The organism is Streptomyces malachitofuscus, from assembly GCF_055571035.1.
This window is the reverse complement of record NZ_JBVIGA010000007.1, coordinates 251,729-307,184: the sequence shown is the minus strand read 5'-3', so window position 1 is coordinate 307,184 and position 55,456 is coordinate 251,729. Positions and strand designations below refer to the sequence as shown.

54 protein-coding genes, 1 pseudogene and 1 riboswitch are annotated in these 55,456 nt (G+C 72.8%); of the genes and pseudogenes, 26 read left to right on the top strand and 29 right to left on the bottom strand.

The features are described 5' to 3' along the window. Positions 1-160: 160 nt before the first annotated feature. From ACZ44S_RS13390 to ACZ44S_RS13375, 4 genes are all read right to left on the bottom strand, one after another. Complete coding sequence (locus ACZ44S_RS13390; RefSeq protein WP_466928028.1) at positions 161-325, bottom strand: hypothetical protein; 165 nt, start codon at positions 323-325, stop codon at positions 161-163. 9 nt (positions 326-334) lie between these two features. Then, the gene (locus tag ACZ44S_RS13385; RefSeq protein ID WP_466928026.1) at positions 335-505 is read right to left on the bottom strand and encodes a hypothetical protein; all 171 of its coding nucleotides are present in this window, start codon (positions 503-505) and stop codon (positions 335-337) included. A gap of 73 nt (positions 506-578) precedes the next feature. Continuing rightward, positions 579-860, bottom strand: a complete 282-nt coding sequence (locus ACZ44S_RS13380; protein WP_466928023.1) for a hypothetical protein — start codon at positions 858-860, stop codon at positions 579-581. A gap of 248 nt (positions 861-1,108) precedes the next feature. After that, positions 1,109-1,333 carry a hypothetical protein gene (locus ACZ44S_RS13375; RefSeq protein WP_466928100.1) on the bottom strand — a complete coding sequence of 75 codons (225 nt, stop codon included), beginning with the start codon at positions 1,331-1,333 and terminating at the stop codon, positions 1,109-1,111. 519 nt (positions 1,334-1,852) lie between these two features. Between ACZ44S_RS13375 and ACZ44S_RS13370 the strand changes: the two genes are divergently transcribed. The 3 genes from ACZ44S_RS13370 to ACZ44S_RS13360 all read left to right on the top strand — a co-directional run bounded on the left by ACZ44S_RS13370 (position 1,853) and on the right by ACZ44S_RS13360 (position 5,648). After that, positions 1,853-3,070 carry an outer membrane protein assembly factor BamB family protein gene (locus ACZ44S_RS13370; RefSeq protein ID WP_466928020.1) on the top strand — a complete coding sequence of 406 codons (1,218 nt, stop codon included), beginning with the start codon at positions 1,853-1,855 and terminating at the stop codon, positions 3,068-3,070. A gap of 361 nt (positions 3,071-3,431) precedes the next feature. Further along, entirely contained in the window at positions 3,432-4,337 is a 906-nt protein-coding gene (locus ACZ44S_RS13365) for an SDR family oxidoreductase (RefSeq protein WP_466928017.1), read from the top strand. Between the two features lie 171 nt (positions 4,338-4,508). After that, on the top strand, positions 4,509-5,648 hold the full coding sequence (locus tag ACZ44S_RS13360; protein WP_466928092.1) for a polyprenyl synthetase family protein: 1,140 nt from the start codon (positions 4,509-4,511) through the stop codon (positions 5,646-5,648). Between the two features lie 72 nt (positions 5,649-5,720). Here ACZ44S_RS13360 and ACZ44S_RS13355 read toward each other — a convergent pair whose 3' ends face one another. Further along, positions 5,721-6,722, bottom strand: coding sequence for a MerR family transcriptional regulator (locus ACZ44S_RS13355; protein WP_466928016.1), 1,002 nt, complete (start codon positions 6,720-6,722; stop codon positions 5,721-5,723). Positions 6,723-6,818: 96 nt separating this feature from the next. Between ACZ44S_RS13355 and ACZ44S_RS13350 the strand changes: the two genes are divergently transcribed. The 7 genes from ACZ44S_RS13350 (at position 6,819) to ACZ44S_RS13320 (ending at position 12,138) form a co-directional block, all read left to right on the top strand. Beyond that, on the top strand, positions 6,819-7,427 hold the full coding sequence (locus ACZ44S_RS13350) for an RNA polymerase sigma factor (protein WP_466928015.1): 609 nt from the start codon (positions 6,819-6,821) through the stop codon (positions 7,425-7,427). A gap of 104 nt (positions 7,428-7,531) precedes the next feature. Then, positions 7,532-8,371, top strand: a complete 840-nt coding sequence (locus ACZ44S_RS13345) for a DUF4397 domain-containing protein (protein WP_466928012.1) — start codon at positions 7,532-7,534, stop codon at positions 8,369-8,371. After that, positions 8,364-9,011, top strand: a complete 648-nt coding sequence (locus tag ACZ44S_RS13340) for a class F sortase (RefSeq protein ID WP_466928010.1) — start codon at positions 8,364-8,366, stop codon at positions 9,009-9,011. Before ACZ44S_RS13345 ends, ACZ44S_RS13340 begins: the two co-directional genes overlap by 8 nt. A 21-nt stretch (positions 9,012-9,032) precedes the next feature. Beyond that, positions 9,033-9,512, top strand: coding sequence for a hypothetical protein (locus tag ACZ44S_RS13335; protein WP_466928008.1), 480 nt, complete (start codon positions 9,033-9,035; stop codon positions 9,510-9,512). 72 nt (positions 9,513-9,584) lie between these two features. After that, positions 9,585-9,923, top strand: coding sequence for a DUF485 domain-containing protein (locus ACZ44S_RS13330; protein ID WP_466928005.1), 339 nt, complete (start codon positions 9,585-9,587; stop codon positions 9,921-9,923). Beyond that, positions 9,920-11,473: a sodium:solute symporter family transporter gene (locus tag ACZ44S_RS13325; protein ID WP_466928003.1), complete on the top strand. Its 1,554-nt coding sequence runs from the start codon at positions 9,920-9,922 to the stop codon at positions 11,471-11,473. Before ACZ44S_RS13330 ends, ACZ44S_RS13325 begins: the two co-directional genes overlap by 4 nt. Positions 11,474-11,529: 56 nt before the next feature. Then, complete coding sequence (locus tag ACZ44S_RS13320; RefSeq protein WP_466928000.1) at positions 11,530-12,138, top strand: dihydrofolate reductase family protein; 609 nt, start codon at positions 11,530-11,532, stop codon at positions 12,136-12,138. Positions 12,139-12,198: 60 nt separating this feature from the next. Here the strand turns inward: ACZ44S_RS13320 and ACZ44S_RS13315 are convergent, their stop codons facing one another. Continuing rightward, positions 12,199-12,384 carry a DUF397 domain-containing protein gene (locus tag ACZ44S_RS13315; protein WP_466927998.1) on the bottom strand — a complete coding sequence of 62 codons (186 nt, stop codon included), beginning with the start codon at positions 12,382-12,384 and terminating at the stop codon, positions 12,199-12,201. After that, on the bottom strand, positions 12,381-13,268 hold the full coding sequence (locus tag ACZ44S_RS13310; RefSeq protein WP_466927995.1) for a helix-turn-helix domain-containing protein: 888 nt from the start codon (positions 13,266-13,268) through the stop codon (positions 12,381-12,383). Before ACZ44S_RS13310 ends, ACZ44S_RS13315 begins: the two co-directional genes overlap by 4 nt. Before the next feature lie 320 nt (positions 13,269-13,588). On the opposite strand from ACZ44S_RS13310, the gene ACZ44S_RS13305 reads away from it, so the two are divergent. Both ACZ44S_RS13305 and ACZ44S_RS13300 read left to right on the top strand, forming a co-directional pair. Further along, a complete protein-coding gene (locus ACZ44S_RS13305; protein WP_466927992.1) occupies positions 13,589-13,813 on the top strand; it encodes a DUF397 domain-containing protein in 225 nt (74 codons plus the stop codon). 84 nt (positions 13,814-13,897) lie between these two features. Continuing rightward, complete coding sequence (locus tag ACZ44S_RS13300) at positions 13,898-14,365, top strand: hypothetical protein (protein ID WP_466927989.1); 468 nt, start codon at positions 13,898-13,900, stop codon at positions 14,363-14,365. A gap of 24 nt (positions 14,366-14,389) precedes the next feature. On the opposite strand, the gene ACZ44S_RS13295 is transcribed toward ACZ44S_RS13300, so the two are convergent. Beyond that, positions 14,390-14,596: a hypothetical protein gene (locus ACZ44S_RS13295; protein ID WP_466927987.1), complete on the bottom strand. Its 207-nt coding sequence runs from the start codon at positions 14,594-14,596 to the stop codon at positions 14,390-14,392. 259 nt (positions 14,597-14,855) lie between these two features. On the opposite strand from ACZ44S_RS13295, the gene ACZ44S_RS13290 reads away from it, so the two are divergent. Then, positions 14,856-15,329: an ATP-binding protein gene (locus ACZ44S_RS13290; RefSeq protein WP_466927984.1), complete on the top strand. Its 474-nt coding sequence runs from the start codon at positions 14,856-14,858 to the stop codon at positions 15,327-15,329. Here the strand turns inward: ACZ44S_RS13290 and ACZ44S_RS13285 are convergent. After that, a complete protein-coding gene (locus ACZ44S_RS13285) occupies positions 15,301-16,263 on the bottom strand; it encodes a helix-turn-helix transcriptional regulator (RefSeq protein ID WP_466927982.1) in 963 nt (320 codons plus the stop codon). The genes ACZ44S_RS13290 and ACZ44S_RS13285 overlap by 29 nt on opposite strands. Positions 16,264-16,378: 115 nt before the next feature. Here ACZ44S_RS13285 and ACZ44S_RS13280 point away from each other — a divergent pair, with 115 nt between their 5' ends. Beyond that, on the top strand, positions 16,379-17,065 hold the full coding sequence (locus tag ACZ44S_RS13280; RefSeq protein WP_466927979.1) for an alpha/beta fold hydrolase: 687 nt from the start codon (positions 16,379-16,381) through the stop codon (positions 17,063-17,065). A 33-nt stretch (positions 17,066-17,098) separates the two neighbouring features. Here the strand turns inward: ACZ44S_RS13280 and ACZ44S_RS13275 are convergent, their stop codons facing one another. Together ACZ44S_RS13275 and ACZ44S_RS13270 are read right to left on the bottom strand one after the other, a co-directional pair. After that, on the bottom strand, positions 17,099-18,163 hold the full coding sequence (locus ACZ44S_RS13275) for a tellurite resistance/C4-dicarboxylate transporter family protein (protein WP_466927977.1): 1,065 nt from the start codon (positions 18,161-18,163) through the stop codon (positions 17,099-17,101). A gap of 102 nt (positions 18,164-18,265) precedes the next feature. Next, entirely contained in the window at positions 18,266-18,775 is a 510-nt protein-coding gene (locus ACZ44S_RS13270) for a hypothetical protein (protein WP_466927975.1), read from the bottom strand. An 82-nt stretch (positions 18,776-18,857) separates the two neighbouring features. Here ACZ44S_RS13270 and ACZ44S_RS13265 point away from each other — a divergent pair, with 82 nt between their 5' ends. Further along, positions 18,858-19,973, top strand: coding sequence for a hypothetical protein (locus ACZ44S_RS13265; RefSeq protein ID WP_466927972.1), 1,116 nt, complete (start codon positions 18,858-18,860; stop codon positions 19,971-19,973). Positions 19,974-20,039: 66 nt separating this feature from the next. Here the strand turns inward: ACZ44S_RS13265 and ACZ44S_RS13260 are convergent, their stop codons facing one another. The 5 genes from ACZ44S_RS13260 to ACZ44S_RS13240 all read right to left on the bottom strand — a co-directional run bounded on the left by ACZ44S_RS13260 (position 20,040) and on the right by ACZ44S_RS13240 (position 25,374). Then, positions 20,040-20,717 (bottom strand): ABC transporter ATP-binding protein, encoded by a 678-nt coding sequence (locus ACZ44S_RS13260; RefSeq protein ID WP_466927970.1) that lies wholly within the window; start codon positions 20,715-20,717, stop codon positions 20,040-20,042. Then, entirely contained in the window at positions 20,710-21,705 is a 996-nt protein-coding gene (locus tag ACZ44S_RS13255; RefSeq protein ID WP_466927968.1) for an ABC transporter ATP-binding protein, read from the bottom strand. The genes ACZ44S_RS13260 and ACZ44S_RS13255 overlap by 8 nt, the downstream gene beginning before the upstream one ends. Before the next feature lie 176 nt (positions 21,706-21,881). After that, positions 21,882-22,787 carry an ABC transporter permease gene (locus tag ACZ44S_RS13250; protein WP_466927966.1) on the bottom strand — a complete coding sequence of 302 codons (906 nt, stop codon included), beginning with the start codon at positions 22,785-22,787 and terminating at the stop codon, positions 21,882-21,884. Between the two features lie 5 nt (positions 22,788-22,792). After that, a complete protein-coding gene (locus ACZ44S_RS13245; protein ID WP_466927963.1) occupies positions 22,793-23,761 on the bottom strand; it encodes an ABC transporter permease in 969 nt (322 codons plus the stop codon). 23 nt (positions 23,762-23,784) lie between these two features. Next, positions 23,785-25,374 (bottom strand): ABC transporter substrate-binding protein, encoded by a 1,590-nt coding sequence (locus tag ACZ44S_RS13240; protein ID WP_466927960.1) that lies wholly within the window; start codon positions 25,372-25,374, stop codon positions 23,785-23,787. 202 nt (positions 25,375-25,576) lie between these two features. Beyond that, a riboswitch (cobalamin riboswitch) is annotated at positions 25,577-25,759 on the top strand. A 30-nt stretch (positions 25,760-25,789) separates the two neighbouring features. Between ACZ44S_RS13240 and ACZ44S_RS13235 the strand changes: the two genes are divergently transcribed. The 4 genes and pseudogenes from ACZ44S_RS13235 (at position 25,790) to ACZ44S_RS13220 (ending at position 28,739) form a co-directional block, all read left to right on the top strand. After that, positions 25,790-26,509, top strand: coding sequence for an energy-coupling factor ABC transporter permease (locus ACZ44S_RS13235; RefSeq protein ID WP_466927958.1), 720 nt, complete (start codon positions 25,790-25,792; stop codon positions 26,507-26,509). Next, positions 26,506-26,859, top strand: a pseudogene (locus ACZ44S_RS13230) (energy-coupling factor ABC transporter substrate-binding protein); the annotation flags it as partial. The gene ACZ44S_RS13235 and the pseudogene ACZ44S_RS13230, both read left to right, overlap by 4 nt. Before the next feature lie 270 nt (positions 26,860-27,129). Continuing rightward, complete coding sequence (gene cbiQ, locus ACZ44S_RS13225; protein WP_466927956.1) at positions 27,130-27,879, top strand: cobalt ECF transporter T component CbiQ; 750 nt, start codon at positions 27,130-27,132, stop codon at positions 27,877-27,879. Beyond that, complete coding sequence (locus ACZ44S_RS13220; RefSeq protein ID WP_466927953.1) at positions 27,876-28,739, top strand: energy-coupling factor ABC transporter ATP-binding protein; 864 nt, start codon at positions 27,876-27,878, stop codon at positions 28,737-28,739. The genes cbiQ and ACZ44S_RS13220 overlap by 4 nt, the downstream gene beginning before the upstream one ends. Positions 28,740-28,973: 234 nt before the next feature. On the opposite strand, the gene ACZ44S_RS13215 is transcribed toward ACZ44S_RS13220, so the two are convergent. The 3 genes from ACZ44S_RS13215 to ACZ44S_RS13205 all read right to left on the bottom strand — a co-directional run bounded on the left by ACZ44S_RS13215 (position 28,974) and on the right by ACZ44S_RS13205 (position 36,552). Continuing rightward, complete coding sequence (locus ACZ44S_RS13215) at positions 28,974-34,139, bottom strand: DNA repair ATPase (RefSeq protein WP_466927951.1); 5,166 nt, start codon at positions 34,137-34,139, stop codon at positions 28,974-28,976. A 70-nt stretch (positions 34,140-34,209) separates the two neighbouring features. After that, positions 34,210-36,255 carry an SPFH domain-containing protein gene (locus tag ACZ44S_RS13210; protein WP_466927948.1) on the bottom strand — a complete coding sequence of 682 codons (2,046 nt, stop codon included), beginning with the start codon at positions 36,253-36,255 and terminating at the stop codon, positions 34,210-34,212. Between the two features lie 96 nt (positions 36,256-36,351). Continuing rightward, positions 36,352-36,552, bottom strand: coding sequence for a hypothetical protein (locus ACZ44S_RS13205; protein ID WP_466927945.1), 201 nt, complete (start codon positions 36,550-36,552; stop codon positions 36,352-36,354). A 238-nt stretch (positions 36,553-36,790) separates the two neighbouring features. Between ACZ44S_RS13205 and ACZ44S_RS13200 the strand changes: the two genes are divergently transcribed. Continuing rightward, positions 36,791-37,849, top strand: a complete 1,059-nt coding sequence (locus ACZ44S_RS13200; RefSeq protein WP_466927942.1) for a PucR family transcriptional regulator — start codon at positions 36,791-36,793, stop codon at positions 37,847-37,849. A 239-nt stretch (positions 37,850-38,088) separates the two neighbouring features. On the opposite strand, the gene ACZ44S_RS13195 is transcribed toward ACZ44S_RS13200, so the two are convergent. Beyond that, positions 38,089-38,529, bottom strand: coding sequence for a DUF6299 family protein (locus ACZ44S_RS13195; protein WP_466927940.1), 441 nt, complete (start codon positions 38,527-38,529; stop codon positions 38,089-38,091). Between the two features lie 233 nt (positions 38,530-38,762). On the opposite strand from ACZ44S_RS13195, the gene ACZ44S_RS13190 reads away from it, so the two are divergent. Beyond that, on the top strand, positions 38,763-38,957 hold the full coding sequence (locus ACZ44S_RS13190; protein WP_466927937.1) for a DUF5999 family protein: 195 nt from the start codon (positions 38,763-38,765) through the stop codon (positions 38,955-38,957). Here the strand turns inward: ACZ44S_RS13190 and ACZ44S_RS13185 are convergent, their stop codons facing one another. From ACZ44S_RS13185 to ACZ44S_RS13175, 3 genes are read right to left on the bottom strand one after another with little or no spacing between them, the layout of a single operon-like run. Beyond that, positions 38,958-39,812, bottom strand: a complete 855-nt coding sequence (locus ACZ44S_RS13185; protein WP_466927935.1) for an alpha/beta fold hydrolase — start codon at positions 39,810-39,812, stop codon at positions 38,958-38,960. Between the two features lie 51 nt (positions 39,813-39,863). After that, entirely contained in the window at positions 39,864-40,262 is a 399-nt protein-coding gene (locus ACZ44S_RS13180; RefSeq protein WP_466927932.1) for a RidA family protein, read from the bottom strand. Further along, on the bottom strand, positions 40,259-41,386 hold the full coding sequence (locus ACZ44S_RS13175; RefSeq protein WP_466927930.1) for an acyl-CoA dehydrogenase family protein: 1,128 nt from the start codon (positions 41,384-41,386) through the stop codon (positions 40,259-40,261). The genes ACZ44S_RS13180 and ACZ44S_RS13175 overlap by 4 nt, the downstream gene beginning before the upstream one ends. Before the next feature lie 115 nt (positions 41,387-41,501). Here ACZ44S_RS13175 and ACZ44S_RS13170 point away from each other — a divergent pair, with 115 nt between their 5' ends. The 3 genes from ACZ44S_RS13170 (at position 41,502) to ACZ44S_RS13160 (ending at position 44,955) form a co-directional block, all read left to right on the top strand. Then, positions 41,502-43,112, top strand: coding sequence for an AMP-binding protein (locus tag ACZ44S_RS13170; protein WP_466927928.1), 1,611 nt, complete (start codon positions 41,502-41,504; stop codon positions 43,110-43,112). Between the two features lie 34 nt (positions 43,113-43,146). Then, positions 43,147-43,968: a PaaX family transcriptional regulator gene (locus tag ACZ44S_RS13165; protein WP_466927926.1), complete on the top strand. Its 822-nt coding sequence runs from the start codon at positions 43,147-43,149 to the stop codon at positions 43,966-43,968. Positions 43,969-44,073: 105 nt separating this feature from the next. Beyond that, complete coding sequence (locus ACZ44S_RS13160; RefSeq protein WP_466927924.1) at positions 44,074-44,955, top strand: sulfotransferase family protein; 882 nt, start codon at positions 44,074-44,076, stop codon at positions 44,953-44,955. Between the two features lie 6 nt (positions 44,956-44,961). Here ACZ44S_RS13160 and ACZ44S_RS13155 read toward each other — a convergent pair whose 3' ends face one another. Further along, positions 44,962-47,349 (bottom strand): bifunctional salicylyl-CoA 5-hydroxylase/oxidoreductase, encoded by a 2,388-nt coding sequence (locus ACZ44S_RS13155; protein ID WP_466927921.1) that lies wholly within the window; start codon positions 47,347-47,349, stop codon positions 44,962-44,964. Between the two features lie 4 nt (positions 47,350-47,353). Further along, positions 47,354-48,181, bottom strand: a complete 828-nt coding sequence (locus ACZ44S_RS13150) for an enoyl-CoA hydratase family protein (RefSeq protein WP_466927919.1) — start codon at positions 48,179-48,181, stop codon at positions 47,354-47,356. A 299-nt stretch (positions 48,182-48,480) separates the two neighbouring features. Between ACZ44S_RS13150 and ACZ44S_RS13145 the strand changes: the two genes are divergently transcribed. After that, positions 48,481-48,924: an ATP-binding protein gene (locus ACZ44S_RS13145; RefSeq protein WP_466927917.1), complete on the top strand. Its 444-nt coding sequence runs from the start codon at positions 48,481-48,483 to the stop codon at positions 48,922-48,924. A 10-nt stretch (positions 48,925-48,934) separates the two neighbouring features. On the opposite strand, the gene argF is transcribed toward ACZ44S_RS13145, so the two are convergent. The 4 genes from argF to ACZ44S_RS13125 all read right to left on the bottom strand — a co-directional run bounded on the left by argF (position 48,935) and on the right by ACZ44S_RS13125 (position 53,364). Then, on the bottom strand, positions 48,935-49,942 hold the full coding sequence (gene argF / locus ACZ44S_RS13140; RefSeq protein ID WP_466927916.1) for an ornithine carbamoyltransferase: 1,008 nt from the start codon (positions 49,940-49,942) through the stop codon (positions 48,935-48,937). Positions 49,943-50,013: 71 nt separating this feature from the next. Then, positions 50,014-51,237, bottom strand: a complete 1,224-nt coding sequence (locus ACZ44S_RS13135; protein ID WP_466927915.1) for an arginine deiminase — start codon at positions 51,235-51,237, stop codon at positions 50,014-50,016. 29 nt (positions 51,238-51,266) lie between these two features. Further along, the gene (locus ACZ44S_RS13130) at positions 51,267-53,051 is read right to left on the bottom strand and encodes an HEXXH motif domain-containing protein (RefSeq protein ID WP_466927913.1); all 1,785 of its coding nucleotides are present in this window, start codon (positions 53,049-53,051) and stop codon (positions 51,267-51,269) included. A gap of 91 nt (positions 53,052-53,142) precedes the next feature. Then, positions 53,143-53,364 carry a hypothetical protein gene (locus ACZ44S_RS13125; protein WP_466927911.1) on the bottom strand — a complete coding sequence of 74 codons (222 nt, stop codon included), beginning with the start codon at positions 53,362-53,364 and terminating at the stop codon, positions 53,143-53,145. Positions 53,365-53,992: 628 nt separating this feature from the next. On the opposite strand from ACZ44S_RS13125, the gene ACZ44S_RS13120 reads away from it, so the two are divergent. Then, a complete protein-coding gene (locus ACZ44S_RS13120) occupies positions 53,993-55,303 on the top strand; it encodes a cation:proton antiporter (protein WP_466927909.1) in 1,311 nt (436 codons plus the stop codon). Positions 55,304-55,456 lie beyond the last annotated feature (153 nt).

Sequence of the window (55,456 nt, the reverse complement as noted above, 5' to 3'; positions counted from 1 at the left end):
CACGGGCAGGGCGTCGGCCTGAACGACACATGGACGAGGACAAGTGGGGCCGGGGGCGCCGCTAACCGGGCGAGCACCGCTGCCGCGGTCTCAGGCTCGCGTACCACGGCGGCACGCCCGGGTGACGTGGCGTCGAAGCCGGCGAGCGTCTCGGCGGTGGTCAGCGGGCGCGGGGTCCGTCTTCGGCAGGGCGTGGGCGAGCGGGTGGGCGAGCAGCCGCCGGCTCGTCCAGCGCCGGCAGGGGCAGGGTCAGGGCGAGCGGGGCGAGGAAGTCCTCCAGCAGCTGCCGCTCCTCGCCGATGGCCGCGTCGTCCGGGAACCACACCCCGAACACCTACCAGGTCACGTCCAGCACGGCCCGCGGTCCGCTCGGTCCCCCTTCGGTGCCGTCCGGGCCGGACGCGGCCGCCCACTCCCGCGGCTCGGTTCCGCCGCCGGATCCCAGGGTGGCGGAGGTCACCACCGGGCAGATCGAGCCGAGCGGCCGCCCCTCGGGTTCTGGCACAAATCTTGGGGGGCCGTCCCGGAGGGTGACGGTGTCGCTCGATTCGAAGGGAGGTACACAAGCTCCAGGCCCGTCAGCGTTCGGGCATTCTGGTCCACCACCAGCCGAACGTCGCCGACTCGATGTAGTTGGGGTCGGGCAAAGTACGACGCTCGAGTTCCTCATCGATGCGCGTAATCAGTCGGCCCAAGTCCCGTTTGGCTCCCGGCGGGAGATGTCGCATCGCCCACTCCAGGTCATCACGGGCATCGTTTATCCCGGGTGAGTCGAACGCGGAGGCGTCCAGGTACCGGCCAGGCTGCCTGAAAAGCCACTCGATAAGAGAGAGCGCGGCAGCGACCGCGTTGGGCCACATCTCTTGGTCTTCGACCCGGCGGATCGCTGCACGAGTCCGCGCGGAGACACCGTGGACCTTCAGGACCGGACACTGCCATCTTGGCCGATACCGCTCTGCCCGGACGGCCTTGGGACGCCTACGCGGCATCGCCCTTTCGGATCAACATGAGGCCATCCTGCCATGGCTGGGCACCTACCTGGGCCTCGATCCACACCCCCACCGCAGCAAGATCGGTTCTGGCGCAGATCTTAGGTGTTCTCGGGGTGCTATTGGAGCAGGATCCTCTTGCGTAGGAGTTCGCATCCGGCTCGGCCGTAGAGCTGCCGCTTGACCTTCTTGATGCGGTTCACGGCGCCTTCAATGCTGCCTGAGCTCCAGTCCAGGGTGAGGCCGGCGGTCACGGCGTCGAGGTCTCGGAGCAGATGCTCAGTGCGGCAGGGTGGCGGGTGAGCCAGCCGGGCCGAAGCACGCGCGCTCGTCGGGGCTGTCATCGCACCTCCGTCGTCTCTCGCGCCGACGGCGCCGGCCACGGATCCGACCAGCGCTCGCCTTTCTGATGCCGAGGCTCGGATCGCGGATCTGCTCAACCAGCTGTACGTCGCGACGCGCAGGGGCGAGGCGGCTGAACGTGAGGTCGCGCAGCTCCGTCACGATCTTGCGAACGCGGAAGCGAGCGAGAGCAACTCGCCGTGCTCCGACAACGCCTGGGAGGCCTGGCTGACACGGCGGAACTGGTGAAGAGCCTCGCTGACGCGGAGGAATCTCAAGAACTCGCTTTCGCCGAGAACTCCTTGCTGCTTGCCCCGGGCATTCAGCCACCGCACGGACAGGCTGACGATCAAGAACTACAGCTGCCGTGACGATTGAGGCTCGGTTCGTCCGGGTAAGTCGGCGCCATGCGTATGCGCGTGGGGACGACGAGCCGGAGGAGCGCAGCCCGATTATGGTGCGCTTTGTTCCTCGCTCTGAGCGCCGCGATCACGGCCTGTTCCGGAAGCGGGGAAGGCGCGATGGGGAACGACAAGTCTCCCGGTCCTCCACGCGAGGTGTCGCGGACACTGCCGGACATCGACCCACCGCTGGACTTCGAAGCGGGCGGTATACCCCTCGGCACGGTCAGCCCGGTCAGCGAGGCCGGCCTCCATTACGTTGTCGACGACACCGCGATCTACTACCGGAGCGGCGACACCGAGGTCGTCTCTTACGAACTCGCCACGGGGCGACAACGCCTGTCGGTCTCCTTCGACATTCACGATGACTCATCGCTGTATCTACCTGCTGTCTCGGAGGGGCGCCTGTTCGTCGCCCACCTGGCCGAGGTCAGGGGCACCGGCACGCAGGCCAACCGGTACATGATTCGCGTCCAGGCACTGGACGCGAAGACGGGGAACACCTTGTGGGTGACCGACATCGCGAAACAGTACTCCGACGATCTGGACGGTCCGTACGCTGACGGCCCGCGACTCTTTGCCGCTGACGCGAAGCACATAGTCGTTGAGGCGAACCTCAATACGGCTACGTACACGGCAGTGCTGACAGCCGAGCACGGTAAGACCCTGTGGGAGGAACAGCCGTTCGTCCCCGTTGCCTTCGACGGACAGGTTCTGGTCGGAAAGGTGGAACGCGCAGGGTACGGGGGGCAGCCGGAGGGCCGGGCGGTCGCCGACGGCAGCAGACTGTGGAAGCTGCCCGCCGCGCCACCCGGCGACGACGGTGCGACCATCTGGGCCGCAACCAGCGGTGTGCAGGGGGCCGACAGCACGCACCAGGCCTTCTTCACGATCAACATCGAAAAGTCGACCGAGGCCGATCCGTCGCCGCACGTCCTTCTCTACCGTGTCGCAGATGGCAGGCCGTTCCTCGGCCTGGACCGCGATATCTCCAAGGCAAACCAGCCCGGCGACTGCCGTCACGACGGTCGGCGGACCATTGTCTGCGGCACGGACAACGTGGTGGTCGCCTACGATGATCGGTCCGGGAAGAAACTGTGGAAGCTTCCGGACGAGGCAGCCGGACGCATCGCGCCCGAGGTCACGTCCGTGCGTCACGGGATCGTCTACGGCAGCACCGACAACGGGGCCGTGGCCCTGGACGCGCGTACGGGCCAGGACAAGGCGACGGACCTCACCATCACACCCGAATACGTCGGTCCGGGCTTCGGTATCGCTCCGAAGGGCGAGTTCGGCGGTGACCAATTGGAGCTGTATCTCCACCCGGCGACCGACTGACGGTTTCTCAGTGGTGATCACTTCCATTTTGTGTTGAGGGTGAGGGCGGCGCGGGCGATGTCACCGATCCGGCTGGGGCTGAGGGTGATGTGCGGGACCACTGCCGAGGCTCTCGACGTGGCGTCTCTGCTGTTTTACGTCTGTCTGCGGGCGGGTGCAACCGTCCGCAGACAGACGTGAAACAGCTGAAAGAGCATTCACGCAGGTCAGCACCTCGCAGCTACTCATCGCGGCAGGTCGCAGAGCCGCCTGCCTCTCCCGGGACATCTGAACGCCGGCCCGACGGCTGTCGGCATGCCCTCGGGGGCTCCCGTGCTTACGGTGAGCAGGACGGACGCCGTCACGGGAGAGGAGCCGTCGGATGCCGGTGCGCGAGAGCCCGCTGGGCGGAAGGACCGCCGTCGTGACCGGAGCGGCACGCGGTCTGGGCGCCGCGATGGCGCGGGAACTGTCCGCGCGGGGGGCGAAGGTGGCGCTGCTCGGGCGTGAGGAGCGGACGCTGAAGCAGGTCCAGGAGTCGCTGCCGGGCGTGAGCGGGTGCTGGGAGGTCGACGTCACCGACGACCGCGGCATGGCCCGGGCGGGCGCGGACATCCGTGCCCGGCTGGGGCCGGCGTCCGTGGTGGTCGCCAACGCGGGCGTGGCCGAGGGCGGTCCGTTCGCCGAGTCCGATCCCGCGGTGTGGCGCCGGGTGGTCGAGGTGAACCTGATAGGCAGCGCCACTACCGCACGGACGTTCATCGAGGACCTGTTCGAAACGCGCGGCTACTTCCTCCAGGTCGCGTCGCTCGCCTCGCTCGGTGCGGCGCCGATGATGAGTGCGTACTGCGCCTCCAAGGCGGGTGTCGAGTCGTTCGCCCACGCGCTGCGGGCCGAGGTGGCCCACCGGCGCGTGGGCGTCGGCATCGCCTACATCAACTGGACCGACACCGACATGGTCCGCGACGCCGACGCGTACGCGGTGCTGCGCGAGTTGCGTGGTCACATGCCGCGGCCGGCGCGCAAGGTGTACCCCGTCGAGCACGTCGCCGGGCGGCTGGTCACCACCGTCGAACGGCGCCGCCCGTCGGTCTACGTGCCCCGCTGGCTCCGGTCGGCGCAGCTCGTACGGGCCGCGATGCCGCCGGTGGTGACGGCGCTCTCCCGGCGCGAACTGCCGCGCCTGGCCGCCGTCGAGCCGTTCCGGCCGACGGGGCTGCTCGGCGCCGGCGGCCGGGCCGACCAGGCGGCCTCCCGGCCCGGGCCCGGCGGCCGGCCGGGGTCATAGGGCGGCTTCGCCGGGCGCCGGCGATCGGCGGCAGTCCGGGATCTCGAACCCGTCCCCGGCCGCGGTGGGCCGGGGACGGGCCGCCCAACGCGCAGGAGTCGACGCATCCATACGGGGGCACCCGGCCGAAGCCATGGTGTGCAGGTGACCGAACGTGAACAGGGGTTGTGCATGCTGGGATTGCGGCCCACGACGGCCGAACCGGTCGGGCGGGCCGACGGTCCGCTCACTGCCCGCGACGCGGCCTTGGCCGTCGAGGCGGAGCTCCGAGGGGTCCTCGACGACGTGCTGGGACAGGCCCACGAGACGGATCCGGTGTTCGCCCGTGACATCGCCGACCGGGTCGCCGCACTGGTCCTGCGCGGGGGGAAGCGGCTGCGCACGGCGTTCGCCTGGTGCGGGTGGCGTGCCGCGGGCGGGACCGGGGACGCGACGCCGGTACTGCGCACGGGCGCGGCCCTCGAACTCGTCCAGGGCTGCGCCCTCGTCCACGACGACGTGATGGACGGATCGACGTTGCGCCGGGGCGCACCCTCGGTCCACGTGGACCTCGCCCGCATGCACGAGGCGGCGCGTATGACGGGGTCGCCCACGGCGTTCGCGACGTCCGCGGCGATCCTCGCCGGCGATCTCGCCCTGGCCTGGGCGGACGACCTGCTGACCGAGACCGCGCTCGGCTCGCCGCACGGTCCGCGTCTGCTCCGGGAGTGGCGGGCGATGCGCGCCGAGATGGTGGCGGGGCAGTACCGGGACATCCACGCGCAGGCCACCGCCGCGTCGGGCGTCGACGAGGCGGTGGCCATCGCCACCCTCAAGAGCGCCCTGTACACGGTGGAGCGGCCGCTGGCCCTGGGCGCGTCCCTGGCCGGCGCCGACGCCGGCGTCCTGGACGCGCTGCGCTCCGCCGGACGGTGTGCGGGCCTCGCCTTCCAGCTCCACGACGACCTCCTCGGCGCCTTCGGCGACCCTGCCGTGACCGGGAAGCCCGCCGACGACCTGCGCACGCGCAAGCTGACCTATCTGCTCGCCGTGGGCTCCCTGCTGGCGGAATCCTCCGGTGACCGGGAGGCCGCGAACGTGCTCGCCCCGGGTGAGCCGTCCGTGTCCGACGACACCGTGCGCCGGATGCGCGCGGCGCTGGAGCGCACGGGGGCACGGGCCGTCGTCGAGTCGAAGATCGCGGAGCTGGCCGCGACGAGCCTGCGGCACTTCGACCGGGCCGGTGCGGAGCCGTCCGTACGGCGGGAGTTCACCGCTTTGGTCGAACGGGCCTCCGGGAGCACGCCGCGGTACGCCGGGGAGGCCGCGTAGCGACCGCACCGGGTCCCACGACCCACGTGACGTGGTGGGCGCCGGTGCCCCGCACAAATCCGCGGCCTCGGCTCACCCGCCCACGACGGACTCGACGGCCGTGACGGCCTCGGCGAGCCCTGAGGGGTGCGGCAGTCCCGGTGCCGTCTGGCCGGCCCAGCCGGGGCCGAGCGTCAGGACGACCGGCTTCCTGCGGGCGCCGCGCACGCCCCACTCGATCGCCGCGATGTGCTGGGCCAGGGGGCGGCTGGCCGTGGTCCGGGACTGCGCCCACAGGCCCACCACGGCGGGGCCGGTCCTGCGGACCGCGGCCACGAGGGACTCCACGGGCAGCGCACCGCCGAACATCCGGACGGGCAGGTCCCGTTCGGCCAGCGCGGCGGTCAGCGCCTCGAGCGGCAGGGTGTGGTTCTCCGCCGGGACGCAGGCGAGGACGGTGGTGGCGCCGGGGCGATCGGCGGCCACAGGCGGCGCGTGGCGGCGCAGCGCGCCGGAGACGTGCCAGGACAGGAAGTGCTCGACCTCGACGTACCGCTCCCCCGAGCTCTCCCACTTGCGGCCGACCGCCTGCAGCGTCGGCATGATCACCTCTGTCCACGCCGCCACCAGCCCGTGTTCCTCGATCACTTCCCTGAGCAGGTCGTCGAGGGCGGCGGTGTCGAGGCGCAGGGCCGCGCGGGCGATGCCCTTGCACTCCTGGCGCACGTCGCCGAGCCGCAGACCCGTTCCGGCGCGGCTGGGCGCGCGGGACACCGGCCGGGGGGCGGGCGCGCCGTCCTCCGCTCGCGGGGACGGCGCGCCCTCGTCCGTCCCCCCGAGGGCCAGACGGGCGGCCTCGGCCGGCGGGAGCCCGGTCGCCGTCAGGGCGCACATCCGCTCCAGCCGCGCCAGGTCCCGGGCGGTCCAGCGCCGGTGCCGGCCCCCGGTGTGCGCGGCGGGGCCGAGTCCGTAGCGGCGGTCCCAGGAACGGACCGTCGTGGGCGCCACGCCCAGCCGCCGCGCCACCTCGCCGGTGGTCAGCCCTCCGCCGTGCGGTACGTCCGCCTCGTCGTCCCTGCTTCGGTCGATGTCCATACCTCCACCTTACGACGCACAACCGACGCATGTTGTGTGCGTCGTTTCCCTTTCTCAAAACTGGTCGCATCAGCCGGTGGCGGCAGGAGGAAGGTCATGACCACGTACACGCGACAGACCGACGTACGTTCTCCCGTCACCCGGGAGATCCGGGACGAAGAGGAGCTCGCCCGCGGTCTGGCCGCCTCGGACGAGATCGCGTTCGCCGCCGTCTACCGGCGCTGGGGTGCGCTCGTCCACACCATGGCCACGCGCTCGCTGGGTGACGCGCACGAGGCGGAGGACGTGACCCAGCAGGTGTTCATCGGCGCCTGGCGGGGACGGAACGGCTACCGCCCCGAGAAGGGGCCGCTCGGCGGCTGGCTGGTCGGCATCACCCGGCGCAAGATCGTCGACGCGCTCGCCGCCCGGACACGGCGCCTCGCCCTCCTCGACACCGTCACGCACGACACCGACGCGAAGCGGCACGACGAGGGCGCGACGGACGAGGTCCTGGACCGCGTGCTGCTGGTCGACGCGCTGTCCCGGCTGCCGCACCGCCAGCGCGAGGTGCTGTGCCTGGCCTTCTACCAGGACCTCACCCAGGCCCAGATCGCCGAACGCACCGGCATGCCGCTCGGCACCGTGAAGAGCCACACCCGACGTGGCCTGCACCGACTGCGCGAGGCGGTCGAGCAGGGCCGCGTCGGCGAGGGCGCGGCGTAGGCGCCGGCAGAAAAGTCCTGCCGTTCGCATCCGTGGCGGCATCCGGGCGGGAACCACCTGCAAGACCTCGCAAATAACGCATATGACGCGAAGGAATGATTTCCATGATCTCCCGGACCCCTCTCGTCCTCGGCGCGTCGGCCGGAGCCTGTGCCCTCGCTCTGGCCGTCACCGCCCCCGCGGTGGCCGCCCCGTCGGCGGACGGCGACGACAAGGCCTCGGTCTCCGTCTTCCACGGCGTTCCCGGGCTGACCGTCGACGTCTACGCCAACGGCGACGAGCTCCTCGGCGACTTCGAGCCCGGCACGGTGACCGAGCCGCAGCCCCTCGACGCCGGCACCTACGACATCCAGCTGTTCGAAGCCGGCCAGGGACCCGAGGGCACCCCGGCCGTCGAGAAGGAGATCAAGGTCCCGGCCGGGGCGAACGCCACGATCGCGGCCCACCTCTCCGCCGACGGCAAGCCGCAGCTGACGGCCTTCGTCAACGACGTCTCCCAGGTCGACGCGGGCAAGGCGCGGCTGACGGTGCGTCATGTGGCCGCCGCACCCGCCGTGGACGTCCGCGCGGGCGGACAGCCGGTCTTCCAGGGACTGGAGAACCCCGACCAGGACGCCGCCGTGGTCGACGCGGGCACCGTCTCGGCCGACGTCGTCCTCGCCGGCACCGACACGGTGGCCATCGGCCCGGCCGACCTGAACCTCGAGGAGGGCGCCGACACCATCGTCTACGCCTGGGGCAGCGCGGACGACGAGAACCTCGCGCTGGCGACCCAGACGCTCAAGGGCATGGACTCCGCGCCGAAGGGCGTCCACGCGGGCGGCAGCGGTGCGGCGGTCACCGCCAACTCCGTGGACCAGGGGCCGCTCTGGGCGGGCGCGGCCGGCCTGGTCGCCCTGGCGGGCACCCCGCTGCTCGTGAAGGCCCTGAGGCGACGTGGGTGATGTGGCGCAACGGCTCACCGGCCTCGGCGTGACGGCCGCCGCCCTGGCGGCGGTCGTCACGCTCGCCGCCGCACCGCCGGCGGGCCCGTCGCCCCCGGCCGACTTCGGCCGGGCCGACGCCTCCTCCGCGCCCACGGCCGCCCGGCTCCCCCCTGCGAGTCCGCCCGGCCCGGCGGCCCGCGCACCGGAGTCGTCCCCTCCGCAGCGCGTGGTGGTGCCCTCGGTGGGACTCGACGCCCGCGTCCGTCCCGTGGGGGTCACCGCAGCGGGCGACATGACCGTTCCGTCCGATCCCGGGATCGCGGGCTGGTACCGCTTCGGACCGGCCCCGGGAAGCGCCCGCGGTTCGTCGGTACTGGTCGGGCACGTGGACGACGACACCGGGGCCCTCGGCGAGTTCGCCGCGCTGTACGACGTGCGGCCGGGGGACCGGGTCGAGGTCCGGCGCGCGGGAGCCGAGCCCGTCGGCTACCGCGTCACCGCCCGCGCGACGACGGCGAAGGACGCGATTCCGTCCTCGGCCTTCCGCCGGAGCGGCCCGCCGGTGCTGACGCTGATCACCTGTGCGCCGCCGTTCGTCCCCGAGAAGGGCGGCTACCAGGCCAATCTGATCGTCACCGCGGAACCGGTCACCGGCTGAACCACAGTGAGGAGAGTGACGGTGCCGCATGTCGACCCGCCGCACCTGCTGGAGCTGGCCCTGGGCAACGGCGCATCGCACGACGACAGAAGGGCCCTCCGGCACATCGCCGTGTGCGGACGCTGCCGGGACGAGCTGGGCCGGATGACGCGTCTGGTCACCGCGGCCCGCTCCGTCGAGGAGTCCGATCTCCCCGCGGCCCCTCCGGAGCGGGTGTGGCGGCACGTCGCGCAGGAACTCGCCGACCCGCCTCCCGCGTCGGCACCGGCCGACGCCCGTCGCACCGGTCGGTCACCGGACATCCGGCGCGGCAGGGCCCGCCTGGCGTGCGGCCTGCTCGTCTGCGCCCTCCTCGTGTGGTGGCGCAGGCGCGAGGGCCGTGCCACCGGGCCGCCCCGCCCCCGCTCGGACAGTGACCGCTCACTGTCCGCACGGCTCCGTGTTGGGCACGGCCACAGACCTGTGCCCGGGACGCACGTGCGTGCACACGGATCTGATTGACTCCGCGCTCACCCCCACACCCGTACCCGCGCCCCCTTCCGGGTGCCGGATCGACGTGAGCGGAGCCACCACATGTCCTTCGGACCGCAGCCCTGGCACGGGCCACCGCACCATGACGAGCCGGCTGCCGGGGCGTGGCCGCCTGCGGAGCACGAGCGGTACGACGGCGAGGAGGCGGCGCGGCTGTCCGTCGGGCTGCGGCTCGGTGTGCGGGTCGCTGTCGCCTGGCTGCTGTACGTGCTGCCCGCCGCCCTCGCGCCGGGCGTGTACGGCACGCAGGTCGCCGGGCCGGTGAGTCTCGGCGTGATCCTGGCCGTGGTGCCCCTGGCCGTCGGTGTGCACGCGCTGGCGGTGCACGGGCGGCGGGTCGATCTGCTCCAGCCGCGGCCGGACGTCCGGAGGTGGTCGTGACCACGCTGCTCGACCCCTCGTCCCGGTCCCTCGTCTTCGCCGTGTTCTCGGTGTTCGTCGTGATCTGCCTGATGCTGTGCATCGTCACGGGCGCCGACGAGGACGACCGGGCTCTCGTGCGGTCCGACAGCCGCCGGCTGCGTTCCTGGCAGCAGGGCATCGCGATGGGCGGCGACACCACCACGGTCGCGACCGTCACCGTCCTGGTGGGCATGGTCGCCACGTCCGGCTTCGACGGCCTCGGCGTCATGCTGGGCAGCCTGATCGGGGTCGTGCTCTTCCTCGTGCTGATCATCGAGCCGCTGCGCGGGCACGCCTCGCGGACGGCCGCGGACATGCTGGACGCGCGCGGCAGCGGCGGGCCGGCGGTACGCGTCTCGTGGGGCGTGGTGACCCTGCTCGTCTGTTTCCCCTTGCTGGTCGTGCAGTTGGTGGTGGTCGGCAATGTGGCGGCGGCACTGATCGGACAGCCCGGCGTGCGCACCGGCTGCATCGTGGTGATCGGCTGTGTGATGACGGCGCTCGCCGTCAGCGGCGGGATCCGGGGCACGGGTGTGGTGATGCTCGCCAAGTCGGCGATCGCCCTGCCCGTGCTGGTGGTCGCCGCCGTGCTGGTGCTCCACCGCTTCGGCGGGGACCCCGGGCGGCTGCTCGACGCCGCGGCGCACGGCTCGCGGATGGGCGAGGCGTATCTGCGTCCGGGCGGCTACACCGGCAAGGGATGGGTGGGGGCCGTGAACCGGATCGGGCAGACCTTCGGCATGACGATGGCCACGCTGGCGATGCCCGCCGTGCTGATGCGGGCGATCTCGACGAAGAGCCCGCGCGGCGCCCGGACCGTCGGCCGCTGGATGCTCGGCGAGCTCACCCTGCTGTACGGCGCGCTCGCCGTCGTCGGCGTCGGCGCGGCGGCCCTCGTCGGCGAGGCGCTGCGCGAGGCGGGTCCGGCGGCCCAGGTGTTCACGCCGCTGATGCTCGGGCGGGCGCTCGACAGCGGCGGCGTCCTGGTCGCGGCCCTGGCCTGTGTCCTCTTCCTCACCGCGCTCGCGGCCGTGGTGGATGTGACCCTCGCCGCCGGGATCGCCCTGGGCCGGGACGTGCTGGGGGCGTCCGGCAAGGCGGACGGTGCCACGTCACGGTGGTCGGCGGCGCTGACGGGTGGCGTCGCCGCGGTCGTGGCGGTCGTCGTCGCCGACTGGAACCTGGTGGTCGTCTCGACGCTCTGGCTCGGCATCTGCGGCGCCGCCCTCGCGCCCGTGCTGCTGTACGCCCTGTACTGGCCCGGGTTCACCGCCCGCGGTGCCCTGTGGTGCCTGTGGGGGGCCACGGTGGTGAGCATCGCGGCGCTCGCGTTGTCGCCGTACGCCTCCGGCGCACCCGGGTCGATCTTCCCGGGGCACGACTTCAGGGTCTGGGACGTGACGATCCCGGGCCTGGTGACGGTGCCGGCCGGATTCCTGCTGGGCTGGCTGGGCAGTGTCACGGATCCGCGCCGGGCGGCGCAGGGAGCCGAACACGGTCCGAGTCGTCCGCGTGCCGCCCACCGATGAGTTCCGGTGGGTGGGACGGTCTTATCCGGTACACGCACCCGGATACGGAGGACACCATGTCACGGAAGATCACCGCCAGTGTGTTCATCTCGCTCGACGGCGTCGTCGAGGCGCCCGACCAGTGGCATTTCCCGTACTTCAACGACGAGATGGGCGCGGCCGTGGGCGCGGGTCTGGACACCGCCGACACGATGCTCTTCGGCCGCGTGACCTACGACAGTTTCGCCGGCGCCTGGCCGGAACGGGAGGCGGCGGGCGCCGAGGACGCGGGCTTCGCCAAGCAGCTCGGCGACATGCGGAAGATCGTGTTCTCGCGCAGCCCTCTCGATTTCCAGTGGCGCAACTCCGAGCAGGCGCAGGGTGACGTCGCCGAGGTCGCCGCCGCGCTGAAGCGGGAGCCGGGCGGCGACATCGGGCTGAGCGGCTCGATCTCGATCATCCGGCAGCTGCTCGCCGCCGGGCTGCTGGACGAGCTGCAGCTCCTCGTGCATCCGATCGCCGTGCGCCGGGGCATGCGGCTGTTCGACGAGGGCGAGCCGTCGATCCCGCTGAAGCTGCTGTCGTCGAAGACGTTCACCACGGGCGTGCTCCACCTGGTGTACGGCCCCGACACCGCGCCGCCGACCGGGGGTTACGAGAAGGCGGTCGCCACGCTCGGGGAGTAGGAGGCCCCCACGGCAGGCGTGCTGTCCGCCCCTTCAGCGGACGGCACGCCCTCACGTCGCTCAGCGCTCCGACGCGAACCGTACGAACTGGCCCCAGCCGTCGCGGCTGATGGCGAAGGACGGGCGGGTCACGTCCTTGGAGTCGCGTACGTGGATGGCCAGCTCGGTGACGGCGACCTCCACGCAGTCGTCGCCCGAGCTACCGCTGTAGGTTGACTTGAACCAGGCGAGTTCCGTCGCGCTCATGCCTCTCCTCGCAGTCGCTCCAGCAAGGCCCGGGAATCTTTGGGGTGCAGGGCCTGCGACCGCAGTGTGTCATAGCGCTGTTGGAGAACTCTCACCTCTTTCGAGTCGCCGATCAGCCGCCCGCTTTCCTGGCCCTCCGAGTAGGCGAGCCGGCGTCCCTCTGGTGTCTCCAGCAGGCGCAGGGGCCCGTCCATGCACGAGTGGTACTCGGCTTCCAGCGGCATGATCTGCAACGTCACGTTGCGAGGCGATGTGTGCTCCAGAACGTAGTCCAGTTGCTCGCGCCGCACCTCGGCGCCGCCGAGCCTCCGCCGAAGGACCGCTTCTTCGACGATGAAGTGGAACGGAACTGTCGGACGCTCGTACAGCATCCGCTGCCGACCCATCCTCGCCTCGACCTGAGCCTCCAACTGCTCATCCGTCAGCAGCGGAATGCGATTCTCGAAGAGGGCCCGCGCATACCCCTCCGACTGCAACAACCCCGGAACCAACCGGCACTCATACGTGCACAGGCTCGCCGCCTCCCGCTCCAGCCGCGCCCACCGCCTGAACCACGCCGCCAGCCCTGCCTCCCCGCGCGTCAGGTGCCGCGCCGCCTTCCGCAGCGCACCCGTGTTGCCCAGCGCCTCCTCCGCCCGCTCCACGAACGCCTCGTCCGGCATCCGGCGCCCCAACTCCACCGACTCCACCGTGTGTTTGGAGTACTGGACGCGAGCGCCCAGGTCGACCCGGCTCAGTCCCGCGTGCTCGCGCAACGCCTGGACGACGGCCCCGAACGTCCGGAGGCTGTCCGACGGATGCGGTTCCCGCTCCCACTCCCCCGCCGGAACCGCCCGCGCGCCGGCGCTCCCGGCCGTCTCCCCCTCGACCCCGACCACGTCCATCCGCCGCCCCTTTCCTCTCCTTCGCACCGCACCGCGACGGCCGTCTCTCGCGCCGCCCGCGTTCACCCCCAGCCTGACGGATCATCAGACGTACCGTCCACTCTTCGTGTCCGTACGCTGACGCAGCGTACGGGGTGCCACACTCGTCCCCGCCCCCGTCCGACCGCCACTCTGAGGTCACGGAGATCCGGGACAGCCGCCCGTGTCCACCGCTCACCTGCGGAAACACCCGGGCGGGGGCGCCCCCTCCGTGCATCCCCGCCCACCACGGGCGGCGGCGGCCGGACCCGGCCGCGTCAGACGAGCTGGAAGGTGCAGTCATGCAGAACGGAACCACCCTGTACGCGCTCGACATCAGCGGGGCCTCGTTCACGAGGGCGTGCGGCGGCCCCTGCACCGAGGGGTGCGTGACGCTGGCCCGGATCGGCGCGGACGCCTGGGCGCTGGGCGACAGCAAGCGGCCGGACGTACCGCCGCTGCGGTTCACCACGGCGGAACTGGACGCCGCCGGTATCGACCCGGCCCGCTTCGGTCTCGGCGCCTGACCCTCCTCCCTCCCCCTCCCCGTCGCCGGCCGGACCGGGTTGCTCCCCGCGTCCGACCGGCGCTCCGCACTCCGGGAGCAGCACGTGCACCACCACGCCTACCTCTGGACCGGCCCGAAGGAACGCTTCGACGACGAGGCCCTGCGACGGCCCCCGCACCCCGACCCGCCCCCGGCCGGGAGCAGGCCGGAACTGATCGAGCGCTACCGCCTGGTGGCCGCGGAGTTCCGCACGTCGGACCTCCCGCCCCTGGAGACGGCGTACTGGCTCGTGAAGCCCCGCTCACTGGTGCGGGGCACCTGGGACGAGGCGAAGGAGGCGGCGGCCTGGCTCGGCGAGCGGCTGGCCGAGTACACGCCCCGGTTCGCGGCGGAGTCCGACCGGGACACCGCGCGCCTGGCCCGGCTCGTGGACGCCGCCGCCCAACGGCTGCGCGCGGGCGGCGACGTGTCGTACGGCCACTACCTCGAACGCCCCTCGTACCTCACCCTGGCCGTGGTGACGTGTTCTCCCCACCGTGCGGTCCCCGAACTGACCTGCCCGTGCGGGTGACCCGGGACCGGAGCTTTCGTCCTCTCAGTGGAAGGCCAGCCACCCGATGCCCAGAGCGCAGGTGAGACCCGCGGCGGCCACGGCTGCGGGCCGGTTGCGGTCCAGCGTGAACCAGAGCAGCGCGGCGGTCACCAGCACCGCGCCCGTGCCCGTCGCCGCGCGCAACGGCCCGTCGCTGTAGCCGTATTCACCGAAGTGCTGTGCCAGCCAGGCGAACCAGGTGATTCTCATGACGCTTGTCGTCTCCCCCTGCGTACGTACCCTGATGCGCCGAAGGGGGCGCAACAGGGTGAACCGGTCGCGTTGTCGGCAGCGGTGGTCAATCGCTGCGCCGACGCCCTACCGGGATCACTTCCTCAATGGCAGCTCAGTATCGCGCAACAGGCGAGGAGCTCACCGGCGTACCGCCCGTCTCTCCCGGTCGTACGCCCGCTCTCCGTACGGGGCGCGGCACTCGCCCCCGCCCGCACCGGGCCGCCACTCTGACGCCATGAACCAAGCAACACCTTGCGTCGGCACGCCCGTTCACACCTTCACGCAGTTGCTGTCGTCGACGCCGCGCGGCGCCCGTCTCGCCCGGCTGCTCGCGGTGACCGAGCTGCGTTCCCGGGGCGCCTCGCGAGAGCTCATGGAGCGTGCCGAACTCGTCGTCGCGGAGTTGGCCGCCAACGCCGTTATGCACGGCCGCGTGCGCGGCCGCTGCTTCCGGCTCACGCTCGCCCTCGACCCGGCGGCCCGCCTGCGTATCGAGGTCAGCGACGCCCGCGGAGACCTGCGCCCGCTCCCCCGCCCCACGGACACCGACCCACTCGGCACCACCGGACGCGGCCTCACCCTCGTCACAGCCCTCGCCGACTCCTGGGACTGCGTCCCCTACCCACCCAGCGGCAAGACCGTCCGAGCGGTGCTGACGACACCGGACTCCGGCGGCCCGGTCAGCAACGCTCCGTCGCCGCGGCCGTGAAGCGTGCCCCGAGCTCCGCGACGGCGCTGCGCAGTTCGCTCCCGCCGTCGACGCGGAAGGGGAAGGGCACCCTCGCCAGCCACTCCTGCGCGTACATGTCCGGGTTGCGGGTGCTGCCCTCCAGCAGGCATCCCTCTCCCCGGGGTTCGAGCCGTCCCATGGGGGGACGGATCCACGGGGCGACCTCGGTCAGGGGTGCGTCGAAGACCACGCGGGTGGGGAACTCCCAGCCGAGGCCCAGGTTCTTCTCCAGTACGGCGATCGGGTCGAGGCCCCTGGGCGGTGCGAAGCCGTGTCCGGTCGGCCGGACGGCGCGGACCCGGTCGATGCGGTAGGTGCGGATCGCGTCCGCGCGATGGGAGTGGCACAGCAGGTACCAGCGCCCGTACCGGACGACGACGGACCAGGGATCCACCTCCGCCTCCCACTCGTTGCCGGCCTCGCTGCGGTACGTGACCGACACGCGTCGGCCGGCGGCGACGGCCTCGACGAGTTCGCTGGTGACGGCGGGATCCGGGCGTGCCGAGTGGGGGTCGGGGGCGGCCGACGCGTACGACCGGAGCAGTGCCGCCTGCCGGCCGACGCCCTCCGGGAGCGCCTTGACCACCTTGTCCAGGGCCGTGCCGACCAGATCGCCGGCGTCGGCCGCGGCCGGCTGGCCGCCGAGTACCGCCATCACCAGACCGACCGCCTCGGCCTGCGTGAACTGCACGGGAGGCAGCCGGGTGCCGCGCCCCAGCCGGTACCCGCCGTGCGGCCCTCGCGCGGACTCCACGGGGATGCCGGCCTCGCGCAGAATCCCGACGTACCGGCGTGCGGCCCGCTCCGTGACGCCCAGCCGCACGGCCAGTTCGCCGGCCGTCGTACTGGGCCGGGCCCGGAGGATCTCCAGGGCGCGCAGCGCTCGCGCGGTGGGACTGAGGTCGTTCGGCACGGGAGCAGGCTAGTCCGCCGGCTCCTTGTGCGGGCTCCGCGGGAATCCGGCAGTGGATCGTCCGGATCTGCTCCTACGGTGAGGCTCCACGCAGTCGGAGAAGGAGGTACCGATCATGGACATCGTGCTTGTCGGCGGCCTGTGGCTGAGCGGTTCCGTGTGGGACCGCGTCGCGTCCGCGCTGGAGGCTCTCGGCCACCGCCCCGTGCCACTCACGCTCCCGGGGCAGGGGGACGGTTCCGTCTCCGCCACGCTCGACGACCAGGTGGAGGCCGTGCTCGCCGCCGTCGACGGGGCGTCGGGCAGGCCCATGGTCGTCGGTCATTCCGCGGCGTGTGCGCTGGCCTGGCTGGCCGCCGACCGGCGCCCGGAAGCGGTGGCCAAGGTCGCCCTCGTCGGCGGCTTCCCCACCGTCGACGGCGAGCCGTACGCCGACTTGTTCGAGGTGCATGACGGGGTGATGCCCTTTCCGGGGTGGGGCCCGTTCGAAGGGCCGGACGCCGCCGACCTGGACGACGAGGCCCGGAAGGAGCTGGCGGACGGCGCGATCCCGGTGCCCGAGGGCGTGGCCCGGGGCGTGGTACGGCTGGCGGACGAACGGCGGTTCGGCGTCCCGGTCGTCGTCGTGTGCCCCGAGTTCACCGTGGCGCAGGTGCGGGGGTGGATCGACGCCGGCGGGATTCCGGAGCTCGCTCGTGCGGAGCACGTCGACTTCGTCGACATCGGCTCCGGCCACTGGCCCATGGTCACCCGGCCCGAGGAGCTGGCCCGGATCCTGGCCGCCGCTGCCGACGAGGGCTGACGGGGCGGACCGCGCCGGTCCCGACGGAGCGGATCAGGTCCGTTCCGGCTCCGGCGACCTGGTGGTGAGCAGGGCGTGGAGCATGGCGAGGAAGACCAGGGTCCAGGCGGTGAGGGCGACCCAGAGCCAGGCCTGGCCGATCCATTCCACGATGGGCAGGTCGTCGGCGCGGCCGAGGTACATGCCGGCGACGGCGTACATGCCGAGGGGGAAGACGATGCTCCACCAGGTGGGCTCGTAGGCGAGGGGCACCCGGTGGACGGCGTGGCGCCAGACGCCGACGGCGATCAGGACGGGGACGAGCCAGGTCGCGAAACACCAGAAGACGACCGACATGCCCGCCACCAGGCCGCGCACCGCGTCGACCATGGGGGCGCTCTCCATCTCCACGATGCGCGCGCCCGCGACCACCGTGATGGCGACCGCGCCCATCGAGACCCAGTAGGGCGGGTCCAGTTCGCGCGGTTCGAGGGGGTAGAGCATCAGCCGGAGCGAGACGAAGATCGCGGAGGCGGCGTAGAGGACGCAGCCGACCGACCAGGAGAAGACCGCGACGACGGCCAGGCCCTGGCGTGCGGCCTCGTAGTGGGGTTCCAGGGTCGCGGCGGCCACGGCGACCGACTGGCTGGCGACCACCCAGACGAACCAGGTCCCGTTGGCGGCCGCCACGACCGGACGTTCGCTGCGGCCCAGGACCGCCGCCCAGGGGATGGTGTAGCCGAGGACCACCCAGGTGAGCGCGGCGATCACGAGGAGGACGGCGGCCGGGACGAAGTGGCCCTGGCCGGCCAGGCCGACGGCGAGGACGTCGGTGCCCGCGACGAAGGTGAAGAAGAGGAACGCCTTGCGGGTGTCGTGGGCATCCGCGGCGAGTTCACGGCGGTGCGCGACGAAACGCCAGACGGTGAGGACGACCAGCAGGGCGTACTCGACGGCGGTGAGGACGAGCAGGGACCGGGAGACCGGCGTCCAGCCGCGCAGTTGGCAGCCGACGGCGAGGATGCCCGTGGCCATGACGAGGGCGAAGTACCCCGGGGACAGACGCGCCGGTGTCAGGCCGGCCAGCCGGGGGGACGGAGGCAGGGACGTGGGGAGCACCCAGGCACCGTATGTGATCAGGACCCGGGAGGTCCCGGGACGCTCGGCCCTCCCGGTGACGACGGTGTGCACGACGGCCTTTCCACCGGCCGCCGTGCACCGTCAGGCGGCCTCGTGTATCACCAGTTTGAACTCCGCCAGGACGATGTTCCGCGCCACGCTGTCGTCATGGGTGGCGCGCAGGGCGAGCGGGACGGCCGGGTCGACGAAGATGCCCCAGTGCTTCGTCCAGCACTGCATGCCGGGACTGGGCGGCCGGTGCTCCGTCGCCGTGGTGTCGTTGGGCGACGGGGTGAGGCCGAGCGGGTCCCGGACGAACTGGTCGCGCAGTTCGTCGTAGCCTCCCGCCTCCCACTGGATCATCGCGTACAGGGTGCCCCAGCCGGCTGTGCTGGGCCATATCAAGCCGGAGCGGTTGTCCGAGTCCCAGTTGGTGACCACGTATCCGTCCGGCTGGTTGACCTGGTGCATGGCGAAGCGGTCGGTGGACTCGGCGCTCCCGAAGGGGAACCTGATGATCGTGTACGGGCTGTTCGCCGGGATCGACTGCGGAGTGTCCCGCTTGAGGGAACAGACCTGCACTCCGGGCGAATTCGGTGGAGGAGTGGACATGCTCTCCTATATGCCCATCATGATGCGGTTCGATGTGACGTCCGGTCATCAAATCACTTGAGGCGTACAACCGTTCGGCTCGATGATCGGTCTCCTGAGTGACCGATCCGGTCGCCTTCACGAGGAGAACGTCATTTCCGCCATACGCAAAACTCTGACCGCCACCGCCGTCGCCACCGCCGTCCTGGCCGGTTCCGCCGCCTGCGGCACCGTGGAGAACCTGTCCGCGGGTCAGAAGCTCGACAACGCCTTCGACAAGCTCGGTGAGAAGCGCTCGCTCTCGTTCGAGCTGGATCTGGACACCGACGCGGCCACGCTGAAGGCCCTGGACGCCAAGTCGTCGGAGCCGGGCGAGGAGATGCCCGACGAGGTCGCCGAGTGGCTCAGCGAGGCACGGATCTCCGTCTCCGTGCAGTCGAGGAAGCCGCTCGAGAAGTCCGGCGAGAAGGATTTCACCGGCATGGCGGTGAAGGTCGGCGGCGCGGAGGGCGATCTGCTCGAGTACCGGCTGGTCGGCGACCACGTCTACCTCCGCGTCGACGCGGAGGAGCTCGCGACGATGGCCGGCGCCCCCGTGCCGCCGGCCGACGAACTGCCCGCCGAAGCCGGGGCGTTCAAGAAGCTCCTCGCCGGTGAGTGGATCAAGGTCTCCACGAAGGAGCTGAAGGAGACCGGCGAGCAGATGTCGGGGGCGGAGGGCGCCGGGGGCGCGGAGCCCTCGGCGGAACCCACCCTCTCCGCCAAGGCGCAGAAGAAGCTGACCAACGCGCTGCGGCAGGTCGTCGCCCGGCAGGTCGACTTCGAGACCTCCGGCGGATCGGACGGCACCGAGCACATCAAGGCCACGGCGCCGTTCCGCACGCTGATGACCGAGCTGTTCGACGCGCTCCGGCCGCTGCAGAAGGACCTTCCGGGGGGCGGCGGGGAGCTGCCCACGGCCAAGGACTTCAAGGACGCGCCGAACAAGAAGGTCACCGCCGACTTCACGCTGAGGAACGGTGAGTTGACCGAGGTGTCCGTGGACCTCGCCAAGCTGGCGGAGACGGCGAAGGTCAAGAAGTTCGCCCTGGTGCTGCGGGTCGGCGACGGTGCGAAGGAGGCCACGGCTCCGGCGGGCGCCACCGAGGTGCGCGTCGACGACATCCTGGAGGGCTTCTTCGGCGGCATGGGGGGACCGCTCGGCGAGGAGGAGTTCTAGGACGAGGACGGAGCGGGCCGGCGCGGCCCGCTCCCGGTTCCCTCCGACGTGCGTGCGTGCCGGGGGTCAGGTGAGCACCTTCGTCGCCGTCGACGTCACCGTGTCCCACTGGATCGTACGGTCGCACCAGCGGTTCAGAAGGGTCCGGTCGTGGCCCACCGCCAGCAGGCCGGCTCCGGTCGAGGTGCGGTAGTCCTCGACGACACGGACCAGCGCGGCCGTCGTCGACGCGTCCAGCATCGCCGTCATCTCGTCGCAGATCAGCCAGCGGGGGCGCAGCACCAGCGCGCGGGCCAGACAGGCGCGCTGGAGCTGGCCGTCGCTGACCTCGTGGGGGCGGCGGGTGAGCAGGTCGGGGGTGAGGCCGACGGTCTCGGCGAGTTCGGCCACGCGGTCCGGGACCGTGGCCCGCCGGCCCGTGGCGCGCAGGGGTTCCGCGATCAGGTCGGTGAGGCGCAGGCGGGGGTCGGCGGAGAGCCGGGGCTGCTGGAAGACGACGCCGACGGCGGTGCGCTGGGCCCGGGGGGCCCGGTGGCGGTAGCGGTGCACGGGGGTGCCGTCGAGGACGACGGTCCCGGAGTCGGGGCGGTGGAGGAGGGCGGCGACCCGGGCGAGGGTGGACTTGCCGCAGCCGCTGGGGCCCAGCAGTCCCACGGCCTCGCCGGGGGCGACGGTGAGGCTCGCGTCGCGTACGACGGGGGCGCGGCGGTCGTAGCCGGCGGTGACGGCGTGCAGCTCAAGCACGGATGTCCTCCGGGGTGGGGGCCGGGACCGGGTGGTGGCAGGCGATCGAGCCCGTGAAGGGCGGCAGGGCCGTGCAGGCGTCCGTGGCTCGGTCGCAGCGGGCGGCGAAGGCGCAGCCGTCGGGGAGGTCCCCCAGCTCCGGGGGCAGTCCGGGGATGGGGGTGAAGGACCGGTCGGGCAGTGCCTCCAACAGGCCCCGGCTGTAGGGGTGGCGGGGGCCCGGGGCGCCGAAGAAGGTTTCTGCCGCGGTCAGTTCGACGATGCGGCCCGCGTACATGACGGCGACCCGGTCGGCGATGCGTTCCGCCGCCGCGAGGTCGTGCGTGATCATCAGCAGGGCCCGGTCGGCGTCGACGTGGCGGCGCAGTTCGTCGACGGTGCGGTCCACCAGGTCGCGGTCCAGGCCGGTGGTGGGTTCGTCCGCCAGGAGCAGGGGTGCCTCGCCGACCAGGGCCAGGGCGGTGGCGGCCCGCTGGGCGAGGCCGCCGGAGAGTTCGTGCGGGTGCCGGTCGAGGTGACCCCGGGGGAACTCGGCACGGACGGCGGCCTGTTCGGCGGCGGTGCGCAGGGCGGCGCGGCCGCGGACGCCGGTGAGCTGGGCGACCGTCTCCTGAAGCTGGGAGCGGATCGTGCGCACGGGGGTGAGGTGCGCGGCCGGGCTCTGCGGGATCAGGCCGATACGGCGGCCCCGTACGGTGCGCGCCAGGGTGCGTTCGTCGGCCGTGAGCAGGTCGAGGTCGCCGAGGCGGGCGTGGCCGGCGGTCCGGGCGTTGGCGGGGAGCAGGCCGAGCAGGGCGGAGGCGAGGACGGACTTGCCGCATCCGCTCTCGCCGATCAGGGCGAGGCATTCGCCGGGTGCCACGTCGAAGTGCGCGTCGGTGACGGCGGCGATCCGGCGGCCGCCGGGCAGCAGGAAGCGTACGGACAGTCCGCGGACCGACAGCACGGGAGGTCGCTCGTGCGGCGCGGCGTCGATGGCGCACGCCACGGACCGCCGCTCATCCGCCACACCCTCGCGCGACGAAACGCAACCACACCCGGGTGCCGCACCCCCCGCCGACGGCACGGAACGGTGCTCGGAGGTCGACGCACCCTCCGGCGACGGGACGGAGCGGTGGTCGGGGGCCGCGGTGGTGGTCGGCGGTGTGGGAGGTCGCTCGGGCGTCACAGCATCAGCTCCGATCGGCGGCGGGGGTTGATCCGCTCCCGCCAGACACCGGCGAGGCCGGCGACGGCGAGCGTGGGGATGATCAGGAAGAGGCCGGGGAAGAGGGTCGGCCACCACTGTCCGGCGAGCAGGGAACCGCGCGCGCCCTGGATGAGGGTGCCGAGGCTGGCCGTGTGGGTGGGCAGGCCCAGGCCCAGGAAGGACAGGGCCGACTCGTGCCACATGGCGTGCGGGACCATCAGCACGGCGGCGAGCCCGGCCTGGGGCAGGACGCCCGGCAGGAGGTGGCGGACGGTCACCCGCCACCGGGACGCGCCGCCGGAGACGGCCGCGTCGATGTAGGGGCGGGAGCGCAGCGAGAGGACCTCGGCGCGGACGATGCGGGCGGTGGACAGCCAGTGGGTGAGGGCGACGGAGATCACCACCGGCCAGACGCCCGGCCGGAACATGGCGACGATGAAGATGCCCAGCAGCAGGTGCGGAACGGAGGACAGGGTGTCGACCAGGCGCATGACCGCGCGGTCGGCCCAGCCGCCGAGCGCCCCGGCGGTGGCGCCGACGACGGTGCCGATCACGGTGGCGGTGAGCGCGGCGACGACGCCGACCAGCAGCGACACCCTCAGTCCGTAGACGCAGCGCAGCAGCAGGTCGCGGCCCACGTCGTCGGTGCCGAAGGGATGGGACCAGCTCGGGGGCAGCAGTTTGGCGGCCAGGTCGACGGCCTGCTGGTCGAGCTGGATCAGGGGCGGTACCAGCACCACCGCGAGGACCGTCACGGCGGTCAGGGCGGCGGAGACCCGCAGGCGGAGGGTGTGGGTGGAGCGGCGGGCGGCGCCGTGCGAGCGCCACGCCGTCGGGGCCGCGGACTCGACGTCCGTCTTCTCGACGCTGATGTCGGTCACGTCAGTCACATCTCATTCAGCTTCACCCTCGGGTCGATCAGCCCGTAGAGCAGGTCGGCGAGCAGGTTTCCGGCGAGGACGGCGGCGGTGGCGAGGGTGGTGAGCGCGGCCAGCAGGGGGAAGTCGACCGCGGTGGCCGCCTCCACGGTGGCCGCGGCGATGCCCGGCCAGCTGAAGACGCTCTCCACCAGCAGGGCGCCGGTGATGAGTTCGGGGACGCGGGAGCCGATCAGGGTGAGCACGGGCAGCAGTCCGGAGCGCAGGGCGTGGCCGAGCAGGACGGTGCGTTCGCTCAGGCCGCGGGCCCTGGCCCCGCGCACGGGGTCCTCCGCGAGGGCGTCGCCGACGCCCTGACGGACGTAGAGGGTGAACCAGGGCAGCTGGGAGACGGCGAGGACGCCGGCGGGCAGGATCAGGTGGTGCGTGACCTGTCCGAAGGTGACCTGTTCGCTGCCGGTGTCGGTGAGGCCGCCGGCCGGGAGGACGTCCAGTTCGAGGGCGAAGAGCCAGACGGCGAGCAGGGCGATCCAGAAGACCGGCGCCGCCTCCAGGGCGTATGCGAGGGAGGTGACCGTGCGGTCGAGGAGGGAGCCGGGGCGGCGGGCGGCGAGCACGCCGAGCACGGTGCCGAGCAGGACAGCGACGGCGAACGCGACGGCGCACAGCAGCGCCGACCAGACCAGGCGTTCGCCGATGGCCTCGGTGACGGGCTGCCGCATGACGGTGGACCGGCCGAGGTCGCCGCCGAGGGCGGAGGTCAGCCAGTCCCACCAGCGGGCGGTGAACGGGCGGTCCACGCCGAGGTTCTCCCGCAGCCGGTCCAGTGTCTCCTGGTCGGCGCCGAGCGCGGCGGTGCCCGCGTACGCCTTGACGGGGTCGAAGGGGGAGGCGGCGGCGACGGCGAACACGCCGAACGTGACGACGAGGAGCACCGGCACGGCGTACAGGGCCCGCCGTGCCGTGAGCCGTGCCATCGCTCCCCAGGGGGCGCCGGTCATCATCCCTTCGGCTGCCAGTCCTCGACGTTCCACCAGGGGCCGCTGGCGAAGCCGTGCTCGTGCGGTTCGGTCTGGGTGGTCAGGTCCTGCCAGCGGTCGGCGAGGACGTACATGTGGTCGATGTGGGTGAGGAAGGTGTAGCCCGGGTTCTTGACGAGTGCGCGCTGGAGGTTGTCGTAGGCGTCCCCCCGGACCTCGGGGTCCCGGCTGCGGCGGCCGGTGTCGAGGGCCTCGTCCACGGCCGGGTTGTCGTAGAGGGCCATGTTGTTGAAGCCGTCGCCGGCGAGGGAGGAGTGCAGCAGGGTGTAGAGGCCGAAGTCGGGGTCGCCGGTGCTGCCGAAGCCGGCGAGGACGGCGTCGCGCTTCATCCGGGGTTCGATGACCTCCCAGGTGGCGCTCTCGACCTTCACCTCGATGCCGGCCTTCTTGGCGTCGGAGGCGTAGGCGAGGGCGTGGTCCTGCCGGACCTTGTCACCGGAGGGGTAGTAGAGGGTGAAGGAGGCGCGGCGGCCGTTCCTGGCGCGGATGCCGTCCTCGCCCGCCTTCCAGCCGGCCTTGTCGAGGATCCGCCCCGCCTCGTCGAGGTCCTGGTCGCGTTCGACGCCGCGGGCGAACCAGGGGTCGTCCACGGGCAGCGGGCCGTAGGCGGGGCGGCCGGCGCCGTCGAGGATCTTGTCGACCATGGCCTCGCGGTCCACGGCGAGGTCCAGGGCCCGCCGGATCGCGGTGTCGCCGGTGACGGGATTGCCGGTGGGGAGGGTGACGGCGCGGAAGTCGTAGGTGGTCGCCCGGTGGGTCCTGCGCCCGTCGTCGTTCTTGAAGGTGGCGGCGAGGTTGGGCGGGAGGGTGGCGCCGTCCAGGTCGCCGGAGCGCAGCCGGGTGGCGCGGACGTCGTCGTCGGCGATGATCGCCATGGTGAGCTTTTTCACCTTAGGGGCGCCGCCCCAGTAGTCCGGGTTGGCCTTGAAGGTGAGCTTTTCGCCCTTGCTCCAGCCGGTGAGGACGTACGGTCCGGTGCCGACCGGCTCGGTGTTGAAGGCGCCGGTGTTGGGGTCCTGCTTCCCGGCGATGTGTTCGGGGACGACGGGCAGGACCGTGCGGGCGGCGAAGGCCGCGTAGGGGTAGTCCAGGGTGAAGACGACCTTGTCGTCGCCGTCCGCGCGGACCTCCTTGACGGCGTCCAGTTCGCTCTTGGCGGGGTTGTTGGTCCTGTCGTCCAGGACGGTGCGGTACGTGAACACGACGTCGTCGGCGGTGAGCGGCTCGCCGTCGCTGAACTCGACGCCGTCGCGCAGGGTGTAGGTGTAGGTGCGGCCACCGTCGGTGACCTCGGGGAGCGCCTTCGCCAGCGCGGGCTTCAGGCTGAGATCGGCGTTCCGGGCGAGGAGCCCGTCGAAGATCTTGGAGTTGCCGTCCTTGCCGTAGCCGAGCAGGGGGCTGAGGGTGTCCGGTTCGGTGGAGACCCCGATCACGACGGAATCGGCGGCCGCACCGCCGTCCGCACCGCCGTCGCCCGGCGCCGAACAGGCGGCGAGCGCACCGGCCATGGCCACCGCGGCGGCTGCTCCCCGTATGCGTCGGGTAGTCATCGAACCTCACATCCCTGTTGCCTGGATATCGCTGTTGCATATTAAGTGCAGCAAGGTTCTGCCCAGGACGGTGGCCCCTCAGTCCCCCGGCCCGGCGGACGGCACCGCGCGTGTCAAGTGCGCAGGTGTGCGCCGGGACGCGAGCTGCCGGGCGCCGTCCGCGCGCCCCCTGTGACCGCTTGTCACCGGGCCGGTACGGGCACTACTGTCACCACGCCTTGGTGACGGGAAATCGGTGCGATACCGGTGCGGCCCTCGCCACTGTGATCGGGAAGTCCGGCTCCGGCCCTCACGGGCAGCCACTGGGTTCTTCGGGACCCGGGAAGGCGGAGCACGGGCGGTGGTACCCGTCAGCCAGGAGACCGGCCAAGGCGCGTCAACCATCCACGAGGTGCTGGAGAGGGTCTGCTGAGCCATGCACATAGCCGAGGGTTTTCTGCCTCCGGCGCACGCGGTCGCCTGGGGTGTCGCGTCGGCGCCGTTCGTCGTCCACGGAGCCCGGTCGCTCATCCGTGAAGTGCGGGAACATCCCGAGAGCACGCTGCTGCTCGGTGCGTCGGGAGCCTTCACGTTCGTCCTGTCCGCGCTGAAACTGCCGTCGGTGACCGGCAGTTGCTCCCACCCCACCGGTACGGGGCTGGGCGCCATCCTGTTCCGGCCGCCGGTCATGGCGGTGCTGGGCACCATCACCCTGCTGTTCCAGGCGCTGCTCCTCGCCCACGGTGGTCTGACCACGCTGGGCGCCAACGTCTTCTCGATGGCGATCGTCGGCCCCTGGGCCGGGTACGGCGGCTACCGGCTGCTGCGCCGGTACGACGTGCCGCTGATGGCCGCCGTGTTCTTCGGAGCGTTCGTGGCCGACCTGTCGACGTACTGCGTGACGAGCGTGCAGCTGGCGCTCGCCTTCCCCGACCCCGGCAGCGGATTCCTGGGCGCGCTCGGCAAGTTCGGTTCCATCTTCGCCGTCACGCAGATCCCGCTCGCGGTGAGCGAGGGGCTGCTGACCGTGCTGGTGATGCGCCTGCTGGTGCAGTCCAGCAAGGGGGAACTGACGCGGCTCGGAGTGCTCGTGACCTCGGTGGCCGGGCGGAAGCCGGCGGAGTCGGCGGAGTCGGCCGAGGCGGTGGCCCGATGAGCCGTAACGCAAGGATCAACGGCCTGCTGCTGCTCCTCGTGGCCGCGCTCGCCGTGCTGCCGCTGGTGCTCGGGCTCGGGGACCACAAGGAGGAGCCGTTCACGGGCGCGGACGCGGAGGCGGAGACCGCGATCACCGAGATCGACCCGGACTACGAGCCGTGGATCTCGCCGCTGTACGAACCGCCGTCCGGCGAGATCGAGTCGGCGCTGTTCGCCCTCCAGGCGGCGATCGGCGCGGGCGTCCTCGCGTACTACTTCGGACTGCGGCGCGGCCGACGGCAGGGCGCGGCCCGGGCCGCCTCGGCGGGCGCCGCACCGGGGGCGGGAGACGGCGGTCCGGCGAGCGACGGCCGGACGCCGGCACCGACGACGGGCCCGGATGCGGCGTCCGGCTCCCGGGCGGCGACGGCACCCGGGGCCGGCCCGGGCCCGGGCTCCGCCGACGAGTCCGGGCCGCTCGCCGGCACCGGTGGAACGGCCGCGTCAGTCGTCCCGGGCTCCGGCTCCGGCGACGCGGCCGGCTGCGGGCACGGGGACGGCTCGGGCTTCGGGGACGCGGCGGATGCCGGTCCTGGTGACGGCGGCGGGGCCGCGGCGCGGGCGCGGGGCTGAGTTCTCGTGCTGCCGATCGACGCGGCGGCGCACAGCAGTCGCTGGCGCCGCCGTCATCCGGTGGACAAGGCCGTACTGGGGCTCGGTCTCACCGTGCTCGCGATCTCGCTGCCGCCCTGGCCGGGCGCGGCCCTGGTGCTGGTGACCGCGCTCGCCGTGCTGCTCGGCCCGGCGGGGGTGCCCGGGCGGCGGCTGTGGCGGGCCTACCGGGTGCCGCTGGGCTTCTGTGTCACCGGGGCGCTCACCCTGCTGGTGCAGGTGGGCGGGCCGGACGGCTTCGTGTCCCCCGCCGAGGACGGGCCGCTGCGCGCCGGGGAGTTGCTGCTGCGCACCTCGGCGGCGTCCCTTGGTGTGCTGCTGTTCGCGTTCACCACCCCCATGTCGGATCTGCTGCCGCGTCTGGTGCGTGCCGGGGTGCCCGCCCCGCTCGTGGACGTGGCGCTGGTGACGTACCGGATGAGCTTCCTGCTGCTCGACTCGGTGCGCCGCGTCCGGGATGCGCAGGCGGCCCGGCTCGGGCACACCACCCGCGCGGCGACCTGGCGGTCCCTCGGCGGGCTGGGCGCGACCGCGTTCGTCCGGTCCTTCGACCGGGCGGCGCGGCTGCAGACCGGTCTCGCGGGGCGCGGCTACGACGGCACCCTGCGCGTGCTGGTGCCGGAGGCGCGGGTCTCCGTCCGGTTCACGGTGCTGAGCGTGGTGCTCCTGGCGGCGCTGGCCGCCTTGACTCTCGTACTGGAAAGGCCCCTGTCGTGAGCGAGTCCGTGCTGGTGGCCCTGCGGGGCGTGTCCTTCGCGTACGAGGACGGCCCTCCCGTGCTCACCGGCCTCGACTTCGAGGTGCGTGAAGGGCGCGCGCTGGCCCTGCTGGGGCGCAACGGCAGCGGCAAGACGACGCTGATGCGCCTGCTCAGCGGCGGACTGCGGCCGGACGGCGGCGAACTGACCGTGGAGGGGCGGGCGGTGCGCTACGACCGGAAGGGGCTGACGGCGCTGCGCACCACCGTGCAGCTGGTGGTGCAGGACCCCGACGACCAGCTGTTCGCCGCGTCCGTCGGGCAGGACGTGTCGTTCGGGCCGCTGAACCTCGGCCTGTCCGACACGGAGGTACGGGCCCGGGTGGCGGAGGCGCTGGACGCGCTGGACATCTCCGCGCTCGCCGACCGGCCCACGCATCTGCTGTCCTACGGGCAGCGCAAGCGGACGGCGATCGCGGGAGCGGTCGCCATGCGGCCCCGCGTGCTGATCCTGGACGAGCCGACGGCCGGCCTCGACCCCGACGGCCAGGAACGCCTGCTCACCACCCTCGACGGGCTGCGCGCGAACGGCACGACGGTCGTCATGGCGACTCACGACGTCGACCTGGCGCTGCGCTGGGCCGACGACGCCGCCCTGCTCACCCCGTCGGGCGCGCACACCGGTCCGGCGGCCGGGACGCTGGCCCGCACCGATCTGCTCGCGGCGGCGGGGCTGCGGCTGCCGTGGGGTGTCACGGTCGCCCGACTGCTGCGGGAGCAGGGGCTGTTGGCCGACGCGGCCGCCGGTCCCCGGACCCCGGAGGAGCTGGCGGCCCTGGTGACCGCGTCCGCCGCGGGAGGGGACACCCCGTTCGCGTGAGGGCACGTCCGCTCGGTGAGCCACGTACGTGACCGACGGCCGGCCATGCGGTCACGCGGACGCACGGGCACGCGCTCCGGTCGGGCGCGAAGCACCGGCACCGCGTGCGGCCGGGGCGGCCACGTCGTCCGTCGCCCTCGTGCGGGGGCGGTCCCGCTCGCCGCGCTCAGGCGGACGCCGTGGCGGACGGGCTCCTGGCGTCGGCACGCCGCTCGTTCCCGCGGGCGGGCGACATCAGCCCTGCTCGGGGCCCGGGTGGGCCAGGAGCCGGCGCGGGTCGGCCGCCCGGGTGATGGCCGACTCCACCGCGGCGATACGGTCGCCGAGCAGAGCCAGGGCGGCCACCGCGCGGGCCGTCGCGTCGTCCTCGGAACCGGCCGCGGTCCGGGTGCGGACGTGGGCGGCCTTGAGCTCGGCCCAGCGGGCCGCCCGGTCGGGGGTGAGCGTGCCGCGCAGTTCGGCCAGCTTGAGCAGGCTCGCCTCGGCGCCGGTGGTGAGGGTCTGGGCCTCGGCCGCGTAGTGGTCGTCGATGACGGCGGCCAGCTCGGCGTCGTTCATGACGGGCTGGATCCGCTGGGCGATCCTGTTCATGTTGCGGTAGGAACCCTGGAGCCGGAACGGTGGCTCGGTGCGGGCCTCGTCGGACTGGGCGGCGGAGGCGATGTAGGCCGCGTTGACCGCCAGCACCGTCCGGCGGGCGGTGAGCAGGTGGCGCAGCACGGCCAGGATCCGGTCCAGCTCGGTGGGCGCGTAGGGGTGGGTGAGCCGGTCGGGGCGGGCCGTGGGGTCGTCCCCGGCGAGGCGGATCAGCAGGTCCAGGTCGGCGCGGTCGCGGGAGGCGAGCGGGGCGAGCACCGGGTTGGCGGTGAGGGCGTTCTCCACGAAGCTGAGCGCGAAGACGTCCTCCTTGCCTGCGAGGACGTCGCCGAGGTTCCACACGTCGGCGCGGTTGGCCAGCATGTCGGGAACCCGGAAGGCCTCGCCGGACTCGGTGTAGGGGTTGCCGGACATGCAGACGGCGAACCGCTTGCCGCGCAGGTCGTAGGTGCGGGGTTCGCCCTCCCACACGCCTTCCATCCGGCGGGTGGCGTCGCACAGCGGGATGAACTTCTGCAGCAGTTCGGGCGAGGTGTGCTGGATGTCGTCGAGGTAGAGCAGCGTGTTGCTTCCGGCGGCCAGCGCGAAGTTGATCTTCTCGACCTCCTGGCGGGCGGTGGCGTTCGGCACCTCGGCCGGGTCCAGGGAGGTGACCCCGTGGCCGAGTGCCGGGCCGCTGATGCGGACCAGGACCAGTCCGAGCCGGTGGGCCACGTACTCCACGAGGGTGGTCTTGCCGTAGCCGGGCGGGGAGACGAGCAGCAGCAGGCCGCCGGTGCCGGTGCGGGCGGACTCCCCCGTGGTGCCGAGCTGTTTGGCGAGGCTGTCGCCGATCAGCGGGAGGTAGACCTCGTCGACCAGCCGGTTGCGGACGAACGAGGACATCACGCGGGGCCGGTGGTCGTCCAGGCGCAGCCGGGTGCGTTCGGCGGTCACGAGGGCGGTGCGGCGGCGCTGGAAGGCGCGGAAGGCTGGTACGTCGGACGTCCTGAACGCGTCGGTGCGGTAGAGGAATTCGTCCAGGCGGAGGGTGAGGCGGCGCTCGGTGATCCTCGGGTGGGTGGCGGTCAGACCCTCCACCGTGACGGTCAGCGGGGCGTCCGACTCGTGGCGGGGCACGTCGGGGCAGAGCTCGGCGGCGACGGCCTCCGCGAGGTCGCCGGGCGTCACCCGCTCGCCGGTGGCCGTGGTGTAGGCGGTCAGCCAGGCCTCGACCAGCTGGCGGCGGGCGGTGAGGTCGGCGAGGGCGGGGAGGTCCTCGTCGTAGGCGTCGGTCGCGACCGTGCGGCGGAACTTGTCGAGGAGGGTGCGGGCCCGGGAGCTGATCACGAAGCCGTCGGGGCCGGTGGTCAGTTCGTCGAAGAGGTACGCGGCACAGGCGTCCGCGCGGACGGTGGCGCCCTCGTCCCACTCCCCGACGGCGCGGGCCAGTTCGGTCCGCAGCGCGTCCAGTGCGGGCGGCGGGCCGAAGGCGTCGCGGACCCGGGCGAGGGAGCGGGCGCGGCGGATGAGGTCCTCGCGCTCCCGGTCCGTGGTGCCGTGGGCCCAGTACAGCAGGGCGTGGGCGCGGGCCGCGGAGGCGTGGCGCAGGGTTCCGGCGCCGTCGTACAGAGGCAGCAGGGCGGTGAGGATCGCGGTGGCGTCGCGGTCGTGGACGCCCCGCTCGTAGCCCTCGTCGTACGCCTCCTCCGCGGCCCTGCGGACCAGGGCGGCGAGGTCGTCGGCTCCGGTCAGGGCGTCGGGGCCGTGCTCGTGCAGCAGGCGGGCGGCGAGGTGTTCGGCGCGGTACACCTCGGGTGACTCGGACGGCAGGTGCCGGTTCCACAGCGGGCGGTCGGCGAGCAGGGCCGGATCGGTGACGGAAGCGCGGTAGTCGGTGCCGGTGAGGGCGACGGCGAGGCCGTCGCCGTGCGGGACGACGGTGAGGTCGAAGGGCTGGGTGGAGACGGCGAAGCGGTGGCCGCCGAGGCGGATGGTGCGTCCGCCGTCCGCGTAGAGGTCGGTACGGTCGCGCAGGGCGCGGGCGGCCTCCTCGTGGGCTGAGCGCAGCCGGCCCTCGAGCTCCTCGGCCCGTACCCGGTCGCCGAGTTCGCGCAGTTCGCCGGCGGTGCGGCGGACCTTGGCGACGAGCGGGTCGGAGGCGAAGTAGGTGCTCACCGCGTCGGTGTCGGCGAGGGACGCGGAGCGGCGGGCGATCGTCTCCAGGACGCGGCCGGCCGCGGAGGCGAGCTGTTCGGCGCGGCGGGCGCGGGCGTCGGTGAGGCTCTGCTTGCGGGCGGAGAACGCCTCGTAGATCTCGGTGCGTTTGGCGGCGAGTTCGCCGAGGACGTCGTCGAACTCGGCGAAGCGGGACTCCAGCGATTCCAGCTGGGTCAGGACCCGGGTGAGCTGGTCGTCGCAGTGCTCGGGGTCGTCGGCCGCCGCGAGGGCGCCGGTGACGGTCTGGCCGAGCAGGGCCAGTTCGGCGGCGAACCCGGCGCGTGCCTCCCGGTCGAGGAGGCTCCGGCGGTGGGTGTCGAGGGTGGCGCGGGCGCGGTTGACGCCGCCCATGGCCTCGGCGACCCGTTCCAGGACGGCCGTGCGGACGGTGGCGTCGGTGATGTCGAGGCCGGAGACCACCTCGGTCACCGTGCGCAGTCCGTCGGCGAGTTCGTCGAGGCGTGCGGCGACGGGGGCGGCCTCGGCGGTGGTGGTGAGCGACTCGATGGCGGCGTGCAGCCGTTCGAGGTCGGTGTGGTGGGCGGCGAAGGCATCCTCGCGCGACAGGAAGGCGATGGCGCGCTGTCCGAAGGAGGCGAGGTCCGTCTCGGCCGCGTCGGCCAGTGCGTCGATGCGGTCGTGGTCCGCGTACCGCATGTCCTTCAGGGTCAGCAGATGGCCCTGGGCGTGGCGGAGTTCGGTGAGGCCGGTGACCCAGGCGGTGGCCTCCCGTGGCTGCTCGCCGCGCAGGCGGCGCACCACCGAGGCGATCCGGCCGTCCGCCTCGTCGAGCGCGTCGGCGGCCCGGCGGGTGAGGTCGCGTACGGTCTCGAACTCGGCCAGCACCTGCGCGGCGGTGGCGCGCACCTGCTCCAACGGGGTGCGCAGGTCGCCGAGTTCCGGCTCGCCCAGCCAGTGGTGGGTGTCCAGGGCGCGGACGCAGGCGGCCGCCAGGGTGGTGTAGATCTCGGCCGTCGGGGTGGTCTCGGCGGCGGAGCGGGCCAGGGACAGGCAGTCGGAGATGCCACGCACGAGGTCGGCGTTGCCGACCCGGGCCAGCGCCCCCTCACCGGCGGGCTGCGCCGCGGCGTGGGTGTCGGAGACGTAGGGCGACTCCCACAGCTGGACGGGGTGGACGCGGGCGGGCTCGTCGCCCTCGGGGCGCAGCAGGACGAGCTGTCCGTCGTCGAACAGGGCCCAGCCGTGGCAGGCCATGGGGGTGGCGACCGCTTCACGGATCTGGTTGTACGACAGCAGCAGGGCGCGTCCGCGACCGGGCGCGTGGAACGCGTACAGCACGTCCTCGCCGTGCGGCGAGCGCACCTCGCGTTCGAACTCCATGCCGTCGGTGTCGAGTTCGTACGTCTTGTGGGTACCGGCGGCGAGGCAGTAGCCGCCGGGGAACACGATGCCCTGGTCCTCGGGCAGCCGGCGGCAGCCCTGTCCGATGCCGTCGAGGCGGACGACGGTGCGGGTGAGGGTGTTGAAGACCAGGTGGCGGGGTGCGGTCTCCTTGTAGGGGAGGATCCGCAGCAGGATCAGGGGGCCGACGCGGGCGTGGGCGATGTCGGCGTCGGCGAGGGACTGCAGGGGCTCGTCGACCGGCTCGGTGTGGATGCCGTCGGGGGTGCCGGTGTCGTTCTCGGTCTTGACGGTGAGGGTGCCGCCGAGGGTGTCGACGAAGACCTCGTCCTGGACGGAGACGTGCGGGTGGCGGCCGAGGACGTGGTTCTCCCGGGTGGCGGGCGTCCAGGCGATGTCGGCGGGCGGGGTGGCGGCGTGGTCGCGGTCGCCGCGCGCGTCGAGGAAGGCGGCGCGGCCGTCCTCGGCGACGGACCAGCGCAGGACGCGGATGTCGCCGGCCTTCTCCCCGGTCTGGAAGACGGCGAGCAGCTTGCCGTCGACGCGGCGCAGCCGCAGCAGACGGGCCTGGCGGTAGTAGCGGTGCAGGGCGGCGAACTCCCGGACGAAGGCGGGGTCGTCGAGGAGCCCGGGCACGGCCTCGTCGGGGAGGCGGTTGAGGTCCCGGTCGTGCGGGGCGAGCACGTCGCCGACCGCGGTGTCCCGGTCGGGCCGGGGCCGGGCCTCGTAGCCGAAGAGGAGCACGTCACCCACGGCGACGATGTCGCGGGGGACGCTGTTCCGGTCGGTGCGCAGCCGCTCGGTGCCGGTGAGGCGCAGTTCCGGGGCGCCGAACTCCTCGGCGCGGCGGTGGTTCAGCGCCTCGGCGCGGCGGGCGAGTTCGCGGGCCTGCGCGGTGAGGCGGTCGCGCAGCACCTGGTAGGCGCCGCCGTCGACCGCCGCCCCGGCCCCGTCCGGCGCGGGAGTACCGGACGCCCCGCGGGGCCCGCCCGGGCCGGATGCCGCCCGGGGACGGCCCCGGTCGGGCACACCTTGCTTCTTGCCCGCGTCGGAGGTCCCCCGGGGACGGTCCGTGCCGGGTGCCCCCTTGGAGTCGCTCGCTCCGGGCGTGCCCTGGCGGGCGCCGGCCGCGGGAGAGGCGCCGGCTGCGGGACGACCGGGAGCAGTGCTGGTTCCGGGTGCGCCCGGGCCCGGCGTCTCGCGCGGGGCCGGGTTCGTGGGCTCGTGGGTGCCGGTGGTCATGGCTGCCTCTCGGGAAGGGACCGGCCGGGAGCCGCCGTCCCCTGTGCGGCGGCTCCCGACCGGATGGCGGTCAGGTCCTGGCGCGGCCGTTCAGCTCGGCCAGCGGTGTGTCGGACAGACCCAACTCGCCCGCTTTCTCGATCAGTTCCTTGAACCGACCGGTGTTCTCTCCGCCCTGCCGCATCAGCCGCATCAGCAGCGCGGAGACCGTGAGGTTCTGCACGTCGCCCGTGGAGACGGACCCCAGGATCCGGCTCAGGTCGTCGGTGAAGCTCGCCGAGCCGTCCAGCCACGGGCCGGCGAGGGCCTGTGCGGTCTCGGAGTTCTGGACGAAGCCGTCCACGCCCTTGCCGAGCGCGATCGAGGAGACGAGGCGGTCGAGGAAGACCGACTCCCCGCCGACGATGTTGATGTCCGCGTTCTCCAGCCCGGTCGCGAGGACGGTGGCCTGTGCCTCGGCGACCTGCCGCTGCACGTCCAGTCCGGCGAGCCGGATGTCCTTCTCGGCCTCCAGCCGCAGCCGGTACTCCTCGTGGCCGCGGGACGCCTCGTCGAGGGCGGCCATCGCCGCCGCCTTCTCGGTGAGGCCGGCCGCCTCCGCGCGGAGCTTGCCGCTGATGGCCTCCGCGTCGGCGAGGGCCTTGGCGCGTGCGCCCTCGGCCTCCGCGCGCAGCCGGGCCTGGGTGGCCTCGGCCTCGGCGCGGCCCGCCTTCTCGATGACGTCGGCCTCCTTGTCGCGGACCTGGACGACGGCGAGCCCTTCGGCGGCGGACTCCGCCTGGATCCCCTCGGCCAGCCGCAGCTTGGCCTGTGCGTCGAGGTCGGCGGTCTTCAACCGGGCCTCGGCGAGCGTGAGTTCCTCGGCGGCGCGGTGGGTGGCGGCCTGCTCGGCGGCCTCGGCGGCCTTGATGTCCTTGACCAGCTTCTCCTGTGCCTCGGCCTCCGCGGCGATGATGACGGCCTGGCGCTGCCGCTCGGCCTCCTCGACGGCCCGCAGCTTCTTGATGGACTCCTCCTGCTCGGCGACCGTACGGTCCACCGCCACCCGCTCGCGGATGACCTCGGCGATCTCCCGCTTCTCCGCCTCGACCTCCTTCTCGGCGGCGATCCTGGTCAGTTCGGTCTCCCGGTCCCGGGCGATGACCTCCAGCAGCCGGTCCTTCTCGATGCGCTCGCTCTCCACGGCGATGACCCGCTCGCGGTTCTTGGCGGCGACGGCGACCTCGCGGGCCTGGTTCTCACGCTGCACGCCGAGCTGCTCCTCGGTGCGCAGGAAGGCGCTCTGCGCGCGCAGCCGCTCCTCCTCCACCACCCGGGCGGTCTCGGCCTCCTCGCGGGCCCGTACGGTCTCGATCTCCCGCCTCTGCTTGATCTCGGCGTCGGCCTGGCGGCGTTCCAGCTCCAGGATCGCCTCGCGGGCGTCGACGTCCTGCCGGGTGATCTCCTTCTGCTCGTTGCGCTGCGCCTCGTTGGTGCGGACGTGCTCCACGGCGGTGAGCTCGGTGATCTTGCGGATGCCCTGTGCGTCGAGCACGTTGCCCGGGTCGAGCTGGGTCAGCGGCGTCTGCTCCAGGTAGTCGATCGCGGCGTCCTCGAGGTGGTAGCCGTTCAGGTCGACGCCGATGACCTCGATGATCCGGTACCGCAGTTCCTCGCGCTTGGTGTAGAGGTCGGTGAAGTCCATCTGCTTGCCGACGGTCTTGAGCGCCTCGGAGAACTTGGCGTGGAACAGTTCCTGAAGGGTGTTCCGGTCACTGGCCCGCGCCGTGCCGACGGCCTGGGCGACCTTGATGACGTCCTCGACGGTCTTGCTGACCTTGACGAAGAACGTGATGCGTATGTCCGCGCGGATGTTGTCCCGGCAGATCAGGCCCTCCTTGCCGGCCCGGGTGATCTCGATGGTCTTCACCGAGATGTCCATCACCTCGGCCTTGTGCAGCACCGGCAGCACGACCGACCCGGTGAAGGTCACGTCGACCTTGCGGACCTTGGAGACGATCAGCGCCTTGCCCTGTTCCACCTTGCGGAAGAGCTTGGTGACGAGCAGCAGGCCGATGAGCACGAGCAACAGGGCGACGCCGGCGAGTACGGCGATGCCCACGGTGGCGGCATCCATGGGACACGTCCTTCTGGGCTGAAAAATTGGCAGAAGTCAGGTGATGCGGTGCCTCGTTGACGAGACGGGTGAATGTCCGGTGGAGGAGGAGACGACTCAGCGGGCGCAGCGGTTCTGCGGCGTCCGCGGACGGATGCCGTCCGTGGGCCTGCGCACCGCGCGCTGCACACCGCCCCGGTCCGCACCGCGCGAACGCGGGGACCGGGACGGCCCGGGTTCGTCGGGGCAGGGCCGGTGCAGCGGCCGCACGAACCGGGTGACGGGCGGGACCGCGGCGGGACGGACGGATGTGCGCATCCCCGCCCCCTTCCGTTCACCGCTCGTCGTCTTCGGGCAGCACTGCTCCCCTCCGGTTCCGGCGCGGACACCTGCCGGTGTCCGGCACCGGAACCTTCCGCAGTGCTCCCCGCGGACCATGATGCCCGGGAGGGGCAGGGGCGCGCATTGCCGGTTTCCGGCAAGATTTACTAGGGTCTTCATGCCGACGCGTACACACGAACGCATCAGGGATGCGTCAAGAGTTGGGGGGAACCGCGTGACGGAACGTCAGCTTCCGGAGCAGTATCTGGACGGTTATGCCCACATCCTGGCCGAGGTGGCGGCGACGGGCAGACGCCTCACCCGCGACGAGATCGCCTCACGTCGGGCCCTGGGGGAACGGGCCGCGGAGGCGGGCTTCGGGCTGCGTTCCCTGGTCATCGCCCACCTGACGGCCGCCCGCGGCGCATGGCCGGCCGGCGGGGACTCGGCGGACGGCGCGCTCGCGGCGGTCCAGCAGGTCGTGGACGCGTTCGCCGAGGGCTACGAGCGGTCCCAGCGGCTGGCGGTGCGTCAGGAGGAGGCGGCGCGACGGGAGTTCATCGACGACCTGCTCTACGGCCGCAGCGATCTGGGCCGGCTCGCCGAACGCGCCGAGCGCTTCGGTCTGCGGCTGTCCCACGAGCACGCGGTCGCCGTCGCGCGGGGCGCGGTCGCGTACGAGGAGGGCGACCCGGTGCCGCGGCAGGTGGAGCGCGCGCTGATAGCCCGTTTCGGTGACCGCAGCATCCTGCTCACCACCAAGGACGGCCGGCTGCTGTGCATCGCTCCCGGGCATCAGAGCGAGGTGCTCACCCACTTCGCCAAGCAGGCGCACGCCGCCACCGACGGCGGTCAGGTCGCCATCGGCCGTCCGCAGTCCGGGCCGGGCGGGGTGGTCCAGTCGTACGAGGAGGCCCTGAGCTCCCTGGAGATCGCCGAGCGGCTGGGGCTGGACGACCCGGTGCTGCGCGCCGCCGATCTGCTCGTCTACCCGGTGCTGGCCCGTGACCGCCAGGCCATGGCCGACCTGGTGCACAACACCCTGGGGCCGCTGACCTCGGCCCGTGGCGGTGCCCAGCCCCTGATCGACACGCTCACCGCCTACTTCGACTCCGGCTGTGTGGCCGCGGAGGCGGCCCGGCGGCTCTCGCTGAGCGTGCGGGCGCTGACGTACCGCCTCGAGCGCATCAGCAAGCTCACCGGCGCCAACCCCTCCGACCCGTCGCACCGTTACATGCTGCAGACGGCGGTGATCGGCGCGCGTCTGCTGGACTGGCCGGACGTCGACGCCTGAGCCGCCGGCCCGTACACCCGCCCCGCCTCCGCGCGGCGGCCCTCCGCCAGGTCCGGCGGGACGGCGAGGGCGTCGGCGAGGCGGGGACGCGGGACGGGTTCGAGGGACACCGTGTGACGGAGAACGGCCATGGGGCCGGCGTGGCGAACCGCCCGCGGGCCGGTCCATGCCCGGCCACGGCAGGAACGGCGCCGATGCCCTTCGGGGCCCGGCAGCGGGTATGCCGGGCCGCCGTGGGATCAGTCCTGGACCAGGGTGACGTCCTTGTGCCCGACCGCGTGCGGGACGGGCAGCAGCACGAGGCCGCTGGGGCGCAGTTCCATGACCGTCGCCTCGACGTGCGCCGAGCCGGCCTTCAGGGTGTCACCCGTCACCCGGCCGGTGTTCTTCCAGTGGTGCTCCTTGCCGTCGCACACCGCGCGGGTGCCCCCGATGCCGTAGCGGAACCCCGGGTCGGACTGGCTGATCGAGGAGCCGACGAAGACGTGGCCGGTGGCGGCGGCACAGCGGTAGGTGCCGGAGAGGGTGATGGTGCCGTCGGCGGCGATGTGCCCCTTGGCGTCGACCGTCACGGACTCCTTGGGCGCGGCCTGCGCGGCCGCCGAGGGGGCTGCCGCGGCGGTGCCGAGCAGCAGGAGCGCGGCACCGGCCGTCGCGCCGAGGAAGGGACGTACAGGCACGGGGAAACCTCCAGGAATGAGTGGAATGAGGCTTTCCACCAGTACCCGGCCCGAGGGCCCGCGGCCACCCGTCGTCACCCCTTCGGCGGTGCGGGGCATCGGCCGTCGGGGAACGGTCCCGGGATTGTCCTGGAGCTGTCACGTTTCACGGCGGGCCGTTCCGATGAGCTCGCGGGCGGCGCATGGTCTGTTCATACGGCCCGTTCGGATCGTCACCGATGTGGAGGTGCGCCATGTGTGCCCACCAGCCTTCCTGCCCCCGGACCGAGTCCCGCGCCCCGCATGTGGTGGCCGCCCACCCCGAGCAGGGGTGGAGCCTGCTGTGCGACGGCGTGATCGTCTTCGACGACACCGGTGAGCTGCTCCCCGACGGCCGGGTGATCGCCCCGCACCGGGTCCCCGCCGGCCACCTCGCGGTCGCTGCCTGACTACGGCCGCGGCACCCGTCCGGCCTCCGCTCGGCCTTCCGCGACGAACCACCGCAGCAGGGAGGCGAGCCGCTCCGGCCGGTCCTCGGCGATCAGCGTCCGCGTGTGCTTGAGCTCCACCAGCCGGCCCCCGGGCAGCAGTTCGGCCAGGAGGCGGCCGTGTTCGCGGGGCATCATCCGGTCCTCGGCCGCCCAGACGACCAGCGCGGGCCGGTCGAAGTACCGCAGGCCCTGGGCGGCCTCGAGCAGTTCGGACCGCCGGACGTGGGTTCCGTAGTGCCGGAAGTCCCGCCGGATCGCCGGGTCGGTGCGCAGGGGCCGCAGCCACCGGTCGACGATCTCGTCCGGCACCGGACGCTTGGTGAGCGCGCCGAAGCCGATGGGGAGTCTGCGCAGGGGTTTCAGGCCCAGCGTGCGGACCATGAGCGGGATGCCCCCGGGGATCCGGCAGGCCGCGGTGAGCATTTTGCCGGGCAGGCCCGGCGGGTAGTTGTCGAAGGCCTCGCAGGAGATCAGCACCAGCCGGGCCAGTCGCTCGGGGTGCCGGGCCGCGACCGTCTGGGCGCGCCCGCAGTCGCTCTCGACGAGGGTGACGTCCCGCAGGTCCAGCCGGTCCAGGAACTCCACGATCAGCTCGTTGACCAGGTCGGGTGTGGGCGGCCGGGACATCGGCCTGCGGTGCGAGCCGTACGGCAGGGTCGGCGCGAGGATCCGGTGACCGGTCCGCAGTTCGGCGATGACCTTCCGCCAGACGGAGGAGTCGTGCAGCAGTCCGTGCAGCAGCACGACGACCGGTCCCTCACCTCCGGTGTCCTCGTACTCGATCGTGCCCGCGCTCAGTTCGATCTCCGGCATGCCGCCAGGCTAGGGCCTGTCGTCACGACGGGACCCGGGCCGGTCACCCGGTCAGGGCAGCAGCGCGAAGCCGTCGAGCTCCACGAGCGCCTGTTCGTCCCACAGGCGGACCACTTCGACGACCGCCATCGCCGGGTAGTCGCGTCCGGCCAACTCCCGCCATATGGCGCCGATTTCCCGGGCGTGGGTGCGGTACGCGGCGACGTCGGTGGCGTACACGGTGACGCGGGCCAGGTCGGCGGGGGCGCCTCCGGCGGCGCGCAGCGCGGTGAGCAGATTGGTGAGGGCCCGGCCGAACTGTTCGGGCAGGGTGTCGCCGACGACCTTGCCGTCGGAGTCGAGCGCGGTCTGGCCGGCCAGGAACACCAGCCGGGAGCCGGTGGCGACGACGGCGTGCGAGAAGCCGGCCGGCGGGGAGAGTTCGGGCGGGTTGACGCGCTCGGTGGTCACCGGTCCTCCAGGTTCTTGTACGACTCCTTGGCGATGATCCCCCGCTGCACCTCGCTGGCCCCCTCGTAGACGCGGGGCGCGCGGACCTCCCGGTAGAGGTGTTCGAGCAGGTGCCCGCGCTCCAGGGCACGCGCGCCGTGCAGCTGGACGGCGCGGTCGACGACGTACTGCGCGGTCTCGGTGGCGAGCAGTTTCGCCATCGCGGAGCGCCGGGGGACGTCGGCGGCGCCCGCGTCGTACGCCGTGGCCGCCGCGTACACCATCAGCCGGGCCGCCTCCGTGCGCAGGGCCATCTCGGCGACCTGGTGGGCGACGGACTGCAGGTCCCTCAGCTTGCCGCCGAAGGCGTCCCGCCGGGCGGTGTGGGCGAGGGTGGCGTCCAGGGCGGCCTGGGCCATGCCGACCGCGAAGGCGCCGACGCTGGGCCGAAACAGGTTGAGGGTGCCCATGGCGACCCGGAAGCCGCCGTCCGGCTCGCCGAGCACATCGTCGGCGCTCACCGGTACGGCGTCGAACCGGAGCGCGCCGATGGGGTGCGGGGAGAGCATGTCGAGGCGGCTGCCGGTGAGGCCGGGGCGGTCGGCGGGGACCAGGAAGGCGGTCACGCCGCGGGCGCCGGTGTCGGGGGTGGTGCGGGCGAAGACGGTGTAGAAGTCGGCGTCGGGGGCGTTGGAGATCCAGCACTTGTCGCCGGTGAGCCGCCAGCCGCCGGAGCCGTCCGGGCGGGCGGTGAGGGACAGGGCCGCCGCGTCGGAGCCGGCTCCCGGCTCGCTGAGCGCGAACGCCGCGACGACGCTGCCGTCGCCCACCCCGGCCAGCCAGCGCTCGCGCTGGGCGGGGGTGCCGTGGGCGTGCACCGGATGGGCGCCCAGGCCCTGGAGGGCGAGGGCGGTCTCCGCCTCGGTGCAGGCCTGGGCGAGGGACTCGCGCATCAGGCACAGGTCGAGCGCGCCGGAGGTGAACAGGCGGGACAGCAGTCCGAGGGAGCCCAGTTCAGCGACGAGGGCGCGGTCGACCCGGCCGGGTTCGCCCTTCTCCGCGAGCGGGCGCAGCCGCTGTGACGCCAGCTCACGCAGCTCCGCACACCAGGCGACTTGTGCCGGTTCGAGCGAGAATGCGGTCATCGCCGGTCCTTCCCTCGCGGCTGGGCCACTCCGAGGTTATCGCGGACCGTTGACTGTCGTCACCAACACGATACGCTCCTGGTGCGAGCCCACCACACCAAGGGGGCGAACCGCCATGAACCCACGGGCCACCGCGCACGTCGACACCTTCGCCCGCGACCATCTCCCGCCGCCCGACCAGTGGCCCGAGCTCCGCTTCGACCTGCCGGAGCTGCGCTACCCCGAGCGGCTGAACTGCGCCGCCGAACTGCTGAACGGCCCGCCCGACGACCGCCCGGTGTTCCACACACCCGACGGCACCACATGGACGTACGGCGAACTGCGGGCACGGGTGGACCGGCTCGCGCACATCCTCACCGGCGACCTCGGGGTCGTCCCCGGCAACCGGGTGCTGCTGCGCGGTCCCACCACGCCGTGGCTGGCCGCGTGCTGGCTGGCGGTGCTGAAGGCGGGCGGGATCGCCGTCACCGTGCTGGCCCAGCAGCGCGCGCACGAGCTGAGCACCATCTGCTCGATCGCCGAGGTGCGCCACGCCCTGTGCGACGTGCGGGCCGTGGACGACCTCGCCAAGGCCGAGATCCCGGACCTGCGGATCGCCACGTACGGCGGCGACTCACCGGACGACCTGCTGCGCCGTCCGGCGCCCGGCACACCGTACGAGGCGGTGCCGACCGCCGCCGACGACGTCGCGCTGATCGCCTTCACCTCCGGCACCACCGGACGGCCCAAGGGCTGCATGCACTTCCACCGGGACGTGCCGGCCATCGCGGACACCTTCTCCCGGCACGTGCTGAGGCCGGTCCCGGACGACGTCTTCGCCGGCAGTCCCCCGCTCGGCTTCACCTTCGGCCTGGGCGGACTCGTGGTGTTCCCGATGCGGGCCGGCGCGAGCGCCCTGCTGCTCGAACAGGCGCACCCCGAGCAGCTGCTGGCGGCGATCGCCGAGCACCGGGTGTCGGTGCTGTTCACCGCGCCGACCGCCTACCGGGCGATGCTGGGCGCGGCGGACGTCCGCGACCTCTCCTCGCTGCGCCGTTGCGTCTCGGCGGGCGAGAACCTGCCGGCCGCCACCTGGAAGGCCTGGTACGAACGCACCGGCCTGCGCATCATCAACGGCATCGGCGCCACCGAACTGCTGCACATCTTCGTCTCCGCCGCCGACGAGCAGATCAGGCCGGGAACGACCGGAGTGCCGGTGCCCGGGTGGCAGGCACGCGTGCAGGACGCGGACGGCGTCCCCGTGCCCGACGGGGAGCCGGGCCTGCTGGCGGTGCGCGGGCCCGTCGGCTGCCGCTATCTCGCCGACCCGCGCCAGCGGGACTACGTGCGCGACGGCTGGAACATCACCGGCGACACCTATGTCCGCGATCCCGACGGCTACTTCCGGTACGTGGCCCGCGCCGACGACATGATCATCTCGGCCGGGTACAACATCGCCGGACCCGAGGTCGAGGACGCCCTGCTGCGCCATCCGGACGTCGTGGAGGCGGCCGTGGTGGGGCGGCCCGACGAGGCACGCGGCCAGGTCGTGGTGGCGTACACGGTGGTCGAGGAGGGCGCCGAGCGCGACGCCGAGGCGCTGCGCGCCTTCGTGAAGTCGGAGCTCGCACCGTACAAGTGCCCCCGCGAGATCGTCTTCATGGACGCCCTGCCGCGCACGGCCACCGGCAAGCTCCAGCGCTTCCGGCTGCGCGCTCCCGCCGGCACGGGAGATGACCAGGGCTGATGCCGGGGAACAGTGCCCACCGGTACGACCTAAGATGATCAACGTGTCCGACCAGCATGCTCCACGGTCTCTCATCGTCACGCTCTACGGCGCGTACGGCCGCTTCGTGCCGGGCCCGGTGCCCGTCGCCGAACTGATCCGGCTGCTGGCCGCGGTCGGCGTGGACGCCCCGTCCGTGCGTTCCTCGGTGTCCCGGCTCAAACGGCGCGGGCTGCTCGTCCCTGCGCGCACCGCGCGGGGCGCCGCCGGGTACGAACTCTCCGAGGACGCACGCCAATTGCTGGACGACGGCGACCGGCGCATCTACGCCACCGCCCCGCCGCGGGACGAGGGCTGGGTGCTCGCCGTGTTCTCCGTGCCGGAGTCCGAGCGGCAGAAGCGGCACGTGCTGCGCTCCCGGCTGTCCGGCCTCGGCTTCGGCACGGCGGCGCCGGGCGTGTGGATCGCGCCCGCGCGGCTGTACGAGGAGACCAGGCACACCCTGGAGCGCCTGCGACTGGACGGGTACGTCGACCTCTTCCGCGGTGAGCACCTCGGTTTCGCGCCCACCGCGGACGCGGTCGCGCGCTGGTGGGACCTGGCCGGGATCGCCAAGCAGCACGAGGCGTTCCTGGACCGGCACGCGCCCGTGCTGCGCTCCTGGGAGGAGCGGACCGACACCCCGCCCGAGGAGGCCTACCGCGACTACCTCCTCGCCCTGGACTCGTGGCGCCACCTGCCCTACGCCGACCCGGGCCTGCCCGCCGCCCTGCTCCCCCCGGACTGGCCCGGTACCCGCTCGGCGGCCGCCTTCCAGGCGTTGCACGAGCGACTCCGCGACGCGGGTGCCCGCTTTGCGGCCCCGGAGTCCGCCTGATCCATACGGTCCACCCGAGTGGCATGCGTCACATTTCCCGGCGGCAGGGGAACCTTTAAAGACTTCCGGCCCTCTTCTCATGTTTCTCACCTACCGTCGGGCCGCATGAGTCTCCTGCGCAACGTGAACCGGGCCCTCACCGTCACCACCGGCCTCCAGGTGCGGCGGGCTCCACGCAACCCCTCCTCCAGGCCGGGCCTCAATCCGGCGGAGCGCCCGGCGGCCCCATACCACTGTCCGTCGTCCGCCGAACCCGCGACCGACCGGTTGCTGCGGCAACCGGTCTTCGTCATCTCGTCGATCCGCTCCGGCTCCACGCTGCTGCGCATGATGCTGGGGGCCCACTCCCGGCTCCACGCGCCGCACGAACTGCACCTCGGCGCGATCGACGTCACCTGCGCCAACTGGTTCTCGGAACGCGCCATGGGCGCCCTCGGCCTGGACCGCGGCGACCTGGAGCACCTGCTGTGGGACCGCGTCATGCACCGCGAACTGGTCAAGTTCGGCAAGGAGTTCATCGTCGAGAAGACACCGGCCAACGCCTACATGTACCGGCGGATCCGGGACTGCTGGCCGGACGCCCGGTTCGTCTTCCTGCTGCGCCATCCGGAGTCCGTCGCCCGTTCCTGGCACGAGAGCGACCCGGTCAAGCGGCCGTACGACAAGGCCGTGACCGACGTCCTGCGCTACATGGACGCCGTCGAGAAGGCGCGCACCGCCGCAGAGGACGGCTGCACCGTGCGCTACGAGGACATCACCGCCGACCCCGGGCGGGAGATGCGCCGGCTGTGCGCGTTCCTCGGCGTCGACTACGAGCCGGCCATGCTCCAGTACGGGAAGAAGAGCGGCGGCGAGCTGGTCAGGGGGCTCGGCGACTGGCGCGACAACATCCGCACCGGCACGGTGCAGCCGGGACGTCCGCTGCCCCGGCAGGACGAGGTTCCCGAACGGCTGCGCGCGTTGTGCGAGGCGTGGGGTTACGCCTGAGCGGAGTCAGTGGCCGAGGGTGAGGCGGGGCTTGGGCGCGTCGGTGCGCCCGGTCTGCGGGCGGCGGCTGCCCGCGCGGTACTGCGGCGGCCAGACGACGCCCGGACCGTCGTAGCCCTGTTCGGCCGCCGCGTGCAGGGTCCAGTGGGGGTCGTAGAGGTGCGGGCGGGCCAGCGCGCACAGGTCCGTACGCCCGGCGAGGAGCAGGGAGTTGACGTCGTCCCACGAGGAGATGGCACCGACCGCGATCACCGGGACGCCGGCCCGGTTGCGCACCCGGTCGGCGAACGGGGTCTGGTACGAGCGGCCGTACTCCGGCTGCTCGCCGGCCACCACCTGGCCGGTCGACACGTCGATCGCGTCGGCGCCGTGCGCGGCGAAGGCACGGGCGACGGCCACCGCGTCCTCGGCGGTCATGCCGCCCTCCGCCCAGTCGGTGGCGGAGATGCGGACGGTCATCGGCCGGTCCCCGGGCCAGACCGCGCGCACGGCGTCGAAGACCTCCAGCGGGAAGCGCAGCCGCTTCTGCGGTGAGCCCCCGTAGGCGTCGGTGCGGTGGTTGGTGAGCGGGGAGAGGAAGCCGGAGAGCAGATAGCCGTGGGCGCAGTGCAGTTCCAGCAGGTCGAAGCCGGCCCGCGCGGCCCGCACGGCGGCGGCCGTGAACTGCTCCCTGAGGTCGGTGAGCTGGGCCCGGGACAGCTCCCGGGGGACCTGGCTGCCCGCCTTGTACGGCAGGGGGGACGCGGCGACGAGGGGCCAGTTGCCGTCGTCGAGCGGCTCGTCCATGCCCTCCCACATCAGCTTGGTCGAGCCCTTGCGTCCGCTGTGGCCGAGCTGCACGCCGATCGCGGTGCCGGGTGCCTGTGCGTGCACGAAGTCGGTGATCCGCCGCCACGCCTCCGCCTGCCGGCCGGTGTACAGGCCCGCGCAGCCGGGGGTGATGCGGCCCTCCGGGCTGACGCACACCATCTCGGTCATCACCAGGCCGGCGCCGCCGAGGGCACGGGCGCCCAGGTGGACGAGGTGGAAGTCGCCGGGGACGCCGTCGGCCGCCGAGTACATGTCCATGGGTGAGACGACGACCCGGTTGCGCAGGGTCAGACCGCGCAGCCTGAACGGCGTGAACATCGGGGGCGTTCCGGGCGGGCAGCCGAACCCGCGCTCCACCGACCCGGTGAAGCGGGCGTCGCGCAGCCGCAGGTTGTCATGGGTGACGCGGCGGCTGCGGGTGAGCAGGTTGAAGGCGAACTGCCGGGGCGGCTGGGAGAGGTACATGGGCAGGTTCTCGAACCACTCCAGGCTGGCCCGGGCCGCGCGCTGGGTGGAGGCGACGACGGGCCGGCGCTCGGCCTCGTACGCGGTCAGCGCGTCGTCGAGGGTGGGCTGTTCGCGCAGGCAGGCGGCGAGCGCCAGCGCGTCCTCCACGGCGAGCTTGGTGCCCGAGCCGATGGAGAAGTGCGCGGTGTGCGCGGCATCGCCGAGGAGCACGACGTTGCCGTGCGACCAGCGTTCGTTGACAACCGTGCGGAAGGTGGTCCACGCCGAGTTGTTGCCTCGCAGCGGGCGTCCGCCGAGCGCCTCCGCGAAGATCTTGGCGCAGCGCGCGACGGACTCGGTCTCGTCCAGTTCGTCGAACCCGGCGGCGTGCCAGACCTCTTCGCGCATCTCGACGATCACGGTGGAGGCGTCGGGCGCATAGGGGTAGCCGTGCAGTTGCATCACGCCGTGTTCGGTCTCGGCGATCTCGAAGCGGAAGGCGTCGAAGGCGAAGTCGGCGGCCAGCCAGATGTAGCGGCAGCGGTGTGCGGTGATCCGGGGCCGGAACACGTCCGCGAGGGCCTCACGGGTGGTGCTGTTGACTCCGTCGGCGGCCACGACGAGGTCGTGGGTGTCCGCCAGGCGGGCCGGGTCGGGGGCCGGGGAGCGGAAGCGCAGGTCGACGCCGAGGGCGCGGCAGCGGTCGTGCAGGATCTCCAGGAGGCGGCGGCGGCCGAGGGCGGCGAAGGCGTGTCCTCCGGAGGTGTGGCGGGTGCCCCGGTGGACGATGTCGATGTCGTCCCAGCGGACGAAGTCGCGTTGCAGGGCCGCGTGGACCTGCGGGTCGGCGTGCTCGATACCGCCGAGGGTCTCGTCCGAGAGGACGACACCGAAACCGAAGGTGTCGTCCGGGGCGTTGCGCTCCCAGAGGGTGACCTGCCGGTCGGGGTCCAGGCGTTTGAGCAGCGCGGCGGTGTAGAGACCGCCGGGGCCTCCGCCGATGATCGCGATGCGTTGGGGGTGGAGTGTCGTCTCGAACGGCTGCGGGTCCGTCGTGGCTGGTCGCGCACACGCGGCGGTAGCCGCAACTTCAGAACAGCCCCGCGCCCCTTGGGGGTTTGCGGTGCCCTGAGTCATCCGGTCACCTCCCCTGCCATTTCGGGGGCCTCTTCTCGGTGAAGGCCGCGTGGAACTCGGCGTAGTCCTCGCCGGTCATCAGGAGGGCCTGAGTCGACGCGTCCAGTTCGACCGCCGCGGCCAGGGGCATGTCCAGTTCGGCGGTGAGCAGGGCCTTGGTCTGGGCGTGGGCCAGGGCGGGGCCGTCGGCGAGGCGGCGGGCCAGGCTCCGCGCGGCCTCGTCGGCGTGGCCCTCGTCCGTCAGTGCGCTGATCAGGCCGATCCGCTCGGCCTCCGGGGCGCGTACCGGCTCGCCCAGCATCAGCAGCCGCGTCGCATGCCCCAGGCCGACGACCCGCGGCAGCAGGTAGGCGGCGCCCATGTCGCCGCCGGACAGGCCGACCCGGGTGAAGAGGAAGGCGAAGCGGGCGCTGGGGTCGGCGACCCGGAAGTCGGCGGCCAGGGCGAGGACCGCGCCGGCGCCGGCCGCCACTCCGTGCACCGCGGCGACCACCGGGAACGGGCACTCCCGTACGGCGCGCACCACCTGGCCGGTCATCCGGTTGAAGTCGAGCAGCTGGGCGGTGTCCATCGCGAGGGTCGCGCCGATGATCTCGTCGACGTCGCCCCCGGAGCAGAAGCCGCGCCCCTCGCCGCCCAGCACCAGGGCGCGCACCGCCCGCTCCCGGGACAGCTCGGCGAGCAGGTCGCGCAGGTCGGCGTAGGCGCCGAAGGTGAGCGCGTTGAGCTTGTCGGGGCGGGCGAGGGTGACGGTCGCGACGCCGTCGTCGAGGTCGACGCGCAGATGCTCCCAGCGGGCGGTGCGGGCGGCGGAGCCGGTGAAGGGACTCATGAGGGCGGCCTCCTCGGGCGGGCACTGCGCGGCTCAGTGAGCTCTACCTCATGAAGTTATCACCTGTTGGTGACTGTCGTCACGAGGGCGCGATACGCCGTTCGGGGGCCGTCACATCCGTCACGACTCGTCGACACAGCGGTAACGGTGCGAGCGGGCGTGCGGGGCCGGGCGCCGGCGTGGGTAAGCCGACCGGTGCCGGGGCCGGACGTCCCGGCCGGGCTCCGGGGCCCGCCCCCTCGAAGGGTGGCACCGGGTGCGCCGTACCATTGACGGCTGAACGCAGGAGCGCCCGCTCCATGAACGGACCCGCTGTGCACGAACCCTCCGCCGCTTCCACCTCCTGGCGCGTAGCGCTGCCGCACTCCACCGCGGCAGTGCCCGTGGCGCGTGCGCTGGTCCGTACGGCACTGGCCGAGCGGGAGCACTCCGCCGACAGCGACACGGCGGAGCTGCTGACGGCGGAGCTGGTGGCCAACGCCGTGGAGCACACCTCGGGGAGCGCCCCGATAGAGCTGGTGGTGCGGCTGCTGCCGACCGGGTTCCAGGTCGAGGTGCACGACGCCGACCCGGCGCCGCCCGGTGACCTCACCCGTCCCGTGATCGGCGTGCCGGACCCCTGGCAGGAGCACGGACGCGGGCTGCTGCTGATCCGCTCGCTGAGTTCGTCCTGCGGTCACCGCCCCACCGGGTCCGGCAAGGCGGTGTGGTTCCGGCTGCCGGGCCAGCGGCGCCCGGTCTGAGCGGGCCGCCTCAGCCGAGGGTGGCGACCAGGACCGCCTTGATCGTGTGCATGCGGTTCTCCGCCTCGTCGAAGACCAGCGAGTGCGCGGACTCGAACACCTCGTCGGTCACCTCCAGCGACTGAAGGCCGTGGGCCTCGTACACCTCGCGGCCCACCTGGGTACCGAGGTCGTGGAAGGCGGGCAGGCAGTGCAGGAAGCCGACGTCGGGGTTGCCGGTGGCGCGCAGGACGTCCATGGTCACCGCGTAGGGCGCGAGCGCGGCGATCCGCTCGTCCCAGACCTCCTTGGGCTCCCCCATGGAGACCCAGACGTCCGTGGCGACGAAGTCGGCGCCCGCGACGCCCTCGGCGATGTCCTCGGTGAGCGTGATGCGGGCGCCGCTGCCGGCGGCGAGCTCGCGGGCCCGGTCGACGACCTCCTGGGCGGGCCAGTAGGTCTTCGGGGCGACGATGCGGACGTCCATGCCCAGCAGGGCCGCGGTGACCAGGTAGGAGTTGCCCATGTTGAAGCGCGCGTCGCCCAGGTAGGCGAAGGCGATCCCGGTGACCGGCTTGGCGCTGTGCTCGGTCATGGTGAGGACGTCGGCGAGCATCTGGGTGGGGTGCCAGTCGTCGGTGAGACCGTTGAAGACGGGAACGCCGGCGTACCGGGCCAGCTCCTCCACCTTGGCCTGGCTGTCCCCCCGGTACTCGATGCCGTCGTACATCCGGCCCAGCACCCGGGCGGTGTCCTTCACGGACTCCTTGTGACCCATCTGCGAGCCCGCCGGATCGAGGTAGGTCGTCGAGGCGCCCTGGTCGGCGGCCGCGACCTCGAACGCGCAGCGGGTACGCGTCGAGGTCTTCTCGAAGATCAGCGCGATGTTCCTGCCCTGCAGACACCGGCGCTCGGTCCCGGCCCGCTTGGCTGCCTTCAGCTCGGCGGCCAGCTCCAGCAGGCCGCGGAACTCCTCCGCGGTGAAGTCCACCTCCTTGAGGAAGTGGCGGCCGGCGAGGGCGGTCGGGACAGTCGCCATGGGGCGCTCCAGGGATGGGGGACACGAACCCTTGGAAGTGTATACGAGAACTTGTATTTCTATACGGCGCCTTAGACGGCGTCTCGTTGTACGGGACAGCTCATGCAGCGCGGCCCTCCCCGGCCCCGGCCCAGCTCGCTGCCGGGGATTTCTATCACCTCGATGCCCTGCTTGCGCAGATGCGTGTTGGTGGTGGAGTTCCGTTCGTAGGCGACGACCACGCCCGGTTCGACGGCCAGGACGTTGCAGCCGTCGTCCCACTGCTCGCGTTCCGCGGCGTGCACGTCCTGGGTGGCGGTCAGCACCCGGATCTCGCTGAGCCCGAGCGCGGCGGCGATCGCTCGGTGCATGTGCTCCGGCGGATGGTCGGTGACCTTCAGCTCCCTGTCGTCGGAGCCGGGCTCGATGGTGTAGGAGCGGAGCATGCCGAGACCCGCGTACTGGGTGAAGGTGTCACCGTCGACCATGGTCATCACGGTGTCCAGGTGCATCAGGGCGCGTCTCTTCGGCATGTCGAGGGCCACGATCGTGCGGGCCGAGCCGGCCGCGAACAGCTTGTGCGCGAGCATCTCCACGGCCTGCGGGGTGGTGCGCTCGCTCATGCCGATCAGCACCGCGCCGTTGCCGATGACCAGCACGTCCCCGCCCTCGATGGTGGACGGGTAGTCGGCCTGCCCCTCGGACCAGAGGTGGAAGGTCTCCTCGCGGAACAGCGGGTGGTGCCGGTAGATCGCCTCGAAGTGCACCGTCTCGCGCTGCCGGGCGGGCCACCGCATCGCGTTGATGGAGACACCGTCGTAGATCCAGGCGGAGGTGTCCCGGGTGAAGAGGTGGTTGGGCAGCGGGCGGAGCAGGAAGTCGTCGAGCTCCATGGCATGGAAGCGCACGGAGGTCGGCTCCGGGTGGGCGTCCAGGAACTCCCGCTTGGTCATCCCGCCCACCAGGACCTCGGCCAGTTCGGGCGCCGGGAGGGTCTCGAAGGCGGCGCGCAGGTGGTCCGTGGCCAGCGGGCCGTACTCCTTCTCGTCGAAGACCCGGTCCAGGACGAGCGCGCGGGCGGCGGGCAGCGCGAGCGTCTCGGAGAGCAGGTCGCCGAAGAGGTGGACGGTGACACCGCGGTCGCGCAGGACGTCCGCGAACCCGTCGTGCTCGGCGCGCGCCCGGCGCACCCAGAGCACGTCGTCGAAGAGCAGGGCGTCCTTGTTGCTGGGGGTGAGCCTTTTGAGCTCGAGATCGGGCCGGTGCAGGATGACGCGGCGCAGCCGCCCGGCCTCGGAGTCGACGTGGTAGGTCATGCCTTCATCCTGACCACCCCGGCGCGGATTCACCCCCGGTTCGGCACATCCGCGCTCCGTCTTCCGTCGCCCGGCGCGGACAGCAGCAGCTCCGGACGGGCCAGCACCCGGCGGGCCTCGGGACCCGGCTCGAGTGCCGCACGGGCGACGATCCATCCGGCGAGCAGGTGCGGGTCCCCGGGCTTGCCTTCCAGCTCCTCGGTGTACCCCTTGAACGCGGCTCCCGCGTCCCCCGCGGCGAGGTACTCGTCCGGGGTGCGGGGCCCGGCCGGCGGCACGGCGAAGGCGTGGGTGCGGACATCGGGCCAGGAGGAGCGGTCGGTCCGGAAACGGAGGCCGTCCGGAGGGGCGGGAGCACCGGCTCCGGGTGGCACGGAGTGCCCTTCCGGACCGGGGGGAGGGGCAGGTTCGGAGCGGGACGGCGGGGCGACGTTGCGCAGGCGCCACTCGGTGCGGTGCAGGGCGGCGGCGGTGCGGGCCCGGGTGCGGGCGGCCGGGGCGACGGGTTCGCGCAGCCAGCCGTCCAGGGTGCGGGCAAGGCCCCCGACCAGGGCGCGGCCGGCCCCGGTGAGCCGGCCGCTGGTGAGGAGGGTGCGCACGACGAGGCGGCTCTGCGTCCGGCGCAGCGCGAAGTGGTAGGCGGCCGTCTCCGCGTGCTCGGGTTCGGACAGCCGGTCCCGCCAGAAGCCCGCGACGCCGGTGAAGGCGTAGGCGCCGTGCAGCAGGCCGGTGAGGTGACGGGGGTCCGGGCGCCACGGTGCGTAGTAGCGCTCGGAGCGGTCGTCGGTCAGCAGCGGGAAGAGGTGGATCAGGGCGGCGAGCTTGCTGTGCTGGAACTCGTGGACCAGCGCCTCGGCCAGGGCGAGCGCCGAGGAGGGGCGGGCGATGACCATGGCGCCGTACGCGTCACCGCTGGACGCCGACACGCGCACCTCGGGTGGTGGCGGGGGCAGCGGGCTGGTGCGCGCCCAGGGGACCACGGCCCGGATCACCGCGGGGTCGAGCCGTCCGGGCCCCGGTCCCTGCGCGGTCGCCAGGAGCGCCACGGCCTCGTCGAACAGCCGCTGCCAGGCCTGCGCCTCGTCGGCGTCCAGCCGGGCGGGCGCGATCGGGTCGTCGAGGTCGCGGTAGGGGTCCAGGTCCTCCAGGGGGATGGCGACGGGTCCGGCCGGGGTGGTGTGCGTGAGCGTGCGCAGCGGAAGCCAATGGGGGTCGAAGGGCGGGGCCTCGTCCACCGGTGCGGGGGCGGGACGGCAGGTCACGGTCGACCGCCGGCCGTCGGGGGTGGGTCCGCTCAGGGTCAGTTCCCCGGCGCGGGTGCTCGCCGTGCCCACCGTCAGACCGGGCGCCCCGTGCGGGAGCCGGGACAGTCCGAGGCCCGGCAGGGACAGGGCGCCGTCGTCCAGCGGAACGCGCAGAACCGTTTCCGTACCGGCGTGCAGCGAGGCGGCGACCGCGAGGGCGTTCAGCCGGCCCGCCTCCGCCCACAGGTGCGGACCGCTCGCGGTGCCGTGCACCCGGCGCAGCAGATGGGCGATCCAGGCCCCGGTGGCCGGGGCGAGCAGCAGCCGCTCGGCCGGCTCCGGCGCGTGCTCCGCCGCGTCCTTGAACACGCGCCAGGCCTCCGGCACCGGGGTCAGCGGCGTGGGCAGTTCCCTGATGCGCTTCAGCAGGGTGCGCAGCAGCAGTAACCGGCGGGCCCGTTCGCCCTGTTCGAGAAAGGCGACGGCCGACGCCGAGCCACCGCCTGCGGCCAGTTCCGCGAAGAGGCGTTCGGGCATGCGGAACGGGACGGTGCGCGGCTCGCTGGTCATGAGGGACGGGACCTCCGGTCACGGATGCGGGCAGGAAGTCCGGCGGCCCGCGGGGACCTGGTCCGGGCCCCTGCCGCCGGGGCGGGGACGGTCACTCGGCCCGGGCGGTCCCCTCGTTCCCGCCCCGGATGCTGCCGCGTGCGCGCAGGACCTCTTCGAGCACGCGGACGGTCGGGCGGAGCGGTGCGAGATCGTCCAGCGCGGTCAGGGGCAGGCCCGCGAGGTCGGCCAGATCCGACTCCCAGACGTCGGTCCCCGCACCGATGGCCGGCTCACGGTCGGCGGTGTGGCGCAGAGCGGGCGGCTGATCCAAGATGCTCCCCCTTCTCGCACGGTGGCACGCGATGCCCCGTGCCCATGTCCCTTTTCCATCATGGCCATTCCTGCCCGGGTCGAAAACCGTACGATCACGCCACCCGATCTTTTGGACGGTCTCGTCCGCCTTGTCGCCTCCGTCAACTCGGATGAACGGAACAGCAGTTCGCCACGCACACCGGCCGGGGCATGCCGGACGGGACCGGTGTGATGGCCTGCGACATCTGTCCGGGCCGAGTGCGGGTGCGTCCGGGCGGGGGAACCGGCGACGGCCGCGGTTCCCCCGCCGATGACGGGGGTACGGCAGAGCACGGCCCGCTTCCCTGAGGGCCCCGAGGTGTGTTCGTACGGCCGGAAACAGTTCTTCCGGATCGGGCCGGGGCCCCGCGCGCGCCCTGCGAGCTTCACAGAGCCCGGTCCGCGCACCACTGCTCCGTCCGTGACAACGACCGCTGTCATGTGCCCCCAGTGACACCGGTGACGGGCGTGTACGACCGTCCTTCCAGGGTCAACTTGCCCCTATTCTGAAGAAGTTGGGGGTCGAGCACCTGTGCGACGACCCACCCTCGGCCGATCCGTCGGCCCCGACGTCCCGACAACAGGGGGACCCTGTGCGCCCTGACGCGGTGGTGACGCATTTCCTGTTCGCCTCGGCTCTCATCCTGACGGCCGGCCATGCGGCCGGCTGGCTGGCCCGGCGGCTGAAGCAGCCGTACATCGTCGGCCAGCTGGCCGCGGGCATAGCGCTCGGTCCCTCCCTGCTGGGCAGCGCGGCACCGGACGTCCACACCCTGCTGTTCCCGGAGCGGATCGACACCGCGCTGCAAGGGCTGGCCCAGTTCGCACTGGTCGTCTTCCTGTTCGCCGTGGGCTACGAGCTGGACCTGTCGGTCCTGGGTTCCCGTGCGCGTACGGCGGTGGGGGTGGCGCTGACGGCCTTCCTCGTCCCGATGGCCGTGGGCAGCGGATGCGCGCTGCTGTTCCGGGAACAGTTGCGCGCCCTGGACATGCCCCACCTCTCCCCCGGCACGGTGGTGTTCGCCGGGGTCGCCCTGTCGATCACGGCCGTACCGGTGCTGACGGCCATAGTGCGGGAGAACGGCCTGGCCGGCACGGTGCCGGGAGTGATGGCGGTGTCCGCCGCCGGACTGCTGGACGTGATCGGCTGGACGGTGCTGGCCGGCACCCTGCTGGAGAGCGGCGACGGACAGCAGCCGGCCTGGCAGTGGCGGGCGCTGCTCGCGGCCGCCTTCCTCGCGCTGATGCTGGTGGCGGCGCGGCCGTTGCTGCGCCGGCTGCTGTGGCGTACCCGGATGGAGCCCCTGCTGCGGCTGTCGCTGCTCGTCGGCTTCGCGTTCGGGGCGGCGTCCGTGACGCAGTATCTGGGGCTGCACGCGATCTGCGGTGCGCTGCTCGCCGGGTTCGTCTGTCCCCGGGAGAAAGGCGGCACGCTCGATCCGGATCTGTTGCGTCCGCTGCACGACATCAGCTCGCTGCTGCTGCCGTTCTTCTTCGTCGTCTCGGGACAGGCCGTCGCGCTCAACAGCCTCAACGCCACGGGCTGGGCCGCTTTGGCCGTGGTGACGGTGCTGGCCGTGACCACGAAGGCGGGCAGCGGCACGGTGGCGGCCCGGCTGGGCGGGCTGGACCGCGACGACGCGCGGACCGTGGGAGTGCTGCTGAGCGCCCGTGGCCTGACGGAGCTGATCGCCCTGGACGCCGGCCTCCGGGCGGGCCTGCTGAGCGGCCCGCTCTACACGGTCCTGGTGCTGATGGCCCTGGCCACGACGCTCGTCACCCAGCCGCTGCTGATGCTGGTGAACCACCGGGCGGGGCGGGCACCCCTGCGCGCGACCGTCCGCACCCCGCACCGCCCCGACGGACCGTCCGGCGCCACGGCGCCCCCGGAGAGCACGACCGCGGCCCCCGGCCCCTGACAGGGCGGCGGCCCCTGACGGGGCGGCGGCCCCTGACAGGGCGGCGGCCCCTGACAGGGCGGCGGCCCCTGACAGGGCGGCGGGGGGGGGGGGGGGGGCGGGGGGGGGGGGGGGGGAGAGCGCGTTTCGTGGTGGGGAAGGGGTAGGGTCGAG

Coding starts and splice junctions, on each gene's coding strand:
- ACZ44S_RS13350 (WP_466928015.1), top strand. CDS start 6,819: ATGACCACGTACACGCGACAGACCGACGTACGTTCTCCCGTCACCCGG.
- ACZ44S_RS13210 (WP_466927948.1), bottom strand. CDS start 36,255: ATGGATGCCGCCACCGTGGGCATCGCCGTACTCGCCGGCGTCGCCCTG.
- ACZ44S_RS13235 (WP_466927958.1), top strand. CDS start 25,790: ATGCACATAGCCGAGGGTTTTCTGCCTCCGGCGCACGCGGTCGCCTGG.
- ACZ44S_RS13360 (WP_466928092.1), top strand. CDS start 4,509: ATGCTGGGATTGCGGCCCACGACGGCCGAACCGGTCGGGCGGGCCGAC.
- ACZ44S_RS13145 (WP_466927917.1), top strand. CDS start 48,481: ATGAACGGACCCGCTGTGCACGAACCCTCCGCCGCTTCCACCTCCTGG.
- ACZ44S_RS13365 (WP_466928017.1), top strand. CDS start 3,432: ATGCCGGTGCGCGAGAGCCCGCTGGGCGGAAGGACCGCCGTCGTGACC.
- ACZ44S_RS13280 (WP_466927979.1), top strand. CDS start 16,379: ATGGACATCGTGCTTGTCGGCGGCCTGTGGCTGAGCGGTTCCGTGTGG.
- ACZ44S_RS13355 (WP_466928016.1), bottom strand. CDS start 6,722: ATGGACATCGACCGAAGCAGGGACGACGAGGCGGACGTACCGCACGGC.
- ACZ44S_RS13240 (WP_466927960.1), bottom strand. CDS start 25,374: ATGACTACCCGACGCATACGGGGAGCAGCCGCCGCGGTGGCCATGGCC.
- ACZ44S_RS13330 (WP_466928005.1), top strand. CDS start 9,585: ATGTCCTTCGGACCGCAGCCCTGGCACGGGCCACCGCACCATGACGAG.
- ACZ44S_RS13135 (WP_466927915.1), bottom strand. CDS start 51,237: ATGACCTACCACGTCGACTCCGAGGCCGGGCGGCTGCGCCGCGTCATC.
- ACZ44S_RS13185 (WP_466927935.1), bottom strand. CDS start 39,812: ATGCCGGAGATCGAACTGAGCGCGGGCACGATCGAGTACGAGGACACC.
- ACZ44S_RS13265 (WP_466927972.1), top strand. CDS start 18,858: ATGATCGGTCTCCTGAGTGACCGATCCGGTCGCCTTCACGAGGAGAAC.
- ACZ44S_RS13305 (WP_466927992.1), top strand. CDS start 13,589: ATGCAGAACGGAACCACCCTGTACGCGCTCGACATCAGCGGGGCCTCG.
- ACZ44S_RS13215 (WP_466927951.1), bottom strand. CDS start 34,139: ATGACCACCGGCACCCACGAGCCCACGAACCCGGCCCCGCGCGAGACG.
- ACZ44S_RS13150 (WP_466927919.1), bottom strand. CDS start 48,181: ATGAGTCCCTTCACCGGCTCCGCCGCCCGCACCGCCCGCTGGGAGCAT.
- ACZ44S_RS13165 (WP_466927926.1), top strand. CDS start 43,147: ATGATCAACGTGTCCGACCAGCATGCTCCACGGTCTCTCATCGTCACG.
- ACZ44S_RS13190 (WP_466927937.1), top strand. CDS start 38,763: ATGTGTGCCCACCAGCCTTCCTGCCCCCGGACCGAGTCCCGCGCCCCG.
- ACZ44S_RS13370 (WP_466928020.1), top strand. CDS start 1,853: ATGGGGAACGACAAGTCTCCCGGTCCTCCACGCGAGGTGTCGCGGACA.
- ACZ44S_RS13245 (WP_466927963.1), bottom strand. CDS start 23,761: ATGGCACGGCTCACGGCACGGCGGGCCCTGTACGCCGTGCCGGTGCTC.
- ACZ44S_RS13295 (WP_466927987.1), bottom strand. CDS start 14,596: ATGAGAATCACCTGGTTCGCCTGGCTGGCACAGCACTTCGGTGAATAC.
- ACZ44S_RS13205 (WP_466927945.1), bottom strand. CDS start 36,552: ATGCGCACATCCGTCCGTCCCGCCGCGGTCCCGCCCGTCACCCGGTTC.
- ACZ44S_RS13310 (WP_466927995.1), bottom strand. CDS start 13,268: ATGGACGTGGTCGGGGTCGAGGGGGAGACGGCCGGGAGCGCCGGCGCG.
- ACZ44S_RS13345 (WP_466928012.1), top strand. CDS start 7,532: ATGATCTCCCGGACCCCTCTCGTCCTCGGCGCGTCGGCCGGAGCCTGT.
- ACZ44S_RS13155 (WP_466927921.1), bottom strand. CDS start 47,349: ATGACTCAGGGCACCGCAAACCCCCAAGGGGCGCGGGGCTGTTCTGAA.
- ACZ44S_RS13270 (WP_466927975.1), bottom strand. CDS start 18,775: ATGTCCACTCCTCCACCGAATTCGCCCGGAGTGCAGGTCTGTTCCCTC.
- argF (WP_466927916.1), bottom strand. CDS start 49,942: ATGGCGACTGTCCCGACCGCCCTCGCCGGCCGCCACTTCCTCAAGGAG.
- ACZ44S_RS13175 (WP_466927930.1), bottom strand. CDS start 41,386: ATGACCGCATTCTCGCTCGAACCGGCACAAGTCGCCTGGTGTGCGGAG.
- ACZ44S_RS13375 (WP_466928100.1), bottom strand. CDS start 1,333: ATGACAGCCCCGACGAGCGCGCGTGCTTCGGCCCGGCTGGCTCACCCG.
- ACZ44S_RS13380 (WP_466928023.1), bottom strand. CDS start 860: ATGTGGCCCAACGCGGTCGCTGCCGCGCTCTCTCTTATCGAGTGGCTT.
- ACZ44S_RS13130 (WP_466927913.1), bottom strand. CDS start 53,051: ATGACCAGCGAGCCGCGCACCGTCCCGTTCCGCATGCCCGAACGCCTC.
- ACZ44S_RS13290 (WP_466927984.1), top strand. CDS start 14,856: ATGAACCAAGCAACACCTTGCGTCGGCACGCCCGTTCACACCTTCACG.
- ACZ44S_RS13320 (WP_466928000.1), top strand. CDS start 11,530: ATGTCACGGAAGATCACCGCCAGTGTGTTCATCTCGCTCGACGGCGTC.
- ACZ44S_RS13160 (WP_466927924.1), top strand. CDS start 44,074: ATGAGTCTCCTGCGCAACGTGAACCGGGCCCTCACCGTCACCACCGGC.
- ACZ44S_RS13170 (WP_466927928.1), top strand. CDS start 41,502: ATGAACCCACGGGCCACCGCGCACGTCGACACCTTCGCCCGCGACCAT.
- ACZ44S_RS13315 (WP_466927998.1), bottom strand. CDS start 12,384: ATGAGCGCGACGGAACTCGCCTGGTTCAAGTCAACCTACAGCGGTAGC.